Source organism: Gracilibacillus thailandensis, assembly GCF_010994055.1.
In the GTDB taxonomy this organism is placed as follows: Bacteria; Bacillota; Bacilli; order Bacillales; family Amphibacillaceae; genus Gracilibacillus; species Gracilibacillus lacisalsi.
The window spans coordinates 1-54,151 of sequence record NZ_WJID01000032.1; the positions used below are offsets into that span (position 1 = coordinate 1).

The 54,151-nt window shown below is 37.2% G+C and carries 50 protein-coding genes and 1 riboswitch; of the genes, 21 read left to right on the forward strand and 29 right to left on the reverse strand.

Translation table 11 applies throughout. The features are described from left to right. The 9 genes from GH715_RS10850 to GH715_RS10890 all read right to left on the reverse strand — a co-directional run. On the reverse strand, positions 1 to 276 hold a 276-nt coding region (locus tag GH715_RS10850), incomplete at its 3' end, for a helix-turn-helix domain-containing protein (RefSeq protein WP_163578607.1). A gap of 237 nt (positions 277 to 513) precedes the next feature. Continuing rightward, on the reverse strand, positions 514 to 1,188 hold the full coding sequence (locus GH715_RS10855; RefSeq protein ID WP_153835468.1) for an amino acid ABC transporter permease: 675 nt from the start codon (positions 1,186 to 1,188) through the stop codon (positions 514 to 516). Positions 1,189 to 1,199: 11 nt separating this feature from the next. Then, the gene (locus GH715_RS10860) at positions 1,200 to 2,060 is read right to left on the reverse strand and encodes a transporter substrate-binding domain-containing protein (RefSeq protein ID WP_153835469.1); all 861 of its coding nucleotides are present in this window, start codon (positions 2,058 to 2,060) and stop codon (positions 1,200 to 1,202) included. A 225-nt stretch (positions 2,061 to 2,285) separates the two neighbouring features. Beyond that, positions 2,286 to 3,128, reverse strand: a complete 843-nt coding sequence (locus tag GH715_RS10865) for a YihY/virulence factor BrkB family protein (protein WP_153835524.1) — start codon at positions 3,126 to 3,128, stop codon at positions 2,286 to 2,288. Next, positions 3,121 to 3,408 (reverse strand): YtxH domain-containing protein, encoded by a 288-nt coding sequence (locus GH715_RS10870; protein WP_153835470.1) that lies wholly within the window; start codon positions 3,406 to 3,408, stop codon positions 3,121 to 3,123. Before GH715_RS10870 ends, GH715_RS10865 begins: the two co-directional genes overlap by 8 nt. Positions 3,409 to 3,461: 53 nt before the next feature. Beyond that, positions 3,462 to 3,941 carry a low molecular weight protein-tyrosine-phosphatase gene (locus GH715_RS10875; protein ID WP_153835471.1) on the reverse strand — a complete coding sequence of 160 codons (480 nt, stop codon included), beginning with the start codon at positions 3,939 to 3,941 and terminating at the stop codon, positions 3,462 to 3,464. A gap of 47 nt (positions 3,942 to 3,988) precedes the next feature. Continuing rightward, positions 3,989 to 5,503 carry a putative bifunctional diguanylate cyclase/phosphodiesterase gene (locus GH715_RS10880; protein ID WP_228760299.1) on the reverse strand — a complete coding sequence of 505 codons (1,515 nt, stop codon included), beginning with the start codon at positions 5,501 to 5,503 and terminating at the stop codon, positions 3,989 to 3,991. Between the two features lie 237 nt (positions 5,504 to 5,740). Beyond that, a complete protein-coding gene (locus GH715_RS10885; protein WP_153835473.1) occupies positions 5,741 to 6,109 on the reverse strand; it encodes a DnaJ family domain-containing protein in 369 nt (122 codons plus the stop codon). Between the two features lie 6 nt (positions 6,110 to 6,115). Continuing rightward, positions 6,116 to 6,763: an MOSC domain-containing protein gene (locus GH715_RS10890; RefSeq protein ID WP_163578604.1), complete on the reverse strand. Its 648-nt coding sequence runs from the start codon at positions 6,761 to 6,763 to the stop codon at positions 6,116 to 6,118. 138 nt (positions 6,764 to 6,901) lie between these two features. On the opposite strand from GH715_RS10890, the gene GH715_RS10895 reads away from it, so the two are divergent. The 3 genes from GH715_RS10895 to GH715_RS10905 all read left to right on the forward strand — a co-directional run bounded on the left by GH715_RS10895 (position 6,902) and on the right by GH715_RS10905 (position 8,714). Further along, positions 6,902 to 7,036, forward strand: a complete 135-nt coding sequence (locus GH715_RS10895; RefSeq protein ID WP_018932538.1) for a YflJ family protein — start codon at positions 6,902 to 6,904, stop codon at positions 7,034 to 7,036. Positions 7,037 to 7,430: 394 nt separating this feature from the next. Further along, entirely contained in the window at positions 7,431 to 8,441 is a 1,011-nt protein-coding gene (gene mreBH / locus GH715_RS10900; protein ID WP_153835475.1) for a rod-share determining protein MreBH, read from the forward strand. A gap of 36 nt (positions 8,442 to 8,477) precedes the next feature. Continuing rightward, complete coding sequence (locus GH715_RS10905) at positions 8,478 to 8,714, forward strand: DUF2164 domain-containing protein (RefSeq protein WP_153835476.1); 237 nt, start codon at positions 8,478 to 8,480, stop codon at positions 8,712 to 8,714. A gap of 39 nt (positions 8,715 to 8,753) precedes the next feature. Here the strand turns inward: GH715_RS10905 and GH715_RS10910 are convergent, their stop codons facing one another. Both GH715_RS10910 and GH715_RS10915 read right to left on the reverse strand, forming a co-directional pair. After that, complete coding sequence (locus tag GH715_RS10910; protein WP_153835477.1) at positions 8,754 to 9,479, reverse strand: anti-sigma factor; 726 nt, start codon at positions 9,477 to 9,479, stop codon at positions 8,754 to 8,756. Continuing rightward, positions 9,479 to 10,039 (reverse strand): RNA polymerase sigma factor, encoded by a 561-nt coding sequence (locus GH715_RS10915; protein WP_153835478.1) that lies wholly within the window; start codon positions 10,037 to 10,039, stop codon positions 9,479 to 9,481. Before GH715_RS10915 ends, GH715_RS10910 begins: the two co-directional genes overlap by 1 nt. Positions 10,040 to 10,162: 123 nt before the next feature. Between GH715_RS10915 and GH715_RS10920 the strand changes: the two genes are divergently transcribed. Genes GH715_RS10920 through GH715_RS10930 form a run of 3 tightly spaced genes read left to right on the forward strand, consistent with a single transcriptional unit; the run spans position 10,163 to position 13,304 of the window. After that, a complete protein-coding gene (locus tag GH715_RS10920) occupies positions 10,163 to 11,323 on the forward strand; it encodes a COG1470 family protein (protein WP_153835479.1) in 1,161 nt (386 codons plus the stop codon). 3 nt (positions 11,324 to 11,326) lie between these two features. Then, positions 11,327 to 12,289, forward strand: a complete 963-nt coding sequence (locus GH715_RS10925; RefSeq protein WP_153835480.1) for an ABC transporter ATP-binding protein — start codon at positions 11,327 to 11,329, stop codon at positions 12,287 to 12,289. Positions 12,290 to 12,317: 28 nt separating this feature from the next. Beyond that, complete coding sequence (locus GH715_RS10930; protein WP_153835525.1) at positions 12,318 to 13,304, forward strand: ABC transporter permease; 987 nt, start codon at positions 12,318 to 12,320, stop codon at positions 13,302 to 13,304. Positions 13,305 to 13,455: 151 nt separating this feature from the next. Here GH715_RS10930 and GH715_RS10935 read toward each other — a convergent pair whose 3' ends face one another. From GH715_RS10935 to GH715_RS10945, 3 genes are all read right to left on the reverse strand, one after another. Beyond that, complete coding sequence (locus GH715_RS10935) at positions 13,456 to 14,049, reverse strand: hypothetical protein (RefSeq protein WP_194928271.1); 594 nt, start codon at positions 14,047 to 14,049, stop codon at positions 13,456 to 13,458. 68 nt (positions 14,050 to 14,117) lie between these two features. Next, positions 14,118 to 14,570 carry an immunoglobulin-like domain-containing protein gene (locus tag GH715_RS10940; RefSeq protein ID WP_153835482.1) on the reverse strand — a complete coding sequence of 151 codons (453 nt, stop codon included), beginning with the start codon at positions 14,568 to 14,570 and terminating at the stop codon, positions 14,118 to 14,120. Between the two features lie 164 nt (positions 14,571 to 14,734). Beyond that, a complete protein-coding gene (locus GH715_RS10945) occupies positions 14,735 to 16,351 on the reverse strand; it encodes an RICIN domain-containing protein (protein ID WP_153835483.1) in 1,617 nt (538 codons plus the stop codon). A gap of 378 nt (positions 16,352 to 16,729) precedes the next feature. Between GH715_RS10945 and GH715_RS10950 the strand changes: the two genes are divergently transcribed. Continuing rightward, on the forward strand, positions 16,730 to 17,620 hold the full coding sequence (locus tag GH715_RS10950) for a DMT family transporter (protein WP_153835484.1): 891 nt from the start codon (positions 16,730 to 16,732) through the stop codon (positions 17,618 to 17,620). A 16-nt stretch (positions 17,621 to 17,636) separates the two neighbouring features. Here the strand turns inward: GH715_RS10950 and GH715_RS10955 are convergent, their stop codons facing one another. Beyond that, the gene (locus GH715_RS10955) at positions 17,637 to 18,407 is read right to left on the reverse strand and encodes a TIGR01457 family HAD-type hydrolase (protein ID WP_153835485.1); all 771 of its coding nucleotides are present in this window, start codon (positions 18,405 to 18,407) and stop codon (positions 17,637 to 17,639) included. A gap of 252 nt (positions 18,408 to 18,659) precedes the next feature. Between GH715_RS10955 and zwf the strand changes: the two genes are divergently transcribed. The 4 genes from zwf (at position 18,660) to GH715_RS10975 (ending at position 23,145) form a co-directional block, all read left to right on the forward strand. After that, positions 18,660 to 20,141 (forward strand): glucose-6-phosphate dehydrogenase, encoded by a 1,482-nt coding sequence (gene zwf, locus GH715_RS10960; protein ID WP_153835486.1) that lies wholly within the window; start codon positions 18,660 to 18,662, stop codon positions 20,139 to 20,141. A gap of 68 nt (positions 20,142 to 20,209) precedes the next feature. Continuing rightward, positions 20,210 to 20,839, forward strand: a complete 630-nt coding sequence (locus GH715_RS10965) for a cyclase family protein (protein ID WP_153835487.1) — start codon at positions 20,210 to 20,212, stop codon at positions 20,837 to 20,839. Between the two features lie 193 nt (positions 20,840 to 21,032). Then, positions 21,033 to 21,587, forward strand: coding sequence for a tyrosine-type recombinase/integrase (locus GH715_RS10970; RefSeq protein ID WP_153835488.1), 555 nt, complete (start codon positions 21,033 to 21,035; stop codon positions 21,585 to 21,587). Positions 21,588 to 21,681: 94 nt separating this feature from the next. Beyond that, positions 21,682 to 23,145 carry a potassium/proton antiporter gene (locus GH715_RS10975; protein WP_153835489.1) on the forward strand — a complete coding sequence of 488 codons (1,464 nt, stop codon included), beginning with the start codon at positions 21,682 to 21,684 and terminating at the stop codon, positions 23,143 to 23,145. Between the two features lie 39 nt (positions 23,146 to 23,184). Here the strand turns inward: GH715_RS10975 and gndA are convergent, their stop codons facing one another. Further along, positions 23,185 to 24,606: an NADP-dependent phosphogluconate dehydrogenase gene (gndA, locus tag GH715_RS10980; RefSeq protein ID WP_018932519.1), complete on the reverse strand. Its 1,422-nt coding sequence runs from the start codon at positions 24,604 to 24,606 to the stop codon at positions 23,185 to 23,187. 172 nt (positions 24,607 to 24,778) lie between these two features. After that, positions 24,779 to 25,510 (reverse strand): Cof-type HAD-IIB family hydrolase, encoded by a 732-nt coding sequence (locus GH715_RS10985; RefSeq protein ID WP_153835490.1) that lies wholly within the window; start codon positions 25,508 to 25,510, stop codon positions 24,779 to 24,781. 115 nt (positions 25,511 to 25,625) lie between these two features. Between GH715_RS10985 and GH715_RS10990 the strand changes: the two genes are divergently transcribed. After that, on the forward strand, positions 25,626 to 25,898 hold the full coding sequence (locus GH715_RS10990; RefSeq protein WP_153835491.1) for an ACT domain-containing protein: 273 nt from the start codon (positions 25,626 to 25,628) through the stop codon (positions 25,896 to 25,898). Between the two features lie 13 nt (positions 25,899 to 25,911). Next, positions 25,912 to 27,273, forward strand: coding sequence for a PFL family protein (locus GH715_RS10995; protein WP_153835492.1), 1,362 nt, complete (start codon positions 25,912 to 25,914; stop codon positions 27,271 to 27,273). A gap of 415 nt (positions 27,274 to 27,688) precedes the next feature. On the opposite strand, the gene GH715_RS11000 is transcribed toward GH715_RS10995, so the two are convergent. After that, a complete protein-coding gene (locus GH715_RS11000; protein ID WP_153835493.1) occupies positions 27,689 to 28,693 on the reverse strand; it encodes a DUF3231 family protein in 1,005 nt (334 codons plus the stop codon). 801 nt (positions 28,694 to 29,494) lie between these two features. Between GH715_RS11000 and GH715_RS11005 the strand changes: the two genes are divergently transcribed. The 5 genes from GH715_RS11005 (at position 29,495) to GH715_RS11025 (ending at position 33,938) form a co-directional block, all read left to right on the forward strand. Further along, positions 29,495 to 30,163 (forward strand): SIMPL domain-containing protein, encoded by a 669-nt coding sequence (locus tag GH715_RS11005; RefSeq protein WP_153835494.1) that lies wholly within the window; start codon positions 29,495 to 29,497, stop codon positions 30,161 to 30,163. A gap of 144 nt (positions 30,164 to 30,307) precedes the next feature. Beyond that, a riboswitch (SAM riboswitch) is annotated at positions 30,308 to 30,414 on the forward strand. 88 nt (positions 30,415 to 30,502) lie between these two features. Continuing rightward, positions 30,503 to 31,528, forward strand: coding sequence for a methionine ABC transporter ATP-binding protein (locus GH715_RS11010; protein WP_153835495.1), 1,026 nt, complete (start codon positions 30,503 to 30,505; stop codon positions 31,526 to 31,528). Continuing rightward, on the forward strand, positions 31,521 to 32,189 hold the full coding sequence (locus GH715_RS11015; RefSeq protein ID WP_153835496.1) for a methionine ABC transporter permease: 669 nt from the start codon (positions 31,521 to 31,523) through the stop codon (positions 32,187 to 32,189). The genes GH715_RS11010 and GH715_RS11015 overlap by 8 nt, the downstream gene beginning before the upstream one ends. A gap of 30 nt (positions 32,190 to 32,219) precedes the next feature. After that, entirely contained in the window at positions 32,220 to 33,113 is an 894-nt protein-coding gene (locus tag GH715_RS11020; protein ID WP_163578606.1) for a MetQ/NlpA family ABC transporter substrate-binding protein, read from the forward strand. A 447-nt stretch (positions 33,114 to 33,560) separates the two neighbouring features. Further along, positions 33,561 to 33,938 (forward strand): SLAP domain-containing protein, encoded by a 378-nt coding sequence (locus GH715_RS11025; protein ID WP_153835497.1) that lies wholly within the window; start codon positions 33,561 to 33,563, stop codon positions 33,936 to 33,938. A gap of 10 nt (positions 33,939 to 33,948) precedes the next feature. Here GH715_RS11025 and GH715_RS11030 read toward each other — a convergent pair whose 3' ends face one another. Together GH715_RS11030 and GH715_RS11035 are read right to left on the reverse strand one after the other, a co-directional pair. Beyond that, positions 33,949 to 35,520, reverse strand: coding sequence for an ABC transporter permease (locus tag GH715_RS11030; RefSeq protein ID WP_240469380.1), 1,572 nt, complete (start codon positions 35,518 to 35,520; stop codon positions 33,949 to 33,951). Positions 35,521 to 35,548: 28 nt separating this feature from the next. Further along, positions 35,549 to 36,448 carry an ABC transporter ATP-binding protein gene (locus tag GH715_RS11035; protein ID WP_153835499.1) on the reverse strand — a complete coding sequence of 300 codons (900 nt, stop codon included), beginning with the start codon at positions 36,446 to 36,448 and terminating at the stop codon, positions 35,549 to 35,551. A 177-nt stretch (positions 36,449 to 36,625) separates the two neighbouring features. Between GH715_RS11035 and GH715_RS11040 the strand changes: the two genes are divergently transcribed. Further along, positions 36,626 to 37,177, forward strand: a complete 552-nt coding sequence (locus GH715_RS11040) for a TetR/AcrR family transcriptional regulator (protein ID WP_338029422.1) — start codon at positions 36,626 to 36,628, stop codon at positions 37,175 to 37,177. A 168-nt stretch (positions 37,178 to 37,345) separates the two neighbouring features. On the opposite strand, the gene GH715_RS11045 is transcribed toward GH715_RS11040, so the two are convergent. From GH715_RS11045 to GH715_RS11060, 4 genes are all read right to left on the reverse strand, one after another. After that, a complete protein-coding gene (locus GH715_RS11045; RefSeq protein WP_153835501.1) occupies positions 37,346 to 38,200 on the reverse strand; it encodes an aminoglycoside 6-adenylyltransferase in 855 nt (284 codons plus the stop codon). A gap of 185 nt (positions 38,201 to 38,385) precedes the next feature. After that, complete coding sequence (locus GH715_RS11050) at positions 38,386 to 39,051, reverse strand: P-II family nitrogen regulator (protein ID WP_153835502.1); 666 nt, start codon at positions 39,049 to 39,051, stop codon at positions 38,386 to 38,388. Then, positions 39,051 to 40,532 carry a DUF1538 domain-containing protein gene (locus GH715_RS11055; RefSeq protein ID WP_153835503.1) on the reverse strand — a complete coding sequence of 494 codons (1,482 nt, stop codon included), beginning with the start codon at positions 40,530 to 40,532 and terminating at the stop codon, positions 39,051 to 39,053. The genes GH715_RS11050 and GH715_RS11055 overlap by 1 nt, the downstream gene beginning before the upstream one ends. Before the next feature lie 261 nt (positions 40,533 to 40,793). Continuing rightward, positions 40,794 to 41,621: an ATP-grasp domain-containing protein gene (locus GH715_RS11060; RefSeq protein ID WP_153835504.1), complete on the reverse strand. Its 828-nt coding sequence runs from the start codon at positions 41,619 to 41,621 to the stop codon at positions 40,794 to 40,796. A gap of 156 nt (positions 41,622 to 41,777) precedes the next feature. Between GH715_RS11060 and GH715_RS11065 the strand changes: the two genes are divergently transcribed. Beyond that, on the forward strand, positions 41,778 to 42,857 hold the full coding sequence (locus GH715_RS11065) for a GerAB/ArcD/ProY family transporter (RefSeq protein WP_153835505.1): 1,080 nt from the start codon (positions 41,778 to 41,780) through the stop codon (positions 42,855 to 42,857). 144 nt (positions 42,858 to 43,001) lie between these two features. On the opposite strand, the gene GH715_RS11070 is transcribed toward GH715_RS11065, so the two are convergent. From GH715_RS11070 to GH715_RS11090, 5 genes are all read right to left on the reverse strand, one after another. Continuing rightward, entirely contained in the window at positions 43,002 to 44,168 is a 1,167-nt protein-coding gene (locus GH715_RS11070) for a Ger(x)C family spore germination protein (RefSeq protein ID WP_153835506.1), read from the reverse strand. 23 nt (positions 44,169 to 44,191) lie between these two features. After that, on the reverse strand, positions 44,192 to 45,703 hold the full coding sequence (locus tag GH715_RS11075) for a spore germination protein (protein ID WP_153835507.1): 1,512 nt from the start codon (positions 45,701 to 45,703) through the stop codon (positions 44,192 to 44,194). Positions 45,704 to 45,802: 99 nt separating this feature from the next. Continuing rightward, positions 45,803 to 46,684, reverse strand: coding sequence for an ATP-grasp domain-containing protein (locus GH715_RS11080; RefSeq protein WP_153835508.1), 882 nt, complete (start codon positions 46,682 to 46,684; stop codon positions 45,803 to 45,805). A gap of 529 nt (positions 46,685 to 47,213) precedes the next feature. After that, entirely contained in the window at positions 47,214 to 49,460 is a 2,247-nt protein-coding gene (locus GH715_RS11085) for a YhgE/Pip domain-containing protein (RefSeq protein WP_153835509.1), read from the reverse strand. 86 nt (positions 49,461 to 49,546) lie between these two features. Beyond that, positions 49,547 to 50,506 carry a D-alanyl-D-alanine carboxypeptidase family protein gene (locus GH715_RS11090; protein WP_153835510.1) on the reverse strand — a complete coding sequence of 320 codons (960 nt, stop codon included), beginning with the start codon at positions 50,504 to 50,506 and terminating at the stop codon, positions 49,547 to 49,549. Between the two features lie 222 nt (positions 50,507 to 50,728). Between GH715_RS11090 and GH715_RS11095 the strand changes: the two genes are divergently transcribed. Further along, complete coding sequence (locus GH715_RS11095; RefSeq protein ID WP_153835511.1) at positions 50,729 to 53,755, forward strand: efflux RND transporter permease subunit; 3,027 nt, start codon at positions 50,729 to 50,731, stop codon at positions 53,753 to 53,755. Positions 53,756 to 54,151: the final 396 nt, after the last annotated feature.

Below are 54,151 nucleotides of genomic sequence, written 5' to 3' on the forward strand. Positions count from 1 at the left end.
AAAGAATCTGGAGAAGGCATCGGAGAGGTTTTTTAGGGATGATTGGAGCGCAATGCTGTCCACTTCTTTTAACCAGCCTAATGCTTGTTTCAACTGTGGTAGTTGTGCAGAACAAGCGTTATACGTCAGTCCTTTCCCTGTTTCTTGGTATGTATCGTTCCATTTTGCTAAAAAATGATTGAAGACAAAACGAGAACAGCCGATGGTTTTCGCAATTTGTCTTTCCTGTTCTGTTGTTGGATAGATACGGAATTTGTAGGCTTTTTGGACGAGCATTGCTTTCACCTCTTTCTGCATCACGATACATCTATGATACCATATTTTGCTTGGTGGACAGGTCATTTCAGGAAAAAAAGAAAGCATGCAAGCACTTGAATCGTCGAACAATCGAGATGGCAAGGGAGCCAGCTCTTGTCCGAAGGCAATTCATCTCCCACCTACTCCTTTTCAATCCTTGAGGTGGGAGTCTTCTCGCCTATTGCTGATAAAAAAATCCGTAGAGAATTAGCTTCTCTACGGATTTGACTTCATAAATTTGCTGAATTTGTTTTCTAACCGTTCTTGAAAAACCGATATTAGGATACAAACCGGCCAATAAATGAGTGCGACCAACACATACATGGTCAGTGAATCGAAGGAACGACCACCGGCAATTTGCGCCTTTTGGAAAAGCTCGGGCACGGTGATAACTGCCGCTAAAGATGTTGCCTTAACTAAATCTAAAAAGACATTTGTTAATGGTGGTAACGCAATTCGTGTGCTTTGAGGCAAGATAATTTTCATTAGTGATTGCCAATAGCCAAAACCTAATGCCTTAGCAGATTCCCATTGTCCTTTGGGCACACTATTAATAGAAGACCTAATAACTTCTGCAATGTAGGCGGCACTGTTCAGACCAAAACCTAAAATTGCTGCCATGATTGCGGGCATTTTTATGTTTATCATTGGTAAACCATAATATAAAATAAATAAAAAAACTAAAATTGGTGTCCCCCGCATGAACGATATATACACTCTGGCGGGAAAACGTAAAAGTACCAAATCTGAGCTTCGTCCCAAAGATACAAATAATCCTAACACAAGCCCTAATCCCATACTCGCAAACGATACAATCAATGTCATCGGTAAACCACTTAAAATCAGTGGTAAATTCTCTATCGCTAATTTCACATCAAAAAAATCACTCATGATATCACACCTTATAGATCAAGACCCTCTATTTCTTCAATCTCGCCCTCTGGTTTTTGTGAAGCATCTTCTTGATAAAACTCTATCGCCAATTCACTTAACGTTCCGTCTTCTCTCATTTCTACTAATGTTTCATTAATTTTTTGCTGCAATGTTTCTGCTTCTAAATCCATTACTACAGCTTGCTCTGTTGGATGGAACTTTAAATCCGGATGTAAGTGAATATCAAATTCAGGAAAGCCACCTACACCAAATTTAGATAAATAATAATCATTGACTATCACGTCTGTATTGCCATTATTCACATCGCGTAAATACGCTTCATTTGGTGCATTTCCATAAGTAACCACTTCTGCTCCAAAATGTTCAGCGATCTGACTGTAAATCGTTGTCGCTCCACCACCTGCACGTTTACCTTCTAAGTCTTCCAAGCTCTCTATTCCTGAATTATCTTCTTCTCGTACTACCATAGTCGAATAAGAATATTTATATGGTTCTGAAAAAGCAAACTGTTTTTTTCGATTATCTGTTGCTTCAATATCATTAACAGCTACATCAATTCTACCACTTTCTACCGCTGGTAACATGCTGTCAATTCCCATAATTTCAAAGCTAACCTCCAAGTCAAGACGTTCTGCTATTTCTCTCATAACCTCGACATCATAACCTGTCAAGTTATCATTTTCGTCATAGGTAGAAGCAGCAATTAAAGTACCTGATGTGCCTGCTACAATCTCACCTTTCTCTTGAATCGCTTCCCATTTTTCGGATTTACGTTCATCCGAAGTTGTCTGATGCTCATCACCTTCTCCACACGCTACAAACAAACTAGTTAAAACGAGTAAACTGAATAACAGTAATAAATTCCTCATCGTGAAACACAACCCCTTTTTTGTTGTTATATTATTTTTCACTATTAAAAGATAACAGTTTATTTTTATTATTTCAATATTTTTGCTATCTGTTTCATATATTTTTATCATTCTGTTATATTCCATTTTTTTCATGGACTATCATCTGTGAAACAAATAGGACTGTCTCACTGTCAATTAACGTGAAACAGTCCCATTTTTCAACAATGGATATTTAATTTTGATTTATCTGTTCCTTGCCCTCTTTTCAATTTGGGCGTTGATTTCGCCTCCAACGATGATAATCATTCCTGAGAGGTAGAACCAGATCATCAGAATAATAACTCCCCCAAGGCTACCATATGTAGCTGAATAGTTGCCCATCGATGTTACGTAATAAGAAAATGCAAGCGATGTCAGTTGCCAACAAATAGTAGCAAATATGGCACCGATGTAGACATGTTTAAAATAGACACGCTTACTAGGCGCCATTCGATATAACATCGTTAAAACTATAAAGAAGATAATGGAGGAAATGATCCATCTTAAGGTGTTCCACATATCCAGGAAACCTTCGGATAATCCGAAAAATGAAAAGAGATACACTCCGATCATTTTTCCGAAAATCGGTAATAAAAAGGCGACAACTATGACAAGTAACATCGCAATTGTTAAGATAATCGATATCCCTCTCATTACTATAAAAGAACGTTCTTCCTCAATATTATAAGCCTTATTAAACGAGCGCACTAATGCGTTAATCCCATTTGAAGCAGACCAAAGCGTACCAATTATCCCAATTGATAATAAGCCACCATTACGGTTGTTCATGATTTGTCCGAGATTATCATTTAACATGGTTACAATTTCCTCTGGTGCATACGTGGCAACAAAATTCATGACATTAATTTCATCAAATGGTAAGTAACCAACTAATGTTATCAAGAAAATCATAAAAGGAAATAACGATAACAGAAAAAAATAAGACAATTGCGCCGCTAAGCCCGGTACATCGTCTCTCGTTATTCGCTCTATCAATTGCTTGATAAAACGAACTAAACGATTATTTACAAATGGATTCTTAACCATTGTCATCTCGTTTGTCTATTTTTTCTGTCAATTCTTGTAATTGATGGAGCATATTTAATGAAGAGGTTAGTCCTGTAGCAAACTGTTCGGACCATTTGGCATAATTTGAGTTTAATTGATGGATGGCATCCGCTGGATTTTTAGCATAATAAGTTGCCTTGTTGCCACAAACCTGTAGTTTCCTTGTCACATATGATCGTGTTTCGCGATCACTTAATGTAATAAGTCCTCCAACAATTGCTCCTGCAAGTATACCTTTAAGTAATCTTTCTTTTCCCATGACCTCTCAACCCTTCTGATCTTAGTTTTTCATCGCTCACTACTATGGAAGCCTCACTTGATGTCTAAATTATGTTTATTAGAAATGTAGGCAAATAATTGCTCACAGCCTTCTTTCACTAACTCATACGTGTAATCAAAGTTCTTTGTAAAATATGGATCAGGTACATTTTGTTCTTTGGGCTGATCGACAAAGCCCATCAATTTTTTCACAGTCACACCAGATGCTTGATACGAAAATTGTGATAAATCATCCATGTTTTGCTGATCCATTGCAATGACATAATCAAAGTCTTCTATATCATTTGCTTGCATTTGTCTCGCTTTTTGTCCATGATACGAAATATTTAATTCATCTAGTTTTGCTCTTGTTCCTTGATGTGGAGGATTACCTATATGCCAATCACCTAACCCTGCTGAATCAATTACAAACTGATCCTCTACTCCCTTTTCCTTGACGATATGACGAAATACCGCTTCGGCCATCGGAGATCTACAAATATTTCCTAAACAAATAAACAATACTTTAATCATATAATACCACCTCAACTATATCTTAATCCTGTTTTCTTCAAGAAATCCTATGAAAATGCTAATAATTTCTCTTCAATTAAATCCGCCTCAAGCGGTTTACTATAAAAATACCCTTGATAATAATCACATTTCTGATTTCTAATAAATGAAAGGATTTGTTCGCCTTCCACACCTTCTGCTACTACTTTCAAACCAAACGTATGCCCCAATTGAATCATTGCTTTTATAATTTCCGCACTTCCGGATTCTTCAAACAATTCCTTTATAAAAGATTGATCTATTTTCAAGTAATTAATCGGAAACTTTTGCAAATATCCCATCGAAGAGTACCCTGTCCCAAAGTCATCGATCGATAAGGAGACACCCATAGAACGTAGCTCATTCATCATTTCAATACATTCTTCAGTATTTTGCATCACACTGTTTTCCGTAATCTCTATTTCTAAATAATTTGGATCCATGCCGGTTTCCTTAATAATTTGTTTGACTCTCGACAGAAAATCTGGGTGCTGTAATTCAACTGCAGAAATATTGACGGCAACCATTACTGGATTCGCCCCGCTCTCTTGCCATCTTACAAATTGCTTACACGCTTCACGTAACACCCATTCCCCAATTTGATCGATCATCCCAATTTCTTCAGCAATCGGGATGAAAAGGGATGGCGGTATTTTGCCTTTCTTCCCATGTTCCCAGCGAATCAATGCTTCTACTCCAACAATCTCATTAGTATGTACATCCACTTTAGGCTGATAGGATAGCGTAAATTCATTAAATTTGAATGCTTTACGAATATCTGATTCTAATAATATTAATTCATTATATTGTTTACTCTTTTCATTCGTATATTCACTTATACGATTGCCACCTTGGACTTTACCATAATGAACAGCTACACTTGCTCGATTGATATAATCCTCTGTTTTGCAAGCTTTTTCGTTCATACAACATATCCCAATCGTTGCTGTCATATAAAAATCATGCTTAGATATAATAATTGGTTGTCTGACAACCTGTAAAATCTGCTCTGCAAATGCTTTTACATCCGCTACTTCTTGGTCAATAACGATAACAAACTCATCTCCACCCAAGCGATAGACTGAACACGTTTCCTGGACATTTTCCTTTAAACGGTCTGCTATTAAAGTGATTACCTGATCACCAGCAAATTGTCCTAACGTATCATTCACATTCTTTAACCGATCCAAATCACAAATCATGATTGCTTTCGGTTTTTCATGTTGATTATTATGTATCATTCTATCTAAATCATCAAGTAACTTTTGTCGATTAGGGAGCTTGGTAAGAATGTCGTGGGTTGCCATAAATTCTATCTGTTGTTCAGATTTTTCGAATGACGTAATGTCAATAGTAGTCCCTACTACCTCTATCACTTCGCCATCTTTTATAACTGGGGATAACATGGTGTATAAATAATGATTATGAAAATGGTGTCTATACGTGATTTCTTTCCCTGTAAATGCCTGGGTAAGCTTACTATTCTGTAACGATAAAAATTCCGGGTTGAATTCCTGATCAGTAGACGGCATTATATCAGGCAATTCCAATTGCTCCTTCAACTTCCCTGATAGAAATGAACAATAGAATTGACCTTTCCGCCTCCTAATTACAAACATAAGGTTCATGTTATGATGTAATATTCTTAATAAATCGTTAGTACTTGAATATAGATTATTTTCGCGTGGCATAATAGTCACCTTTATTTTTTATTTTCTTCTAGTATACGTGAAAAGGTTACATGAAAAAAGTCCTACATCCTAACTTTTCTACATTTTTCCTTAAAATAACCGATTAATTTTACTGCTATATCTTTTGTATGCGGAAGATTGTTTCATATTTCTTTTGTCTAGGAGTATTTGAAATTGTAATTCTTTTTCAGATATTCGTTTCTCGAGACGTTGTTTGTCCTGATCATCTGTACAATATTTCAGCAAATCTCGTAATGACGCTATCTCTTTGTTTAATTGTACTTCTTCAGGCAAATATCCGCTATTCTTCATGATACGATAACTCATTCGTAGTTCTGCTGGGACATGTTCTAGCGGGTCTTTCTTTAGTGGTTTACCCTTTCCTTCTACCTGATCAAACTCGCCATCTTTCATTGCTTGTTTAATTCGTTCTTCTGCAAGTTGTGAAAATACGTCCATCTTGTATCATCCTAACTTTTCGATTCGTTTCGTTAAACTTCTTTTGACATTGGCTGCTAAAGCATCTAATTGAAGGTATCGTTCCATTCTTTCTTTGTTTTTTCGATCATGAAATAAACAATCAAATATGTCCACTGGTGTTACCTTTTGCGGATCTTCTTTCACTTTGATTAATCGGTCTGTAGGCTTTACTACCCCTTCTTTGAGCACACGGAAATAATAACCGCTATAACCTGTTTTCGTTACGACAGCTGGCATATCCGGAATACCGTGTACTTTGGCTATTTTATAACACGGCTGTCTTGGCTGTGACACTTGAATTTCTGCTTCCCCAAGCTGAAAAATGTCTCCAATATATAAATCCTGTTCTGTTAAACCATTAATTGTTATATTCTCACCAAAGGCCGGATATGAAAAACTTCGCTGATACTTTTCTTCCCAATACTGATAATGACTGCTCGGATACATTAATAACGCTTTTTCTTCTCCACCATGGTTTTTAAGGTCCGCTTGTCCATCATCCTCAAATCCTATTACTGTTAAATAGTTGGGGTGATGTGTAGGTGTTTTTTTAAAGCCTGTTTTAATCTCCTGTCCGTCCAAATGATGTACTGTAGGTTTTCCTACGTTTAAGGATGCAATTACATATGACACGTCCAAAACTCCCTTTTCAACATACTTATTATCATTATACTAAAAATTTCTAGAAAGAATTAATAATAAACTCTTTTCAATGAATTTTACAGATGATAAAATGGCACGTGCAATATTAATGGTAAGGGGTGTTGAGCGATGCATGTAGGAAGCAAAGGCTGGTACGTAGAAAAATTGAAGGAAAAAGGTGTGCGCTATATTGAAGGTAGAAAAATTGAAAAATATAAAGCACATATCCTTGCTAATTTATTAGATGAAAAAGAAAATAATTAATATATTAACAGGTCGAGCGATCGACCTGTTTTTTGTTGTGTTGCCCTCAAAGACGATGAGTCTTACAAAAGTGAACGCGGACATTTGTTCCGTTATTTGTGAGAAAAGTGCTCTTTTCAGGACGCAATCGGACATCCATTCCGCTATTCATGGATAATAGTACTAATTCAAGCCAAATTGAAGCAAATAAAGGATTCAATGTCCGCTCACATAAAAAAATGAGTGTTATTCCTTCGAATAACGCACCAAATGTCCGCTCAATAAACGTAAGCAGCAAGACAGCTTTTCCCTTGTAACGAAATTGTTAAAATCCTCCATGTCATCTACGGTCATAATTCCTTACGAAAAACAGAATAACTATAGAAAGAGATTATACTTAATTGGAGGTAACATCATGTTTTCAAATACAGAAATTGGAATAGATTTAGGAACAGCAAATATCCTTATATATACAAAAAATAAAGGCATCATCTTAAATGAACCATCCGTCGTTGCGGTCGACACCAGAACAAATCAAGTAGTAGCAGTCGGGAATGAAGCCAAAAACATGATCGGGAAAACACCGAGAAACATTGTCCCTATCCGTCCATTAAAAGACGGAGTCATCGCTGATTTTGATATGACAACGCAAATGCTTAAGGCTTTCTTGAAGAAAGTCAGTAAGAAGGCTGGTGTATCTACACGTAAACCGAGCGTTGTTGTGTGTACACCATCAGGAAGTACCGCTGTGGAACGAAGAGCAATTGATAATGCAGTCAAAAGCTTTGGTGCTAAAGAAGTACATCTTATTGAAGAACCGGTAGCAGCTGCAATTGGTGCAGATTTACCAGTAGCAGAGCCACAAGCTAGTATGATTGTTGATATTGGTGGTGGAACGAGTGAAGTAGGTATTATTTCATTTGGTGGTGTTGTTGCTAGTAGATCTGTTCGTGTAGGCGGTGACCATATGGATGAAGAAATTATCCAATATATTAAGCGTCAGCACAATGTTCTAATCGGGGAAAGTACGGCTGAAAAAGTAAAAATGGAAATTGGTTATGCACACAATGACCATCCTGAAGAAGAAATGGATGTCAGAGGCCGGGATCTCGTAACAGGTTTACCAAAAGTGATTACATTACGTTCCTCTGAAGTTCACGATGCGTTTAAAGAAGTATTAGAATCGATTTTACATGCGATTACGGAAACACTTGAAAGCTGCCCACCGGAATTAAGTGGTGATATTGTTGACCAAGGTATTACAATTACTGGTGGTGGTGCATTATTAAAAGGTATGCAGCAATGGCTATCTAACGAAATCAATGATGTACCTGTACATCTTGCAGATAATCCATTGGAATCTGTGGCAGTTGGTACAGGTCGTTCCTTACAAATGATTCAGAAATTGCAAAAAGCAGTTAAATAGTCTGGTATAATGAGGAAAAACGAAAGGAGTTTTTCCATGCAGACACCTTTTTCCTTACCTAAAGAGAAACGGGATGAAATGATCATTGCGATTCAGGATTATTTTGCCGCTGAACGACAGGAAGAGTTAGGCAATTTAGAGGCCGAATTTCTACTTGATTTTTTCATGGTAGAGTTGGCACCTTTCTTTTATAACCAAGGAGTGAAAGACGCACATCAGTTTTTAAGTGAGAAATTAGAAGATGTGTTTGAGATTGAGAAAGTCGAAAAGTAGTTAGCTTCTGTTCACGAGAATAATATCCCGTGAACAGACTTACTTTTCAATATCTACATAGAATGTTTCTGGCCCAGTTGGTCGATGACTACCTCCCGGTGGTTCGACACTTCCTTTCATAAAACGGAAATCAGATAAATCTTCTACTCGATATAACACCCGGGCTGATCCATTTTCAACCATAATGAGATCACCATTTATGTTTCCATTCTTATCGATTATCCAAATCTGATAATCATTATTATAAATATTAGTTAACCCTTCCATCTCCAATAATATTTCTTGTGTTTGTGGGTTAATCCAGACCATCCCTTCCATTTCAGCAAAATCTTCATAAGGCTTAATCGGTTGACTGTCGACGACCGGGTTATTCATAAACACTTGATCACTCATGATATCTTGATTTTGATATACTTCATAATCAGGTTCCGCTGTCTGCTGCTCTTTCAAAATGTCTGTCAAATTAAAGCACAGAATCACTACAACCATTACACCAGCTAATCCGAACAAAGGTGTTTTCCATTTGACCAGATGTTGCTTAGGAGATCGCTCTGAAAGTAGTGATTGATCAATTTTTTCTTTTAGCTCAGCTGAAGGCTGAAGATCTTCATCCATTGCTAATGTTTCTTGCCAAAAAGCTAATGTTTGTTGACACTTCACACAATCATCTACATGACGTTGAATGTCTTGAGCTTCTGATTCTGATAGCTGACCTTCTAGATAATCAACTAACTTTTCTTCTGATATATGTTTATCCTTCACCATTACTTGTCACCTCCACCAGAACCGATCCAACGCAATAATGATTTTTGTTTTTTTAAATTTTGTAAACCATAACGAATCGATGATTTCACTGAACCTAGTGGACGATTAGTTTTTAAGGCAATCTCTTTTTGAGTGAATTGGTCATAATACATATGGTAAATAGCCTGCTGCTGTGGTAATGGAAGCTTAAGAAGTGCTGCCCGCAGTAGATCTTTCTCCATTTTCTCTATTACAAATTGATCTGCTGCCGGACTGGCATTGATAATGATATCTTCCAGCTTATCGGCTAACATCTCTGGTTTTTTCCGTAACCTGTCGATCGATCTCGATCTAGTTTTCACCGCAACCCAGGCTTTAATACTGCCTCTGGATGCTTGATATTGATCACACTTTTGATAAATTTCAATAAATACTTCCTGAGTAATATCTTCTGCTTCTGGGCGATTCGCTAACACTTTATAGGCAATTTGAAAAATATATTGATGATATCGTTGATAGAATTCGTCGAACGCTTCTTTATTACCTGCACTCATTTGTTCCAACAACAAATAATCATCCACTTACACCGCCCCCTTCCCTTTTTAATTTCTATTTTACAAATTTTTTTGAAAATGACAAATCCAAAATCTTTTTTCCTCCGTATCACTTGATGAATAACCAATAAACATAAGGGGGAATTCAAAATGCTTCGCAAAAAATTAGCGATCTCGTTAACTATTTTATTAGGCTTATCACTTTTTGCTCCACTTAGCAGTGTGTTTGCTGCTGGTGGTCTAACGTTGTACACACCTTACACAGGATTATCTGTTACACCTGGTGAAACATTAACGTATGATGTCACGGTTATTAATGACAATTCTTCGATTCAGAATGTGTCTTTTGACGTGAATGGTCTGCCGGAGGGATGGGATTCTGCAATCACAGCCGGTGGAAATGATATTAGTCAACTATCGATCCGTGGAAATAATGAGCAGGAAATTTCTCTAGAAGTGACGGTTCCGCTTGAAGTTGAAAAAGATGATTACTCATTCGAACTCGTTGCTGATGGGGAAGGTGATGCGTATGCAGAATTACCATTTGTCACAAAGGTTACAGAGGAAGGAACGTTTAATTCCGAGTTTAGTTCTGATCAACCGAATATGGAAGGACATGCAGATGCTACTTTCTCTTATTCTGCCACATTACGTAACCGAACAGCTGATGAACAGACTTATGCATTATCAGCAGGAGTAGGTGAAGGCTGGGGTGTTCAATTTCAAGCTGATGGTAACAATGTAACTTCTGTCACATTGGAACCGAACGGATCGAAGGATATTACAGTGGAAGTAACGCCACCAACTGATGTGAAAGCAGACACCTATGAAATACCAATCAGTGCCGCCAATAGTTCGACATCATCTGAACTGACACTGGAGGCGGTTATTACTGGTTCTTATGAAATAGCTGTATCGACACCTGATGGAAACTTAAGTGCAGATGTTACAGCTGGAAATGATCGAACCATTGATCTCGTGGTAGAGAATACCGGAACTGCAGCGTTAAATGATATTTCCATTTCTGCCTCCACTCCGCCAAATTGGGAATCTGAATTTGACGAGAGCTCCATTGCTACGTTAGAAGCGGGTGAATCGAAAACAGTGAAAGCTACGTTCACAGCACCAGATGATGCTATTGCCGGTGATTATGTCACTACCTTTACAGCGGAAACGTCTGAAGCATCTTCTGACGCGGATTTCCGAGTATCTGTGGAAACATCGACGTTATGGGGAATTATAAGTGTATTAATCATCTTAGCAGTAGTAGGTGGGCTATACTTTATTATTAGAAAATACGGGAGGAGATAATCAATGGTTGAACCGATTATTCAACTCGATCACATCTCCAAAAAATATGATCAACAATACGCCGTAAATGAGCTGACATTATCGATTGAAAAAGGAGAAATCTTTGGTTTGTTGGGTCCTAACGGTGCAGGTAAATCTACTTCTATTCTAATGATGTTAGGATTAAGTGAGCCGACAAGTGGTAGAGTCCAAGTATGTGGCATGGACTCAACAACCAATCCACTCGCCGTTAAGAAAAGAGTTGGGTATTTACCAGATGATCTTGGTTTTTATGAACAAATGACAGGCTATGAGAATTTACTTTTCACTGCTAGTTTAAATGCTATTCCTCGTCCTATCGCAGAAGAGCGGGCAAGGGATTTATTAACAAAAGTCGGCCTGAAAGAATCAGGCGATAAAAAAGCCGGCAAATATTCACGTGGTATGCGTCAACGTTTAGGTTTGGCCGACGTTTTAATGAAGAACCCTGAAGTAATCATTCTAGATGAACCTACACTTGGAATTGACCCGGAAGGTGTTCGTGAATTACTTGCATTAATTAAACGGCTAAATCAAGAGGAAGGAATTACGGTACTTCTTTCCTCACACCAGCTCCATCAAGTACAACAAATTTGTGATCGTGTTGGTATTTTTGTACAAGGAAAGTTACTTGCAGAAGGTAATGTTGAAGGTTTAGCGAAACAATTATTTTTTGAAGATTCATTTGTCATCTATGCCAAGGCTAATCCGGTTGATAACAAATTAAACGAACAATTACAGGATTTAGCCGGAGTAAATCGAGTTGTGGAAACCGATGAACATTTAGAAATCTATGCCGAAACAGATATCTCTTCTGCAGTAGCAAGAACCGTTGTAGAAGCAGGCTCTGATTTATTTTACATCAGAAAGAAAAATTATGGTTTAGATGAAATCTATCACCGTTATTTTGAAGGGGGTGACGAAGGTGGTAAAGCTTCAAGCGCTTAAAAAGTGGATACCTGAGATAAACTTAGAAATGCGATCAAATAATAATGACAATCTCCAAGCATTTAAAGCACTTGTTCGCAAGGAATTCACAGACTATATGACAAGCTGGCGAATCATCATTATGTTAGCTTTAATTGTGCTAACTTGTGTTGGTTCCCTTTATACTGCGATTACTTCCATTCAGGATGCAATAGATGCCAATGAAGAAGCTAAAGAAATCGCCAAAAGTTCGTTTCTTTTCTTAAAATTATTTACGATTTCTGATGGTACTTTACCATCTTTTATTACCTTTGTTTCGTTTTTAGGCCCACTTCTAGGAATTGCGCTTGGCTTTGATGCTATTAATTCTGAACGTAACAAAGGGACATTGAGTCGGCTTATGGCACAACCAATCCCGCGCGACTATGTACTAAACGCAAAGTTTACGGCAGCCTTACTGTTAAATACGGTACTTTTTGTTGCATTAGGGTTTATGGTAATGGCACTCGGGATCTTGATTCTTGGTATCCCTCCGACCGGTGAAGAATTTTTGCGGATTCTTTGCTTTCTCGTTTTATGTATTGCCTATATCGCCTTTTGGCTAAATCTGGGGATTCTTTTTTCTGTACGCTTTAAACAACCCGCAACTTCTGCCTTAGCAGCGATTGCTGTCTGGATTTTCTTTAACATTTTTTATCAGATGATTGTGGAATTGTTGTCAAAATCGATTTTGAATCCCGAAAACATTACAAGTACAGTTGATGCTATTAGTAGACAGGGGGTTGTCCTTAATCTAATGAGACTATCTCCGAACTACCTATTCACGGAATCGACGACAACACTTTTGTCACCATCTGTACGAAGTTTAGGACCATTAACCGTTGAACAAACAACAGGAGCGATTGCTGGTCCATTGCCATTAAGTCAAAGCTTAATGTTAATTTGGCCACAATTAACAGGATTAATCGCAGCAACGTTAATCTGTTTTGCAATTTCCTATTTGTTATTTATGCGCCAAGAAATTCGATCAAAATAAAACAATGGACGGCCAAAGCCAGTGAGCGATCACACTCACTGGTTTTTTATCGGGCATTTTTTTGAAGATATCGGGCACTTTCCATGTTTTATCGGGCGCTTTTTTGAAGATATCGGGCACTTTTCGTGTTATATCGGGCACTTTTTTTATTTTATCGGGCACTTTCACTAGATTCTTCTACTTTTATCTTTAATAATAAAACTAAATCACCTTGTTCGATCATTCTGTTTACTGCCTCTTCATCTTGTAAATCCATCGGGTGGAACGCATTTCTATTGGTTTCTCTATATGCAGCAAGTAGTTTAGTTTCTCCTAGTTCTAACTCTACTTCGCCATCACCAAAGGCATAATCCCATGTAGTACCAGTCTTTTCTTCTCCCAATCTTATCGCTTGCTGTACGTTTGCTCCAGGTGAATAAAGATAAGCTATTGTATCTTCTGTTTCAGTATTTATCATTCCAAAACCAATATTACCTTCTTCCACTTTATTTGGACTGTCATAGTAGAATAATTCTATTAATGGTTTTTCGGCTGTTTCACCATCTTCATATTTTTCTACCCAAAGAGTTACACTTCTCTGATCCGCATCCGGTAAATAAAAATTAAAATCGAATATATTCCCTAAATTTAAATCAGTAAATGTCTTCTCATATTCCGAATCTGCATTCACCGAAATAGTAGGTACCTCAGATTGATCGTTAGCACAACTAGCACAAACTACAAACAAGATAATAAACATCATCATTTTTAAACATTTAATAGTAACCCCTCCCACCACAAAGACGTAATAATAAGAAGCATTATTTCTCTTAGTTATTCGATCTCAAATTCTGTTGCTAAAGTTATTTCCTCGCTTATTGGTTTTACTACTCGATATTTCCCGGGAGAAAGATCATATTTTAAATGATTAGTGGAAATGTTTTGGGTATATGATTCATTTGGTTTTACCATAATACCAATCGTTTGAAATTCTGTATCATCTTTAAACGGAATTTGATACCAGGAGCCGTTTATGTATCTTTCCAAATAATATATAAGACCGAAATTTAAATTAGAGGCACTATTGTTCGTTATCTCTAATGATATCTGATCCACCTTTTCAGAATAATTATTTTTATCTAGTTTTAATTCATAATTGCCTTGTTCAAGTATTTCACCATACTCAGACTTCGGTAACTCTTCTGTTAAATCCTTGTTACAACCAGCTAGTAAAATTAATACGAACGATAATATATAAACAAAACCTTGAAATTTTTTAACGTTCATCATAAACTCCTTTCGGATAAGCTCTTCCAGCTATTATAACATTATATTTACTACACCTTAATCATCGAGTGATTTGCACCTTACTAACTTCTTTTTTCACAATCACCAAAATATACAAAATAGCTAACCACTTTTGAGTTAAGTGATTAGCTATTTTCCGCTTACTAGTTTACTTGTTCAATATTCCATTGCTGATTAGCACCTTTATTATCACTCCACTGTACCACGTTCCCTCCATCTTCACTTGACTTTGCTTCTACTTCGAGTGTTTTCCCACTATTACGATTTATAAATCTTAAGTAGCCATCAGTATTTTGAATAATTGACCATTGTTGATTTATGCCATTTAAGTTCGACCACTGTACTATGTTTGCTCCGTTAGCAGTTGAGAAATCGTAGACGTCTATCGCCTTACCACTATTTTGATTTAGAATATTGTAATATCCATCACCTTTCCGGACAATTGACCAATTCTGGCACGAACAACCATTTGCAGTCCATTGTTGAATATTTGCTCCATCACTTGTACTTGCATTAGTGACTTCTAAAAGCTTTCCACTATTTCTATTTACTATTTGATAAGAAGAATTAGAATCAAAGGATACTGAATTAAATTTGTTATTTCCTGAAATCATATTGTTACTTCCAGCCTCATTGCTTACTAACGCGCCATCTGTATCTATATTATTGTTAGTGATTTCGTTATAATCAGATTCACCCGTAAGGCGAATTCCTGGATTGCTGTACCCTGAATAGGTTGACATCAAATTGTTTGAGATCGTATTATTACTTCCAGGAGCAAGGCGTATCATTGATTCAGGATTTAGTGACGTGTTATTTTGCACAATCGTATTATTAGTAAAGGTATTGTCATTAGCCTGAATTAAAATACCATGAATTCTTGAATCAATAACCGTGTTTCCATTTATTGTATTATTATTCGCACCTGTTAAAACAAAAATCCCCCTTGGATAACTTTGAATCACGTTATCTTCTACTATATTATATGCCCCACCATTAGGTATCCGAATCCCGCCATAGCTATCTTGCTGTTGTTGGGTATTGATTACCTGATTGTTTCTAACAGTTGTATAAGTAGCACGTGATAAATTAATTCCACTTCCACCCGTTGAATTCGTGATTACGTTGTTAGTGATTTCTACATTAGTAAATTCACCAACCGGATAGTTTTCATCTCCGGTTGCGATCGAGTGACCACTTGTTTGGTCAAACACACTATTCGTAATAACGGAATCTCGCATTCTTCTTAATATAGCACCATTTGTAGCATCTTTAATTTCAATACCGTCTAATCTTAAATTACTAACCTCTGCATCAATATTGATTCCACCTATTTGGCTTAATCCCTGCGAAGATCGATTCGCTCTATCAGCATCAAATGTTATATCTGAAACGGTTACATTTAAGTTAACGGAATTGGAATGTAAAATTGGATTGCCTACTACATAATTAGTACTGGTACCCATTTTTTTAATGATAGTTTGTCCTCTTCCATCACCAACCAAGTTAACTCCCTCATGGAAACGAAGTGCTTCATCTACATAATAGGTACCAGCGGGAATATAAACGGTTCCTTCTTCACCTTGGTCATAAAAATAGCGCATAGCGTCGTGAAGTGCTTCCGTTTGAGATGAATTCTCCCCTGCCGTTACACCAAAATCAGTTGCATTTACAGTTTCTGCATGGACACTAGAGTTAACAAATCCAATTGCAAAAATGCTTATTAACACAAAACAGCTTATCAGTTTATAAAATTTCAATTTTAAACGCTCCTTAATTAAGTTTTAAATATGCCGCAAAGTTATGGAAGTTAGCTTTAATCAGTTTCATTCAAAAAGTGGTTACAAACAATAAGTCAGTAGTAGTTTTTCAGAATTGTTTACAGCAGAATGGTTGAGGTAATGTTTAAGATTAGCAAAAAGGGATAAATTCTTATCATTTCACCTACTTTCTATCAAGTATTATTTAGAACTTAGCATATGTCATTTTCCCCATCAATAGGACATTTTTGCCAAAATAGTACATTATTGCATAACTTCAACTTATGGTATCTATTGGCGGTTTTAAAACGATATCAGCCACTTCCCCTTCCTTCTTCTATGAAAAAATGTTATGCTCCTTCTGTTGGAGGTGGAAACATGAAGGCTTATCTTCTTTTAATATTAGCAGCGATTTTTTATGCAGGTAATCTAATTGTCGGGAAGCCTGTTGCACAGGAAATACCTCCGATTACTTTGTCTTTATTCCGTTACCTTATTGCATTGGTAGTAATTTTTCCGTTTGGTTATCGGGAGTGGAAAAACAATAAAGATTTATGGAAAAAGGAATGGAAAGCGATTCTTGCTTTATCTGCTACAGGACTTGTATTATTTAATATTTTCGTATATTTAGCATTAAACTATACCACATCCATCAATGCTGGAATTGTCGAGGCAACCGCTCCTATTTTTACCTTAATTCTGACCTTTTTATTATTTAATGAACGTTTTTCACGAAAGCAATTAATTGGCGTCTTTATTTCTTTATTTGGGGTCTTCTTTGTGATTACCAAAGGTTCATTGGAAGTTATTATGAGTTTACAGTTTAATAGTGGGGATCTAATCATGATTCTAGCCATGATTACGTGGGCGTTTTATTCGATTTTTATCAAACAGCATACTTGGAAATTTCCTACTTATGGTGCATTACTTGTTATGACAGTGGTCGCTATTATCATGTTCATTCCATTAATGTCAATCGAAATCGGACAAATCCAAACAATTAACTGGTCTTGGGAGGTTATCTCTGGCCTGCTTTATTTGGGGATATTTCCTTCCCTTGTTGCACTGATTGCTTATAACAAAGGAATTGCAGCGATCGGACCATCGAGAGCATCAGTCTTTCTTAATCTCATCCCGGTCTTTACCATGATCGGTGCCGTAATCTTTTTAGGAGAGCAACTAACATGGATTCAAGTGATTGGAGCGTTATTCGTTATCTTTGGCGTCCTGATCACAAATCGAGTAAAAACAACAAATGAGCCGTCATGATAACGGCTCATAATTTTTATTCATCAAATGTCCATTCTGCTAAGCTATCAATCGTAAATGTTGGCTGTTTTTCGATTGATTTAAGATCTTCTTTTGTAGTTACACCAGTATGTACCAGCAACGAATCTATCCCTGCATTTATCCCTGCCAAAATATCTGTCGCATAATTATCCCCGACCATTAAGGTTTCTTCTTTTGCAGTACCTAATACTTCAAGTGCCTGGTCAACAATAATCGATTCTGGTTTTCCGATAAATTTAGGACGGGCACCTGTAGTTACCGATAATACAGAAATCAAGGAACCAGCTCCAGGTAAAAATCCTCGTTCTGTTGGCAGTGCTACATCTCCATTTGTCGCAACAAAACTTGCACCAGCACGGATATTTAGCGCACCTTTTGCTAACTTCTCATAATTAATAGTGCGGTCCAATCCCATTACAACAAACTCTGCCCCTTCCTCAACGATTTCCAAACCACATTCTTCTAGCGCCATATGTAGACCTTCTTCACCAATTGGGTAGACCTTCGCATCTGCTTTTTGTTCTTTTATGTAGCTTGCGGTTGCCATGCTCGTTGTAAAAACGTGCTCTGTCGTACTTGGCACACCCATATCGACTAATTTTTTCGAAACATCACTCGGATGCTTCGTCGAATTATTCGTTAAAAAAAGATATGGTAAACCTCTACGGTCTAACTCCTTCACAAAATCAATCGCTTCGATTATTTTTTCGGTTCCTTTATAGACTGTCCCATCTAGATCGATCAAAAATCCATTATATTTTTGCATAATATCCTCCTGAATTTTTTGAAAATTCCATGTATTTCATTTGTCATTTTCACAATACATGATAGTATATATTTATGACAATAAAGACTTAGCAGTTATTTGTATGTTATCATGTTAAATAATTTAACAGAAGTATTTAACATGGTAAAATATTTAAGTATGCTGTTACTTTAGTGAATTACATAGTTAAGCATATCGTGACACATATGCGCTTAACTCGTAAATAAACAAGTAGAAAGGTAGTTAAAGTTCATGACAACGAATAACCCAAAAGCAGTAATTGTGATTTTTGGTGCAACAGGGGATCTAGCTAATAGAAAACTTTATCCTTCCATTTACAGACTTTACCGAAATGGAAAGTTATCCGATAACTTTGCCGTAATTGGTGTGGCAAGACGTCCATGGACAAATGACGTATTCCGTGACAAAGTAAAAGAATCAATCGATAATTTCGATGATCCTCATATTGACAAAGATGAATTCGCAAGTCATTTCCACTACAATCCGTTTGATATCCAAGACCTTGAACACTATCAAGAATTGGAAGCATTAATTAAAGAATTAGATGGTAAGCATGAAACAGATGGTAATCGTCTATTCTATTTCTCTATGGCACCTAATTTCTTCGGAACGCTTGCAGCAAACCTTAAATCAGAAGGTTTGACTACGACACAAGGATGGACTCGCCTTGTTATCGAAAAACCGTTTGGTCATGATTACCAATCAGCAAAAGAGCTGAATGACCAAATTCGCGAAGCATTTTCGGAGGATCAGATTTACCGTATTGACCATTACCTTGGGAAAGAAATGGTTCAAAATATCGAAGTGATCCGTTTTGCCAATGCCTTATTTGAACCATTATGGAATAACCAATACATTTCTAATATCCAAATTACCTCAAGTGAAGTTCTTGGTGTAGAAGAGCGTGGACGTTATTATGATGGTGCAGGTGCATTAAAAGATATGGTACAAAACCACATGTTGCAAATGCTTGCTCTGATTGCAATGGATCCGCCAATTAAATTAACACCAGAAGAAATTCGCGGTGAAAAAGTAAAAGTATTACGTGCTTTACGTAAGTTAAATGAAAATGAAGTAGATGATTACTTTGTTCGCGGTCAATATGACAAAGGGATGGTAAATGGCGAGGAACTACCTGCATACCGTGAAGGTAACGGTGTAGATCCTGAGTCTAATACTGATACTTTTGTTGCAGCGAAATTAATGATCGATAACTTCCGCTGGGCAGGTGTTCCATTCTACATCCGCACCGGAAAACGGATGAAACGTAAATCAACGGAAATCGTAGTAGAATTTAAAGATTTACCAATGAACCTATACTATGATAAAGAACATGAAACCAAATCAAACCTTTTAGTGATTCATGTCCAGCCAGATGAAGGGATTACATTACATGTGAATGCGAAGAAAGGCGACTATAATGCGTCTTCTACACCAATCACATTAAGCTATGATAATAACTCAGAAGATAAAATGAATACGCCGGAAGCATATGAGACGTTATTACATGACTGTATGCGCGGTGATTCTACTAACTTTACTCACTGGGATGAGGTTGCATTATCATGGCAGTTTGTTGATGTAATAGCAAACGCATGGTCGAAGAAAAAAGCTGATTTCCCTAACTATACATCAGGATCAAATGGTCCAGAAGAAGCAGATCTTTTATTAAATAAAGATGGTTTCGAATGGTGGGACGTTAAGTCTGAATAAAGAATCCAGGCAATCAACCAATGTACCGTTGGTTGATTGCTTTTTCATATCAAAGAGGAGGATTTTAGATGAAATTTTATGATATCTCGATGGATGTTTACCCTAACATGCAAGTCTGGGAGAATATAAAAGAGAATAAACCCGTTTTCGATAGACAAACAAATGGTCATGTTACTGCAACTACCGCTACACTTGGATTGCACACTGGCACGCATATCGACGCACCATTACACATGATTAATAATGCCGATACCTTTGAAACAATCCAATTAGAGCGACTGGTACGAAAAGTGAAAGTGCTCGACTTGGAAAACGTAGAAGATGGTATTACTCGATCAGATTTGGAAGCGCATACGATAGAATCAGGCGATTTTCTGCTATGTAAAACGAAAAATTCTTATTATTCTAGTGAACATTTTGACTTTAACTTTATTTATTTAAAAGAAGACGGCGCAGATTACCTAGTGAAAAAAAGAATTGAAGGTATCGGTATTGATACATTAGGAATTGAGCGGAGCCAAGAAGGTAATCCTACTCATCGAAATTTGTTTCGTGATGACATCATTATAGTGGAAGGTTTGCGATTAAAAGATGTTCTGCCTGGGGAGTATTTTATGGTAGCAGCACCTTTAAAATTAGTCGGAACAGAAGCAGCACCAGCGAGAGTGTTGTTGTTTGATCAATGGCCAAGTGCTTAATTTTAGCTTGGAGGGTCTTACGGACAATTTTATCTCATCTTTTCTTCTTCTGTCCGTTAGATCCGGTCTTACGGACAGTTTTTCATAAATTCTCAATTAGTTGTCCGTAAGGTACTTATGGATGCAAATTATTTTATATGTTACATAACCCATGATATAATTTATATTAAGTAACCTAAATGGAGCGATGGTAATGGAATTTGTAATGCCTATAAAGGATGTAAATCATATTAGAAAAATAAAAGCCTATCTAAAAAAGCGCTCTTTTCGTGACTACCTGTTATTTGTATTTGAAATTAATACAGGTCTTCGTATCAACGAACTTTTAGCAATTAAAGTTGAACAAGTGTGGGATGGTGAAACACCAAGGGAATTTATCGAATCCACCAGTGATAAAACTTCCTCTATTTATTTAAACACAAAAATCCGTTCTGCTATAAAGCAATATATGCTCCAATCCACTCTATCTTCTGAAGACTACTTATTTATAACGAAAAATGGAACATCCCCTATTACACGTCAGCAGGCATACCGTATCATCAATAAGGCAGCACGAGAAATTGGCATTCATGATAAGATAGGCATCCATACATTACGAAAAACATTCGGTTATCACGCTTATAAAAAAGGAATAGCTATCTCACTCATAAGGGATATTTATGGTCATTCCTCTACATCAGAAACACTTCACTATATTGGAATAGACAAAAAAGAGTCAACAACGATTAAAGTAGATGTAAATTTATAAAATAAGACTATGATGTCTGTTACCCTACATACATTGCTGTTGTGTGTGGTCTTACAGACAATTACATTGTGATAAACAAAAAGGGGAAATGCCGATGATAGGTGACTTATTTACGACAGAATACTTTATTTTAACAATCGGATTATTGTTCATTATTGGCGTTATCACGACTAAATTCTCCAGTAGAATTGGCGTACCTGTGCTAATACTCTACATTGCTATAGGTATGCTATTTGGCAGTGATGGCCTTAACTTTATTTACTTTAGTGATTATAATCTTACCCAACTAATTGGGATGTTAGCACTTGTTATTATCCTATTTGAAGGTGGTCTCCAGACAGAATGGAAGAATATCCGCCCAGTAATTGGCCCCTCTATCTCATTAGCGACACTAGGTGTCCTAATTACTTCAGTAGTAGTTGCAATTGCTGCGAAATTTATTCTGGGTGTTACTTGGTTAGAAGGATTCTTGTTTGGTGCAATCGTTGGTTCTACTGATGCAGCAGCAGTTTTTGCTGTTCTGAAAGGTCAAAATATTAAGCAAAGAATTGGATCGACATTAGAAGCTGAATCAGGGTCTAATGATCCGATGGCGATGATCCTAACTATATCTTTCATCGAATTGATCACGAATGAACAAGCATCTTACTTTTCTCTAATCGGTACGTTTTTTTGGCAAATGCTTGTTGGTGTTTTAATCGGTCTCCTAATGGGATTTATAGCTGTTTATTCCATCAATAAAATAAATCTAGATTCAAGTGGATTATACCCAGTATTTGGTCTGGCATTTGCATTATTAACATTTAGTCTCTCTGACCTTATGCAGGCTAGTGGTCTATTAGCTGTTTATGTACTAGCCGTGTATATTGGAAATGCAGAAATAGCTTATCGCCATTCGATTTTCCGTTTTAATGAAGGGATTGCATGGATTGCGCAAATTCTGATGTTTACGATATTAGGACTTCTTGTTTTTCCAAATGATTTATTTTCATTCGATATTATTTGGCAAGGACTAGTTATTTCCCTAATCTTAATTTTCTTGGCTCGTCCTATTGCTGTTTTTATCAGTACGATAAAGCAAAATTATAGTTTCAAAGAAAAAATCTTTCTATCGTGGGCAGGTTTAAAGGGTGCGGTTCCTATCGTATTAGCCACCTTCCCGATGGTAGCAGAATTAGATAATGGACAGCTATTTTTTAATGTTGTATTCTTCGTTGTTCTACTATCCGCTTTAATCCAAGGTTCAACGATTTCAGTTGTTGCTGATAAACTCGGATTATCAGGGCGCACTCGGGTGGAACCGATGCACAGCCTAGAGCTCATTTCGATCGGAAAAGCAAATGCAGAAATGGTTGAGTATGAGGTGCGTGATCAAGTAAATTTGATAGGTGAACAATTAGTAAATATTGATTTTCCTAAAGATGCTTTAATAAGTGCAATTATAAGAAATAATGAATTGGTTACCCCAACTGGTGACACCATCATTAAAAAAGGTGATATTCTATTTATTTTAGTATCTAAAAAGAACAAGACACAATTGAAGAAATTATTAAGATAAGAAAAACCTCTTGCTTTTAAGCAAGAGGTTTTCTCAATATTAATCTTCTAACCACTCTGTATGGAACACGCCTTCTTTGTCGTTACGTTGATACGTATGAGCACCGAAGTAGTCGCGTTGTGCTTGTAGTAAGTTTGCTGGCAATGTTTCTGTACGGTAGCTGTCATAGTAAGCTAATGCACTTGCAAAGCCTGGTACTGGAATACCGCGCTCCATTGCGATAGAAAGTACTTTACGTAGTGATGTTTGATAGCTTTCCACGATCTCTTTGAAATACGGATCAAGTAGTAGGTTCGCAAGTCCTGGATCACGATCATATGCTTCTTTAATTTTTTGAAGGAATTGTGCACGAATGATACATCCACCACGGAAAATCATCGAGATGTCACCATAGCGCAAGTTCCAATCATTTTCTTCAGAAGCTGCACGCATTTGTGCGAAACCTTGTGCATAAGAAACAATTTTACTCATATAAAGTGCTTTACGGATAGCTTCGATAAGCTCGTCTTTGTCACCTTCATATGGCTTGTCCCCAGCAGATGGTCCTTGTAGTACTTTGCTTGCTGCTACACGCTCTTCTTTCATAGCAGAGATGAAACGTGCAAACACAGATTCCGTGATAACCGGTAAAGGTACACCTAAGTCTAGGGAGCTTTGGCTTGTCCATTTACCTGTACCTTTTTGACCTGCTGTATCAAGGATCACATCTACCATTGGTTTACCTGTTTCTTTATCTTTCTTCTTGAAGATATCTGTGGTAATTTCGATCAGATAACTGTCTAATTCCCCTTTATTCCATTCGCCAAATACTTCATGAAGCTCCTCTGCACTAAGTCCAAGTACGTGTTTCATAATGAAATATGCTTCACAGATTAACTGCATATCGCCATACTCGATACCGTTGTGTACCATTTTCACATAGTGACCAGCACCGTTTGGTCCGATGTATGTAACACAAGGGTCGCCGTTAACTTTTGCAGAAATTGCTTCAAAGATAGGCGCTACTTTATCATAAGCTTCTTTTTGTCCACCTGGCATAATAGAAGGTCCTTTAAGTGCTCCTTCTTCCCCACCAGATACACCAGTTCCGATGAAGTGGATACCAGATTCGTCTAATTCTGCGTTACGACGCATAGTATCTTTAAAGAATGTGTTACCACCGTCGATTAAGATATCTCCTTCATCTAGAAGTGGTTTTAAGGAAGCAATCGTTGCATCTGTTGCAGGACCAGCTTTGACCATCAACATAATTTTACGAGGTTTTTCTAATGACTCAACGAATTCCTCGATCGTTTCTGCTCCAACAAAATTTTTACCTTTTGCTTCATTATTTAAAAATTCTTCTGTTTTTTGATAAGTTCTATTAAATACTGCTACAGAGTATCCTCTGCTTTCCACGTTAAGCGCAAGGTTTTTACCCATAACAGCAAGACCTATCACACCAAATTGTTGTTTTGCCATTCTCTTATTCGCTCCTTTTTTTGTCACTATGTATCATTCCATTGTCTATTTTAGCACGAAATCGAATATTACTGTAGTGATCTGAAAAATTCACTCCATATAATAAGTTATTATATTGGCACACCCTCTGCAAGTGTTAACTATTAATTTTCTGAAAATTTATACATTAGAGCTACAGTACCCATTTCTCAATAGCTCTTGCTACACCGTCTTGATCGTTTGCTGTCGTTTCTGAGTCTGCCACTTTTTTTACTTCTTCCTGAGCATTTCCCATGGCAATTCCTAGTCCTGCTTGTTCGATCATTTTAATATCATTCAAACTGTCACCCATCGCCATTACTTGGGACATATTAATGCCTAACCGCTCACACACGATTTCGATTGCTGCTGCTTTATTGACACCAACCGCATTCACTTCGATATTGGTCGGACTGGAGTTACTCAACTCAATTTCTTGCCAGCTCTCAATGGTCTCCATGATCTTCCCTTTTGTTTCCGGATCTTTTGTATCAAATCCAAATTTTAACCACTCATGTGCTAAAATATCCTCTGGTACTTCACCACGCCATATTTGATCTGTTGAAGAAAGCCATGCCCATGTTTGATGTTCTTCTTTTAATGCTACAAGCTTCTCAATGACCCGTGCATCAAGCGTTTGACGAGCAATCAATTCTCCAGTCATGGTCCAGATTTCACTGCCATTTACCGTTATCAGATAATGGATATCCAATTCTTTTGCAATATCAGAGCTTGTTTGATAATGTCTTCCTGTAGAAATAATCACTTCTACACCTTTTTCTCGTGCTTTTATTATGGCTTCTTTATTTGTTTCCGAGACTCGATGGTCATTGCCTAACAAGGTTCCGTCCATGTCTAGAGCAATCAATTGTATATCCTTTTTCATATATAAGCTCCTCTCATCATGCATTCCCTTTTATTTTATGCGATGCAGTATAATTTAGCAAAAAAGGATGCTTTGGGTATAATAAAGTATAACAATAAAAAATGAGGTGACATAAATGCAAAAACGAGCTGTAGTCAGTGTAGTTGGCAAAGACCAGGTAGGTATCATCGCCAAAGTAACCACTGTAATATCAGATAATAATATCAATATTTTAGATATTAGTCAGACTATTTTAGAAGGATTTTTTACGATGATCATGTTAATTGAAATTAATGATCCCAGTAATCTTGAAACGTTACAGGAAAAATTCAAACCTGTTGAGCAAGAATTAGGTTTAAAAATAAATATTCAACTAGAAGATGTTTTTCAAGCAATGCATCGTGTCTAAAGGAGGGTAACAGATGCCAATAGCTTTTACTGAAATTCAAGAAACAATACGTATGGTAGAAATGGAGCACCTTGATATTCGTACGGTAACAATGGGAATCAGCTTGCGTGATTGTGCTGATCATGATTTTGATAAAGTAAAACAAAAAGTGTACGAAAAGATCACCAATTATGCGAAAGACTTACAATCAACTGCGAATCAAGTAGCAAAAGAATATGGTGTTCCGATTATTAATAAACGAATCGCGATTTCTCCTGCTGCTGAATTGTTAGGAAACGCAACAAAAGAACAAGCCATTGAACTTGCCGAAACGTTGGACAAAGCAGCACAAACTTTAGATGTAGACTTTATTGGTGGCTTTTCAGCCCTGGTACATAAAGGCATTTCTAAAGGAGATCAAATACTACTTGATGCTTTACCCGAGGCACTAAGTAAAACGGAGCGCGTTTGTTCTTCGATCTCTGTTGCAACAACTAGAACAGGAATTAATATGGATGCAGTCGGCCAAATGGGGCAGATCATTCACGACACAGCTAAATTCACGCAAGATAACAATAGTATCGGTTGCGCTAAACTAGTCGTCTTCTGTAATCCTGTTGAGGATAATCCATTTATGGCAGGAGCTTTTCATGGTGCTGGTGAAGGAGAAGCAGTCCTAAGCGTTGGGGTAAGTGGACCTGGTGTTGTCCTTCATGCCTTGAAACGTTACCCAGATGCTGATTTAGGTGAAGTCTCTGACGTGATTAAGAAAACAGCTTTTAAAATTACGAGAGCTGGCGAAATAATCGGTCGTGTCGTCGCGGAACGTTTAAATGTACCTTTTGGCATAATGGACCTTTCCTTAGCACCTACTAACGCAATGAATGATAGTGTTGCGGAAATATTAGAAGAAATTGGATTGGAACGTGTCGGAACACACGGTACAATCGCAGCCTTAGCATTGATGAATGATGCTGTTAAAAAAGGTGGTGCAATGGCTAGTTCCTATGTTGGCGGGTTGAGTGGTGCTTTTATTCCAGTTAGTGAAGATAACGGCATGATCCGCGGAATTGAAGAAGGAGCACTAAACCTTTCTAAATTAGAGGCAATGACATGCGTCTGCTCAGTTGGATTAGATATGATCGCCTTAGAAGGCAATGCCAGTCCAGAGACTTTATCCGCCATTATTGCAGATGAAGCGGCGATTGGTATGATTAATAAAAAAACAACTGCAGTACGGGTCATACCGGTGATTGGCAAAAAAGAAGGAGAAACCGTAGAGTTCGGTGGGCTGCTTGGTCGCGCACCCATTATCGGTGTGAGTGAATTTTCTTCTGATAAATTAATTCAACGTGGTGGCAGAATCCCTGCACCATTACAATCATTGATTAATTAAGAAAAGCGCAGAGCGCCCGATTAGAAACGTAGCGACTGGAACGAATTAACTGAGATAAAGGAATCACGGTGAGTTTACGAACCGATGATGACTTTCACCTAAAGGCATAAGTGCGACTAAGCCTCTGGTTTCACCAATCGGCAAGTCTTCTTTATCGTAGGGCAATTCGTGAAGTCACCTAGTTTCTGGGCGCTCGGAGCTAGACATCTGCGCAAAATTTATACTTTCTTATCTTAATTAAAGAAATGGGCCTTTGGTGAAATAGTTCCGATACTAAATCACAGTAGTTTTAGCATAAAAAACTGCACCCCAATTGTTAGATTGTGTCCAACAATTGGGGTGCAGTTCAACATTAAATGTAAGCGTTCTGTTTTTTTATCACCATATTAAACTTCGACTAGGAGTTATGCTATTATTATTCTTTTGAAGACAGGTCTTCTCGGTCAACCGCTTCTGGTGGTTGTTCCATCCAACCATTATCAATCATAATATTAGCACCGTCTTCTACATAAAGTGAAACATCCATTAAACATCGTCCATACAATGTTCCGATATCCCTTCTTCCGTTCAGTGAAGCACCATTGGCATATTCTCTGATTTTCATGGAGAACATGTCTATTTTATGATAAACCATCAGTTTATCTGAGAATGCCGGCGTAATCGATGTAGTTACTAAATGGTCTATAAGCGATGGCGCAGGAACATTATCTTTATGCAGTTTGCTTGAAAACATTTCAATATGTTTTTGATTGATATTCTTTCCTCTCTCTAAATACGTTCTAACTTTTTCATTTCTTGCTCCCTGACTAAAGCCTATAATGAGCGCTTTACTTGTAATATCGTTGTTAATGTTACCATAAAGGTGAGCAATCTCTAGTCCATGGAGAGGACGAACGTCTCCCAAAAAACCATTCAAAAAGTGTTGTTTTTTAATAAAATCAACTTTTTCAGGAACGGGTATGGTTGGTGAATTCATTAATTCTCCTTTTACTATTAATACGTCATCGACTGCAGCCATTAATTGGGCAGTTTCACTAAGAGCATTAAGGAAAAACTTTCTTACATCTTTCCTTGTAACCAAAGGAATAGCAGCGCTATAAATACTCATCCCCGCTTTCCCTAAATATTTCAAATAATGGAGATAAAACTCATCGTAAAATAACCTTGGTGCACCCAAGTTAACGTCATCATCGGTAAATCCAACTGGGATTGGAAAGTTCGCCTGATTAAATATTTGTTTGATATCTTGATTAAGTGAATGAGATAAATTCAAAGCTTGTTCTAAAACTTTTTTAATATCCACATCACCCACATGTTTAAGATAGTAGCTAAGTACACACTTGCCCATGGTATTCCCATTATAAACTGCCCAAAGTTTTCCCATTTCGGCTGCTGTTAGTTGTGATTTATCTGTTTCCATAACCTATCATTCCTTTTGTAAATACTATGTCTAAAATTCTTGGTTTAATATTATCTCTTCTTCCGAAACAATGAATCAAGAGCTACTGGCTAATAATTGATATCTAATTAAGCAAGTAATAATTTTTTTCACCCTGAGCATTTTTAGCCCCCTCCGAAATGGGAAAGAGGTATTTCTGAAGGCGATACCCCTGTCGCTATACCATGAAAAGAAGCTAATGGGTATAGTTTGGTCCATCTATGTTAACAGTGGGTGTGCCGTTTATTTTATTCTTGGAAACCGTATATTGATTGCAATACCCAATGTACTGGTTATTTGTATCTGTAAGTGCGCATACATTAATCATTAGTTGAACAATTATCTTTTTATCCATTACTTTAATATTAGACTATATAATTTTCATTTGTTTATCATCTGCCCTGAATGTAACGGTTTTAACATACTGTTTTTTCCCACGTGAAATTTTCATTAATGGAGGTTAATTTAATAGGAGTTCATACTGTGGAAAATCCGTATCAACATTGCATAGCACGTTTTTTAGGTGTTTTTTCAAAATCCACTTTTATCTTTAGCTGTTTTTATACTCTTTATACTTCTGATATGCAAGACGTTTATCAAAATAGATCTATTCCCTATATTCTCCACTGCTTTGCATTAGTTGTGCGGTTTTTTTACTACGAAAAGCAAGTCCCGATTATCTCGACTAGTTATTTCTCAGTTTCTTTTTTAGTATGAAAAAGCATGTATTCACCTTATTCCGAATAAAGTAGAAGTAATAATAAACAAGAAAAGGTGAAAACAATGTATTATGCTAACCCAAATATAAGGTCTCATTCACAAGTACGTCAGACTGATTATTCGATACTAGTAACAGGCGATGGTACGGTGTCAGTTGAACCAAATCAAGCAGTGGTTACCCTTGGCGTTATAACAGAAGATTCCAATCTCCAAAAAGCGCAACGCGAGAATGCTGAGTCTACCAACAACATTATTCAAGCACTGCTTCAAGAGAATATCCCCCGTCATCATATCCAGACATATGATTACCGGATGGATATTCAGTATGACTATGATGAAGGCATTCAAATTTTTAGAGGTTATCGTGTAACGAATTTGTTAGAGGTTATTATCGAACCAATTGACAAAGTTGGACTAATCATTGATACAGCCGTTGATTACGGTGCAAATACTGTCCGTAACATTCAATTAACGGTAGCAAATCAAGATCGATATTATCTAGAAGCGCTCCAAAAAGCGGTGGAAAATACGCAGATAAAAGCTAGCATTATTGCGCAGGAGTTAGGTGTAAGCATTAGTTCTATTCCGTATTCCTTAAAAGAAATTTCCAGACGTGAAGAAAGTGAAAGCCGACCAGTAGTTTTAGGAGTTTCCACAGACAGTCTTATCACCCCTATCGAACCAGGTAGACTAGCGATTAAAGCTAAAGTGGAAGCTGAATTTCGTTATTAGGTACACTCGATGCTCTCCCTATCTATTTCTTGCACTCACAAACTCTCCTCCTCTCCAAATTTCTGAATAGTTTTACTTTTTCAAAAAGAATTGACGAATGTCATCCGTGATGATATTATATTGGTTATGAATTGTATATGAAAGCTCTTATCAAGAGTGGTGGAGGGAATGGCCCTATGAAACCCGGCAACCGTCAGTTTACACTGATAGGTGCTAAATCCATCAAAGCGTTATGCTTTGAAAGATAAGAGGACAACGAATAATCATCCTTTCTGTCCTCTTAGTGCAGAAAGGTTTTTTTATGTGTTTACGATATTGTAAACGAAGGAGAGTGAAAGAATGATTCGCATAAAAAACTTATCGAAACTTTATCAAACAAAAAAACAACAAGTGCAAGCTGTCGATAATGTTTCACTTAATATAGAACAAGGCGAAATATTTGGCGTTATTGGTTATAGTGGTGCTGGTAAAAGTACTTTCGTTCGATTAATTAATCGATTAGAGGAGCCAACCAATGGCTCGGTTGTTATCCATGAGAAAGATATTACCAAAATGTCAACGAACCAATTACGTAAAAAACGCCAAAAAATAGGTATGATTTTCCAACATTTTAACTTGCTATGGTCTCGAACCGTTTTCGATAACATTGCATTTCCACTTGAAATCGCTAGTGTTTCGAAAACAGAGCAAAAAAAGAAAGTACAAGAGTTAATTAATCTTGTTGGACTTGCAGGAAAAGAGAATGCTTATCCATCACAATTAAGTGGTGGACAGAAGCAACGTGTAGGGATTGCTCGAGCACTTGCCAATGATCCTGAAGTATTACTTTGTGATGAGGCGACTTCAGCGCTAGATCCTGAAACTACCGATGATATCCTAGATTTGTTAGTATCTATTAATAAAAAGTTAAACCTAACTGTTATATTAATTACACATGAAATGCACGTTATTCAAAAGATTTGTCACCGTGTTGCTGTAATGGAAAATGGTAATGTTGTGGAAACAGGTGACGTACTAGATGTTTTCGTAAAACCACAATCAAAAACGACCAAACGATTTGTACAGCAACTCAATCCTTTAGAATACGAAAAGGAAAACTTAGTAGAATTTATTAATGACAAGGAAGATAGTGAGGTTGTCAAATTACACTTTATAGGAAATAATGCAAAACGCGCAGTTATTAGTGAAGTAGCTAAGAAATTTGATGTTGAGATAAACATTTTACAAGGATCGATTGCGCCAACACAGGAAGGGGCATATGGTACCCTATATGTTGAAATAAATGGTGATAAAAAAATCTTAGAGGAGACTATTACTTTTCTAGAAGGCACCGGAGTGGAAGTAGAGGTGTTAAGACATGTTTGAGCAATTATTTCCAAATGTAGTAATGGATGATATGTGGCAAGCTACTTGGGAAACACTATACATGACCATTTTTGCCGGTATTGGTACCTTTGTTCTTGGGATTATACTTGGATTATTGCTTTTCCTAACTGACCAAGGTAACCTTTGGCAAAATAGATGGATAAACTTTATTTCGGCAACTATTGTTAACGTATTTCGAGCAATACCATTTATTATATTAATTTTATTACTTTTCCCTTTTACTGACTTTTTAATTGGTACAATTCGTGGTTGGAAAGCGGCGTTACCTGCTTTAATTATTGGATCAGCTCCTTTCTACGCACGTCTTGTCGAAATCGGTTTGAAAGAAGTGGATAAAGGGGTTATCGAGGCTGCGAAATCTATGGGAGCAAAAGCTTCTACGATTATTTTTAAAGTATTATTACCTGAATCGATGCCAGCGATTATTTCTGGGCTTACCGTTACATTAATTGCCCTAATCAGCTATACAGCGATGGCAGGTGTAATTGGTGCTGGTGGATTAGGTGACCTTGCTTATATGAAAGGTTTCCAACGCTGGGATTTTGATGTAGTATTTCTCTGTACTGTATTTATTGTAGTTATCGTGTTTGTTGTTCAATTTATTGGGGATTTCCTATCCAAAGTGATAGATAAAAGATAAAATTTTAAATTTAAGAAGGGATGATCTATTGTGAAAAAACTAATTATTTTTTTACTTACAGCATTACTGTCTTTAGCACTTGTAGCATGTGGTACAGCAGACAATGAGGAAGGTGCAGAAGACACTAGCAATAGTGAAGAAAACACAGAAGAAACTAACGATGAAGGTGCAACTGAAGAAAATGAAGAGTTAACAAAGATTGTTGTTGGGGCGTCAGCAGTTCCTCACTCTGAAGTACTTGAACAAGCTGCACCATTATTAGAGGAACAAGGTATCGAGCTTCAAATTGAAACATATCAAGAATATGTACTACCAAACCAAGACTTAGATAGTGGATTATTGGATGCTAACTATTACCAACATACGCCATTCTTGGAAACTGAAAAAGAACAAAAAGGTTATGACTTTGTCGACCTTGGTGGAGTTCACATTGAACCAATAGGATTTTACTCTAAAAACGTTGAAAGTGTAGAAGATATTGAAGAAGGAACAACCATTATTATGAGTCGTAATGTTCCAGACCATGGTCGTAATTTGTTACTATTACAAGAAGAAGGACTTATTACTCTTGACGAAGATGTTGATCCAACTGAAGCCACAGTTGAAGATATTGTAGAAAACCCATTAAACTTGGAATTTGATACAAGTATTGAACCTGCGCTTTTAACGCAAAATTATGAAAGAGAAGAAGATACAGTTGTGGCAATCAACACGAACTATGCAATTGAACATGGATTAGTACCAACAGAAGATGCCATCATTCTTGAAAGTCCTGACTCACCATATGCTAACTTAATTGTTGCTCGTTCTGAAGATGAAGATAATGAAGCACTCCAAACATTAGTAGATGTACTACGTTCTGAAGAAATCCAAACATTTATGGAAGAAGAATACGACGGAGCAATCATTCCTGTATCTGAATAAGTAAACTAAAACACCTAGTTATGAAACTAGGTGTTTTTTAAACTTAATAAGAAAAGCGCAGAGTGCCCGTTTAGAAACGTAGCGGCTTCAGAATCAACTGAGATAAAGGAATCACGGTGAGTTTACGAACCGATGATGACTTATCGCAGGGTGATTTGTGAAGTCGCCTAGTTTCTGGGCGCTTGCGTAGACAGGCACCCAATTTTTATACGTTCTTTGCTAATAAGAAAAACTGGGCAAACAGAAAGTTGTTGTTGTAACCGATGAGTTATTGATAAAATAATGATATAAGTAAAGCTCTACTAGTTGTAAACTATCTTAGTAAAAAGCAAATACAGTTTCGTTGATAGTTGTTGATTGACGATCAATCATTTGATTCTTAGAATCTCCCGATTTCTTTCTATATAGGCACACCTTTCAATTAATTATTTTGAGGAGCTGACAATTATGCAGCAATTACACTTTGAAGATGCGTGGAACAGAACCATTAGTAATGAAGATCGTTTAGATATAAAGAAGATTTTTGAGCAAACAAAAAAGGATGCTGAAGATGGCGTCACGTTTGTTCCGGTCAGAACAGCAGTAAATCACCGCAATGACTTACTCATTACAACATTAATTCATAACTTCCAATCGGAAGAAACGGACTTAACCAATATCAACATCCAACTCTTTCAAGACAACAAGCGAATAGCCAGCCAGTATATTGAGGAATCCAGATTATGCTTTCCAGCTAAAACAAGCATGCCGTGGACATTTATCTTTCCTGAAATGGGAGATGAAAATAAACAAAATGTCCCCTATTCATTGAAAGTGGGACATTAATCCTGTCCCACTACCCTACCTCATCTCGATTCCGATAGCCGAATTGACTAGTTATTAAAGCGACGAGGCCAATTACTAGCAAAACCACTAATGGTGTCCACGTAAATGCTTCTACCGGAATTTGTGGGATGTGGTTAAAACTCGAAATGTTTGCTAACCATTCTGGTATGTCTATCATCCCACCTAAGTATACAGTGAAGAACGAAAATACCAGATATGCCCATACTAATGATGTCCATTTTGGCAGAAACGCAAATAACAGATTGGCAAGCGCTAAGATAATAAGCATCGCAGGTACATAAGACATCCCCGCTTTCAAGATATTTTTCAAAGGAATCGGATCGTCCATTACCGCCGCTCCTCCTGCCCATAATCCATATAGTGCAATAAATAAGGAAACTGCACCTATTACTACTGATACACCAAGATAATAGCTTAGTAATTTATATCTTGAAATGCCTGTAGTTAATAGGTGGTCATTACGCTCTCTCTTCTCTTCCCCACGTACTCTCAAAAAAGAAATGACCATTGGGATTGTCGCAAATATCGATAGAATCACCATTAGCATCGTCATAAATTGTTCTGTCATTGTATATTCCGAATTATCTCCTAGGAGTTGCTGGAACATTTCATTATCTGCAAAGAATGATTCCAAATCACCTAAGACCGATCCATATGAGGCACCTAAAAAAAGCATCGCCACCAGCCAGGAAATGATCTGCGTACGTTGTAACCGTAATATGAGACCAAGTGGTGATAATAAGAGTTTGGAAGCTTCTTTTTTACCAGGTTTAGACGGCAGTAAACCTGCCCCTAGGTCTCTTCGGTTATGCAAGTAAAAAGCTAGTACTGTAAACACCAATGCAATCACAACCGAAACGATAATTGGCCACCAAATGTTTTCCACGTAAACTTCTGTCCGTAAAATTAAGCCTAATGGTGATAGCAAACTTAACGCTTCACTACTGACATCTCCAATCGCACGAACAAAATAAGCCAAAAGCAATACAGCTATTGATAACCCTATTGCACCGCGGGATGTTTCCGTTAACTGGGTTATCACTGCCGTAATGCCGGTAAACATGAGGCCCGTTACCGCTAAAACTGCTCCATACATGATCGAACCTTCTACATCAATACTTTCTACATTAATCAGAACCAAACCAATAGAAGTTATCAATCCAATAATCAAATTAACCAGTGCAACTACAATTAACGCACTGCTCAAACTTGATAAGCGACCAACCGGCATCGAGCGAATTAATTCAAATTTCCCTTCTTCCTCTTGCTTCCGAGTTAACTTGGTTATCATTAATATACTCATAATTCCGAGCACAATAGCAGTAAACAATAGCATTTGATTCGCCATCATTGCACCTGTCGTATAGTTGTCAATCCCATATACCGGTCCAACCATCGCAACCATTGCAGGGTTTTCAAGCGTTTGAGCCATTGTATCGCGTTCTTGTTCAGATCCGAAAAGGTTCACAAAAGCGCCTGCTACCACCACTGTAATCCCAACAGTTGACAATGTCCAAATAATACTGGCAAGCCAATTTTGGCGCGCATTAAATCTGAGCAAAAATTTCAATTGATGAAAAAGCATTCCGTCACCCCTTTTCCGCTACACTGTCTGTTTCGTAATGACGCATAAATAAATCCTCTAATGTTGGTGGTGTACTTTCAATTCGTTTGACACCTAACTCACCAACCTTCAGCATAACGCTCGATAGGCTTTCAGGATCTACTTGGAATGAATATACGCCGTCTTCCTCTGTAAATTGATGAGTGCCTGATTGATTGCTTAAGCTTGCCGCAGATTTTTCCGTTTCGATAATAATGTTCGTTCTTGTTAAATGACGTAATTCATCTAACGAACCAGTTTCAATCATTTCTCCTTGTCTGATAATACCGACACGGTCACAAAGTTTTTCCACCTCGGATAAAATATGACTGGATAACAGGACACTTTTCCCTTCATACTTCACTTCTTCTACACATTGCTGAAAAATATTTTCCATTAAAGGATCCAGTCCAGAAGTCGGTTCATCTAAGATAAACAAATCTGCCTCAGATGCAAAAGCAGCAATTAATGCTACTTTTTGTCTGTTCCCTTTCGAATACGTCCCAGCTTTTTTTCGCGGATCTAACTGAAATCGCTCTATTAATGCATCACGCTTTGTCTTATTAATTCCACCACGTAATTTTAAAAAGGTATCAATAATTTCTCCTCCGGTTAAATTTTCCCAAAGATGGACATCTCCCGGTACATAAACCACTTTACGATGAATCTCTACCGCATCTTTCCAGGCATCCTTTCCAAATATTTTCGCCGTTCCTGACGTTGCTTGAATAATCCCTAATAAGACACGTATAGTCGTCGATTTTCCAGCACCATTCGGGCCGATAAAACCATAAACTTCGCCTTTCCTAACTTCTAAATCAATCCCATTAAGAGCAGTGAACTTACCAAATTTCTTAGTTACTCCTTTTACATCAATCATATTCATATCAAAACCTCCTAAGTTTTGAAATATATTAACTTATATATTTCATATTATAGAAGTATATGACTATTATCAAGGATTTTTTGAAATAAATCTGTTGTTATATTTCATAATTTAACTTAAAATACTATATAAGAGGTGACAACAATGGATGGATTCAAAAAAAGAACTCAACGAAAGATGAATAAAATCCTGGAAGCATCACTTCAACTATTTTCTAATGACGGAATTAAAAATGTTCCGATCGCCAAAATAGCAAGTGAAGCGAATGTCTCCCAGGTTACCATATATAATTATTTCGAAAGCAAAGAAAAACTGATTCATGAAACAATGATTTATTTCGTCGAAAAGGAATATCAAAAATTCCTAGATATAATAGACAGTGATGTTCAGTTTCCGGAGAAAATTGAACAGATTATTTTCAACAAAACGGATGATGCAGCAAAAATAAATGAGGAATTTTATCACTATCTGATGAATGATTTTACAAATGAAGGGTCATATATTGATATGGCATATCAGGAAAAAGCACTCCCTTTATTCAACCAGCTGATAGAGGAAGGGAAAAGCACAGGATATATTCATCAAGATATTTCAACAGAAGCGATTATGATCTATATTCATATGTTTAAAGATTATATGAAACAAGACAATGTCAGCGACTATATTTTACCGTTAGCTGAAGATATTACTAAGCTGTTCTTCTATGGTATGATGGGGAAAAGAAATTAACGGTTTAGCAAGGAGGAGCTTCGATGACATCATCGTACCAGTCACCGTTCTCACATCAAGAGGTGTTGACGAACTCCTCATATAGGCATATTTCAGTCGAAATAACGTAATAAATGTCCGCAAAAATGAAGATCATTTTTAACATTCCTTTGTTTTTCTATTGTGATTTCAATTGCTGTATTGCTGATGAAGATTATGAATATATGGTATAACTTTTTCAAACTGATCAGGATAATCGAATCCAAGGCGATTTGCTAATTGCTTTGCCTGTTGACGAAATATTTCTTGCATTGAAAATAATGCTTCCCAACATTTGTCCAACGAATTTATGTGATAGGTTTCTTGTAACGCTTTCAATACATCATTATCTAGATAATGATGTAGAAACTTATTAACAGCACCAAGATTCACTTTGAAATCATGTTCCGCACCAACATTCCATGCTATTATTCGTAACAATTCCTCTCGTAATACTCTATCAAGATGAAAGGTCGCATAAAAAAATTCTCCTCGGCACAGCCCTTTGGCTACATATGGAGATACCCACCAAAATTCATTACAGGAATCAGTAAAATGCTGCTCTGACGGATTTTTTAGAAAATGACTGCTCTCATCCGGGACCGGGCGGTTTGCTATTAGGTTATCTTTATCTAATAATATTTCGGTTAAGCTATCATTTTGCAGATAAAGATCTAACTCTTCTAAAGGAATAAGCATTAAATCGATTCTGTTTCCATCAGTAAATTGCATCAAAAAGGTAAACCAGTTACCTAAAGTAGCAGGAAATAATGCTGATTCTTCCGGTGTTTGCATAATCATGCGCTCCCCAAAATAATCAATCCACTCCCTGTTTTCCAGAAAAGAAGCCATGTCTGTTACTAGGTAAACGATGTCATAATCCTGGAATCGATCTTTTTTAATATTAGGATTGGTACGGGAACCATTCATTCCTACTACACGAACTCTATCATCTGCTTTAGCAAAATCCATCACTAAATCGATCATTTCCTTTTCATTACGCATTTATAATTCTCCTTTTTTTCAACTGCTTGACCACCACTCTAGCTGCCTACATGAGTTAAAGTGGTCGGTCTTTGCTATCATCATGCTCTACAACGCTAACAAGAAATAACATACTTACTTTTTTACTAAGTAAATAGCGAGCTTCTCTGGCAAGTTAGTTGAGGAGCGTCCCCGAAAAAAAAGATTTACTCATAAATTCCGTATGTTCTATTTACATCTTGTACGAAGATGATGCCGTTACCGGGTTCGTTTATTTTCAGATCTTCACTAATTTTTTCACAAATGGCATCGGTATAATTTTCATCTGACAGTATCATCACGACTTCTTTTTCAGGTTCAATATCCATGGAGAACAACTTACTCGTCTCGTGGACGCCCGATCCACGTGCATTGATAATTGTTCCACCTTTAGAGCCACCTTTTTGCGCAGCTTCAATAACCTCTTCCGCTTTTCCTTTATCAACTACAACCATAATATTCTGGTACATGATCTCTTCTTCACCTCTTTCCTCACCCTCGTCTATTTGACAGCTTCTTGTTCCCATCAAACTCGTTAAAGATGTAGTAAAAATGATCCCGTGGTTAGGCTTATCGAAACGAAACACTTTATTTAAATGTTCTAAAGTTTTTTTACTTGTTTTGCGATTGGAGATCATCATGACAATCTCTTTACGCATGTCTGTGATCGACAATAAATTTAACAATTTATTACTGATCGTTCCTTTTCCAAGAAAAAGGGTTCCACCTTTCACACCGCACTTTTTAGCTTCTTTTAAAATTTTACTTCCTATGCCGAATTTGACAATGACATGTATGATTTCAAATTGAGGTGTTTTCTTATTAGGCAACATTATTCCATGCCTCCTTTTCGTGACTTCATCTTAAAGATCAGCCCTAATAATTGTAGTGTAATAAGTGGTGTTAATGCTACCATTGCTATCATCCCGAATCCGTCAACAATAACATCTGCCCCTTCAATCGCATCCGCTGCTCCATGGGTAAATGCCAGAATAAAAGTTGCAGTCATCGGTCCTGATGCAACACCACCAGAGTCAAATGCGATACCAACAAATAATTTCGGTGCCACATACATTAACGCAACTGCTATTAGGTAACCTGGTAAAAGATAATGCCACAATTGTAATTCTGGAACTAAAATTCGCAGCATTGATAAGGCAACAGCAATTCCGACTCCGATTGCTAATGTAAAGAGGACCACTTTACGTTTAACATAACCACTTGTTACATCTTCAATCTGATTTGTTAATACATACACAGCAGGCTCTGCCAATATCGTAACAATCCCTAAGATTAAACCAATAATAACAATATACGCTTTATTGTCCAAGGAGGCAATACTATGTCCTAATTCGGTACCTAATTCCATAAATCCTGCATTTACTCCGACTAGAAAAAGGACCAACCCAATAAAAGTAAAGACAAGACCTGTGATAATTTTACGGAAATTAGTTTTTGACAGTTTAAATGATAGTTTTTGAAATACTAAAAATATCACGATGATTGGTGACAACGCGAGGATTACTTCTTGCGCAATATGACCAAATTCGTGAAGAAATGGTGCAAATACAGAATCTGAAACAGGATGATCTTGTTCCATTGTTCCTGTCAATTCCGCTTGGTTGGTAATGATACTCATCAACATAACTGCAATAATCGCACCGACAGACGCAATCGCTACAAGCCCGAAACTGTCTTTCTCTGATGCTTTGCTATCCTTTTTCAATACAGAGATACCAATCGATAATGCGAGAATAAAAGGTACCGTCATCGCACCTGTAGTCGCACCAGATGCATCAAAAGAAATCGCTAAAAGTTGTGGTGAAGTAAAGATTGCTATTATAAAGACAACCCCATACAGCACTGTGAGTATTTTAAATAAAGGTATGTTGTGAACAATTCTTACGAGACCAAGCGAAAGCAAAACTGCAATACCAAGTGATACTACCACAACTAAGATAAATTTCCCGATTGCTCCTGCGGTTACCATCTCAACCTGTCCTGCTAAAATGTGTAGGTCTGGTTCCGCAATGGAAATAATAAACCCTAGACATAATCCGGCAATGATCACAATCCATAAGCGATTTGATTTCGCAATCGTTTTTCCAAGGTGTTTACCAATCGGGGTGATTCCAAGATCAACACCTAATAAGAAGATCGATAAACCGATAATAATAAAGACTGCTCCAATTAAAAAGCGGATAATTAAGGTAACATCAAGTGAAGTCAGGGTAAAATTTAAAATGACGACAATAATTGTTATGGGAAGTACTGCTAGTACAACTTCCAGGAGTTTTGATAATAAAATATTCAAACCAGATACATTCCTCTCTTCTTCAGATGGTTATTGTTCTCTATGATATGTAATAAAAATAGAACGGAAATATGGGGAATAAATGTAGTTAAAAATAGTATAGCATAAGAAAATAAGTTCCCACAAAGCAGACACCTCTTGATTCCGTCTGCTTTAGTATCGGGCACTTTTTGGTGGATATCGGGCGTTTTCAGAGAGATATCGGGCACTTTTGGACATTTTCCGGGCGCTTTTCAATTGATATCGGGCACTTTCGTTTACTTATCGAGCACTTTTCAAAATGTGTTCCAAATATAGTTTCGCAATATTTATATCTGTTAGACTCGTGAGTGTTCTGCTTCCGACTATATCTTCTATTTCATTGAACAAAAGTCCCCCTTGTTTATCAAAGACAAAATCAATTCCTATAAAATCAGCTGGTAAAATAGAAATGATTTTATCCACCAATTCCTGCTCTGACGAAGATAATGGATACAGTGTTGCTTTTCCACCAAGTGTATAATTTGCACGAAAATCGCTATCTGATTCTCGAAGTACACTTCCAATCACTTTACCACCCATGGCAAAGACGCGCAGATCTTTTCCAGGTATTGCTAACGATTGGACAATGTATCTCTCACTCGTTAACGGCGGTAAATCTGCTAACGAATCAAGCATATGTACTTGATTTCCGCTTCTTCCATTAACGGCTTTTACTATAATGGGAAAACAAAATGAGTACTCCATTAATTCAGCTTTTTTTATAAAGTATGTATCAACCATTGGAATTCCATAGCTAGCAAATAGTTGATGTGTTTGTGCTTTATCATTAGCAATAGTAGCCACTCTTGAATCGTTATAAACCCGGATACCTAGTAACTCGAATTGCTGAGAGAGGAGTGGATCGATTGCTCTCATCATTACAAAATCCGGGTAATCTTGCCCTTTCCAATCTATAAAAAGGCGACGATCCTGAATACCATATGTCAGCTCATGATAGATAACAAGCTCTAACTCTATTCCGAGCGCTTCTGCTTCTGTTTGTAGCCAATCAATAAAAGTCTTATTCTTCTCGGCATCCTCTTTTCGGTAAATCAGCCAACCATTCATACGATTACTTCTCCTTTGTTCCACTTTATTCTCAGTATAGCATGTACCTTTATTGACAGATACGTTATATTTTTCAGTTATTATGGCAAAAATGTTAAAGCTATACCGGTATGCATAAAAAGAAATCCATAATCTTTTCCTTGGGAGTAATGAGACATGAGACAAATATCAAATATTCAGCTTTTTGCACTCATCGTAACATTTGAGATTGGAAGTACGACATTGTTTGCCCTAGGTGTAGGAGCTAAAAGGGATGCATGGATCGTTGTGTTAGTGTCTTTTGTTCTCAGCTTTATTTTATTATGGGTATATACTGAAATACCGAAACATTACCCTAAACAAAATTTTTCCGAAATTTTAAACGACTGTCTTGGTGTGATACTAGCTAAACCGTTATTATTCATGTATAGTATGTACTTCCTAGGTCAATCAACACATAATTTCTATGAATTTGGTGCCTTGATTCAAATGACGGCACTACCTAGAACACCACTTCTCGTTACTCTGTATTTATTTATCGTCGTGATGGTTTATATTTTACATAAAGGAATTGAGGTCCTTGGTCGATCAATTGAAATATTTCTCCCCTATCTTTTCTTTATCTTACTCGCTGCTTATTTTATGAATATGATTTCCGGTGAGTTTGAGATAACAAATTTATTACCCATTCTAGGCGAGGGATACCAACCAGTCCTTAAAGAAATCCCAAAAGTTGTTGCGTTCCCCTTTGGTGAGATGGTTGTCTTTCTCGTCATTTGGCATTATGTCAACAAGCAGAAAGGTATTCGTAAAACAACGTATATTGCTGTTACGGTTTCGACATTTTTATTATTAATAGCTAATATTGTCTTTATTGCTGTCTTAGGTGCTGAACTGACAGCAAGTTCGGAAATACCATTGCTCGAGACAATGCTCTCGGTTCATATTGCGATGATTTTTACCAACCTTGATATAATCGGTGTGTTTATTATGTTTATCGGCGGATTTTACAAAACTGCTATCCATTTTTATGGCTTTGCTTTAGCTTTTACATGGTTAATAAATAAATCCAACGCTAAATGGGTTATTACTATTTTTGGTTTAGCACTTCCGTTTCTTTCCATACTACGCTTTGAAAATTTAGATGTTCAACGATGGAAAGGGATGGAGGGAGGTATCTACAATATCTGGATATATGCACTCCTCCCCTTACTCATATTGCTCATTATTAAAGTAAAGCAGAAACATAGAAAGTAAAAAGGAGGATATCCATGCCTATAACTATGGAATTACTGAAAGCTGACCCTTTCTTAGGCTTTTTAATATTCGGAGGGTTAGCTTATGCTGTCATCTTATTACTCGTACTTATATATCACATATTTAAAAGGATCTTTCACTAAATTATTCGTTAGGATGTAATGATCCATCTAGTAACCCGGTATTTAAAACTTCGATCTCCACCTTTATTTCATAGGGAACATTGGCAAATTCTTCACTCCAATTATCTTTTACGTTGTTCCAGACTTTGGGATACTTATTCCGTAGCGCTGCCCCAAACCCAAAAATATCTGCTTGAAATTCTTCCTGTGCTTTCGTAATAACTTGTTCTACCTTATCTTTCACTTCTTTTTCTGCCGTTTTTTCAAGTTCTACTGTTACTTGCGCAAGTTCTTTTCTTGTTTCGGTTTTTTGTAATTCCTGACGTTCTGCAACTTCCAATTGTTGCTTTATTTCAACTGTAAAGGAGATATCCCTTTGATTCGTTACTTCGGGCTTAATAGTTGAATTAATATTAACTAAATTCAGTGTAATAAATTTATCCTCTTTATAAGGAAAAGTTAGTGCACCTTGTTGGCTATTTCTGTGAATGGTAGTGATCCAATTATACGCACTTGTTTCATCATTATTCATAAACCCAACAAGTTTATCTTTTTTAAAAGCTGCTCCACCAGACAAATGCACATCAGGTTCTGCACTCTGTTCATTCTGTTGAAAAGTTATAACACCTAATACGGGATTTTGCCCTTGCCTCAATGATTGCTTATAAAACTTCAATAAATTAAACGAAACAGCTTCATACTCTGCATTGTCAAATAAACCATTAAGAAAATCGGCAGGAACCTTTGCGATACTATTTTTTTGCTTCTCCAGAACGGAAGAAGCACTTGTCCCCCTTGTCACGCCTAGCCACACATAACTTCTCACTACCTGTTCTCGTTGAAATGTTTCGAATATGGGTAGTAATCCTTCTCGGGCAACTTCTTCACTGACAATCACTACTTTGTTATGTGCATAGAAGCCTTTTCGATCTATTTTATGATTTGTTTTCCTTAATAATTCAGACATCGACCTTCCTGTTACCGAGACCGTTAAAAAAGGTTCGTCTTGAGAAGAGACAAATGTACTCTCAGCTGATGGCCTTAAAAATTCTGAGGTAAGCTGATATTCTCCTGATTGTTGATCCATATCAATTGCCATCGCAGCCACAATCCCAACCTCTGTTAATTCCTCTACATCCCAACACCCACTCAACAAAATCACCATAAAAAAAGGTACTATTTTCTTCATAAGTTGTCACTCCTAGGATGTATTTAATATTTCTTGCGAAGAACGGATCTTGGCTTACTTTGTAAACTCTTCAATGGCGTTCTCACAAATGTATCTCTCCATTCCTTCAGCACTGCGGGTGCGAACGGTGTAAGATAAGGAACACCAAACGATCTTAAGGAACAAAGATGGGCAACGATGAACATTGTCCCGAGCAGTAAACCATAGAATCCGAAGGTTCCTGCTAACAACATCAGGAAAAAGCGAACTAAAATGACAGCATTATTGATTGCAGTCACAACAAAACCGGTAATAGCTGTCAATGCTACTACAATAACCATTGGTGCTCCTACTAACCCAGCCTGTACTGCAGCTTCACCAATTACTAATGCTCCCACAATACTTACAGCTGAACCGATAGGTCGAGGCATTCGGACCCCAGCTTCACGAAGCAGCTCAAAAATAACAGTCATGATTAAGGCTTCTAATAAAATCGGAAAAGGTACTCTTTCCTCAGCAGCAGCCATCGTTGTTAATAATAAAGCTGGCACCATTTCATGATGAAATGTAGCCGCCGCTACAAATACTGCTGGAGTAGCAACAGTTAGAAATAAAGCGATCATTCGAATAAAACGAATTAATGATGTAAATTGAAACTTGGTATAATAGTCTTCTGGCACTTGCATTGATTCAATAAATAAGTAAGGTATGGTTAATACAAATGGGGTCCCATCACACAATATCGCCACTCGACCTTCCAGTAACTTTGCAGCAACTTTGTCAGGTTTTTCACTGTTACCTACCGTCTGAAAGATAGACTTAGGATGATCTTCAATATATTGCTCTAGATAACCAGATTCTAATACAACATCCGTCTCGATCGATTCAAGCCGTTTTCTTAGTTCATCTACTGTCTCTTGCTTAGCAATACCATCTATGTAGCCAATCCGAACTGGAGTTTTCGTATTTCCCCCAATGATGAACTCTTCAAAAATTAAATGAGGATTATTTATCTTCCGGCGGATTAAAGAAGTGTTAGTAGTAATGACTTCGTTAAAACCTTCTCTTGACCCTCGGACCGTTGATTCCGTGTTAGGTTCTTCTACCCCTCGCGACTCATAAGATTCTGTACTGATTAGTAATGCACTGTCAAACCCATCGATAAATATTGCAGTTTGTCCTCGAAGTATTTTTTCGATAACATGATCAAGATTAGAAGTCTTATCTACAGAAGATGCTTTGATAATATTAGAATCCATATAGGAAACTAATGAATGATCGTTTATTTCCTCCTCCAATAAATCAATTCCTAATAACGGCTCTAAGACATTATCATGAATAAACTCTTCTCTAACGATACCTTCTGTATAACAAATAAATGACTCAGTATTCTTCTTATCCTTTAACTGCAAATCTCTGAATTGGATATCAACACTATTTTTAAAGATACTCTTTAATGTTGAACGATTATCCTCGAGCACCGTTTTCACTGTTTGATTCTTTTGCTTAGGTTGTTGAGATTGATTATTCTTTCGGACTTTCCAATGTCTCCTCATTTTTTCTACCTCATCTCTTGTTGACATACATAGTTGTATTATTTGTAGAAAGATAGAATAGATACAAAAAACCGAGCAAAAATTTGCCCGGTTTAACACTCAGTCAATGCTCTCTTTAATAAAAGCCATCATATCTTGTGTAATATCAACACCTGTGCAATCATAAATGTTTTTAAAATGGGCGTTGGAATTGATTTCACACAAAATCGGTTCATCATTTTCTCCAAAAAGGAGATCAACACCTGCAAAATCTGCACCAACTAATTGACTACAACGAACCGCCAACTCCTGCTCTCTTTCTGATGGCTGGTAACGAAACATTTTACCACCTGCAGTCACATTTGCACGGAAATCTTGCTCTGATTTTCTTAACATAGCTGCCACTACTTGGTCTCCAACAACATTTAAGCGCACATCTCGACCATAGCTTGATGCAATGTATTCTTGATAAAGGTGTGGCTTATGCTGTAATTCTTTCACTTTTTGACGTAATTGCTGCTCATTTTCCATTAAATATACTTGTTCACCAAAGGATCCAAATGCTTCTTTAATAACCATAGGAAAGCCCAATGTTTCGATTACTTGATCAAGATGACTGTCGTCTTCTAACGAAACAAAAATCTTCGGGGCAATGATCGTCTTTGGCATTCGAATACCATGATTCGCTAACTGTTGATAGGTTAATGCTTTATCATCACATATTTCAATCGCTTTTGCAGAATTAAATAAACGCAATCCCTGTACTTCCAATTGCCTTGCCAAAAATAAATCCTTATCCCAGAAGAATACAAAGTCTGGATCAGTTTTTTTCGTTAATATTCTTGTTTCACCTTCTTCGATAGCAACGAGTAATTGATTATTAGCGAGCACATCTATTTCAAAGTCAAACGTCTCCGCTGTTTCTCGTAACCATTCGATTTGTTCGGCAAATTTCTTTGTGTATAGATTACCATTGTAAATAATCCAGCCTCTTTTCCCCATTGCAAATCCTCCTAAGAAAAGCGCAGAGCGCCCGTTTAGAAACGTAGCGACTGGAACGCATCAACTGAGATAAAGGAATCACGGTGAGTTTACGAACCGATGATGACTTATCGTAGGGCGATTCGTGAAGTCGCCTAGTTTCTGGGCGTTCGGAGCTAGACATCTGCGCAAATTTTATACTTTCTTGTCTCCTAGGAAAAACCGGCAAACCCCGCCGGTCCTTTATTACTTTAGTAGTAATGATGAAATATTTGAACAGCTTTACCACCGCTCCGGCTGCCCACTTCCCTTTCCGTGGGGTTTGTCCTTCAGCTAACTTTTTCGAGCCAAAACCGCTCGAAAAAGTGGATCTTCAGGCCAAACGATTCCCACAGGAGTGAAAGTGGGCGGCCTTCGCTTTATGCATGTGCTACAACCTTTGTCAGATCTGGCAACTTGGCTTATTACCCTAGTGAAGCGCAACAGATTTAGCATGGGGATATGCTAATAACGTGAGACTCCCTCAGCGCGCCCAGTGAGGTTTATATGATTAATGGAACAAGCCGGTTTCTCTCGATTTCTTCATTAATTGATGTGTATACTTATTCAGGCGTGCTTTGAACAGAGCTCCAACGATCAATGCTACAAGCCCGAATGCCGACAGAACGATGACATCGTGTTGGACTTTACTCCATACAATTCCTCCAACTGCCTCTCTCATCAAATTAATCGCATAGGTAAAAGGAAGATAAGGGTTAATTGCTTGGAAAAACTCTGGCAATAAGTCGACTGGATAGGTTCCACCAGCACCAGCAATTTGTAAAACAAGAAATACGATGGCTAATGCTTTACCAATGTCACCAAAAACCGATACTAAGGTATATACAATCAAAATAAATACAATGCTTGATAACAAGCCAAATAATATAAACCAAATTGGTTCCCTTATTTCTACACCAAGAAGATACATGTCACCTAATGTCACGATAATGGTTTGAAAGAACCCGATTGTGATAAAGGTGAATAATCTGCCAAAATAAATCTGTCTTCCTGTATAGGTCTCTACATGGTGAGGATCTGTTGCCAATAGTGAAATTAACAGCAATCCACCGACCCATATCGCTAAAACCGTGTAGAATGGCGTCATTCCCGTTCCATAATTATCAATGGAGAATAACTTATTTTGATTTAACATGACTGGTTCCTCAAAAAAGGTTCGTTCCGCATCAGGATCATTTTGTAATAAATCAATAATTTCTTCTAAATCCGTTTCCCCTTCGACACTTCGGATTTTATCTGCGAGTTCATTAATTTTGCTATGAATGTAAGGATATTCTGCTAATACATTTTGCAGCATCTCTTCTCCATCTGTTAAATTGGCTGCTGTTCTATTTAATATTTCTTGCGCTTCTGGTATCGTATCTTGAACTTCTGTTAAGATATTTCTAGCTGACTCTAACGTACTTTTAGCATGCTGAATTTCTTCTTTGATTCTCGGTTCAATCGTTTCTTGATACTCAGTAATAAAGGCATCCAATCGGTCATTTGTAAATTGTGCCGTTTCTTTTAAGTTCGCCATCATTTCTTCTAATGCTTCATTATGTTCTGCAATCATCTCATCAGCTTGGTTCAATTGTTCTTGTAATTCTTGTAATGTTGCTTTCATCGCAGTCACTTGATTTAGTGCATCTTCTATCTGCTCTTGATTATTTTGCTGATTGTCTTCTTCATTTGTATTTCCTTCAGCTCCCTGATTGTCTTCTCCATTTTGATCTGGATTATCCGCTGTTTCTTGATCCTGATTTGGCTCTTGATCTTGCACTTGACGTAAAATTTCCTCGATAGATTCAATCGAAGTAATGGTACTATCTATTTGATCATTCCAACTGTTTATTTGTTGATTGATATCTGGGAACTCCTGTGAAGAGAGATCGACAGATTCTAAAAATTCATTAGTATCCTGCACTGCTTGCTGAATCGTTTCTAAGTCTTCGTTTACACGTGGAGCTATTTCATCTAAGCGCCCTTCTGCTTCATCTATAAATGCTAAAGTCTCATTTACGGTTGAAAGTCCTTGATCGGTCGCCTCTTTCACTCTAGGAATAAGACTATTAGCATCATCAATCATACCCTCTGCATTTTCTGCATCTGCCAACGTTTCATCTAAGGTATTTTTAATTTCCGGCAGCTTTTCTTCAATTGTATAAATATAGTCTTCAAATTTGATAATGTCTGGCAGTGAATTTTCCAATTCAATACCGATCTGGTTAAACATATCAAAGATAACGCCATTAACCGTTGAAATAAAGCTTGAGCTTATCTCTTCAACAATGACGGTAGCTCCTTTATCGGTTATTTTCGGAGCAATTGCGTTTATTTTTTCATTAACGTAATACTCTACCTCTGCTTTTTCTGGCTGGCCACTGATCACTGTAGCCAACTTCTCCGAAAAATCTTCTGGAACCACAATGACAGCAAAGTAGTCTCCATATTCTAATTTGTCCATGGCCCCTTCTTCATCGACGAACTGCCAATCCATAGAGTCATTACTTTTTAGTGTTTCTACTAATTCATTGCCGACATCGATGTCCTCCTCACGAACGGAAGCACCGGTATCATTATTCACTACCCCGACTTTAATTTGATCGGTTTGACCATACGGATCCCATGCTGCTTCAATATTCATCCAAGCATATAACGAGGGAAGGATCATGAGGCCGCCTATTAAAATTGCAGCAACCCAATTAGTAATAATATTCTTCATATCGGTTTTATATAGATGTAAACTATTTTTCATATTTTCGCCTTCTTCTACTTAAAATCAACAAAACCAATTATACCCAACTACATCTTTCGAAACAAATGTTAATTATTTTTTAGACATTATTCAATCTGTTCAAAGGCTTTTTCGTATAATCTCGCTGTTTCGATAAACCGTTCGACTTCTGAGGATGTTCCCATTACAACTGAGATAAGTCTTACACCGTTCCTCTCAACAGTTCCGGTGAAACAATAGCCAGCAAGATCGGTATATCCAGTCTTCAAGCCGTCTACCCCATCAAAAGCTAAGTCTCCTTTCAGCATCCAATTCGTATTATCATATTCCTGGTTATTTAAAAGGTATGTAGGCTGATTACTAGTCTCCAACAATTCCGGATATGTCGTAATCAAATGCTCCGCAAGTTTCGCTAAATCCTGTGCCGACATCATATTTGTATCATCTACACTCCCGACAGAATAATAATCACCCAAATGCAAATTATCTAATCCAGTGCTGTTTACAAACTGTGTATCCTCCAGCTGTAACTCTTGGGCTCGCTGATTCATTTGCTGTACAAAAACTTCTTCACTTCCAGCTAATTCTTCCGCTAATGCGATGGTTGCACCATTTGCAGAGTGAATTGCCATCGCCTGAAACAATTCTGCCACCGTATAATCACGTTCTTTCGATAAATCTACTGAAGCATATCCTGGTTGGCGGGAGATAGTGTATGCATAATCACTTATTTCTATATCACGCTCCCATTTCAGTTCTCCATTCTCAATTGCTTCTAAAACAAGTAATTCCGTCATCATCTTTGACATGCTTGCTGTAGGTAATGGTATATCACTATTTTTTTTATAAATAACATGTCCTGTATCGGCATTTATTAAAAGAACAGAACTTGCCTCTAAATCGATATCGGTAATATTCCAAAACCTGTCTAATGGTCGATCGGGATATAGCAACTCTTTTTTTACTTTTTCTGTCTGAGGAGACTTGTTAAATGGTAATGCTGCTTGGTCTCCCGCTTGATAACAGCCACTTAACAACAATAACACCACGAGTAATAATCGTTTCATTTTTCATACCACCAAAACTTTTTCTTTCAGTATAGCATAAATTACATAAGCCTCTAGACTTAGAAAAGTTACGTCTCAAGAGCAATACACAATTGGATAATTAAGGTATAAAATGAAATCGCTAGGTAGATATAGTTTGTCCACAACTTAGATAATCATTCAAAAACAACTTTTATCAGGGGACTTAGCACTGTAAATAATATGATCCAGGAGGAGATACCATTGAAGTGGTTAAGATTTATTATTGAAAGGAAAATCCTTGTCAGTTTGCTTGTTGTGCTTATTTTAGTCTTAGGAATTCAGTCAATTTTAAAGTTAGACAGGGAACTGCTACCATCAGTCAATATGGATGGGGCATTTGTGGATATCATGGCAGGAGATATGTCTGCGCTTGATGTTGAGCAAACCATTACCAACCCCCTAGAGAATGAGATCAAAGGAATTGATGGAGTAGAAAATGTTGCTTCTACCTCTTATATAGGTAGAACTAATGTCAGTATTATGATTGAAACAGACCGAGGGGATGAGGTTTTTCAAGAGATAGAAAATACCATCCACACTGTAGCTTCTAGCAATGATAATATTCAAGATTATCAAGCAGGGCAATTTAGTACAGAGGGAGATTATGAATTTTACCTAGATTTATCTGGCGAAGATATGGTGGAGATGACAGATTTTGCTGAGAATATATTGGAACCTCGATTAGAAAACCTTCGGGAAGTTAGAGATGTTGCTTTAGAGGGAGGCTACAAGCAGGAAATCATTGTATCATTTGATCGAGATGAAATAATGGAGCAAGGACTTGACCTTCAGCAAATTATTACTACTATCCAAGAGGTAAACCGAGAAGCGGCTATTGGGCAATTCGAAGGAGAAGAAGATACTCCGTCCTTAAGATGGCACTCCGCTTTAGATTCAACTTCCAGCATTGAGGATATACCAATTCAAGGCCAAAATGAAACGATTGTATTAAAAGATATCGCAGAGGTTTCCCTTCAACCGCAAGAAAGTAATTCTATCGTTTGGAAGAATGGATCGAAGGATTTCATCATGATACAAATTGGTCGAGTTGCAGACGTAACTCAAATTGAAATGGCTCACGCTGTCCGTGATGAAATAAAAGAGATAAGAGAGGAAGGACTTATAAATGGATTTGAACTACACGAGGTTGTAGCCCAAGCTGATTATGTAGAAGATTCTCTTAACGGCGTAACGGCAAACATTCTTATTGGCGGGATTTTATCAATATTTATTCTATTTCTCTTCCTGCGTAATATAAGAGCTACTTTTATTATTGGTTTTGCAATTCCGACTTCTATTTTGCTTACCTTTATTGCTATGTGGCTGTTTGATTATAGTTTTAATATGTTGACGTTAATTGGCTTAGGATTAGGGATTGGGATGATGGTTGACTCCTCTATCGTTATTCTCGAATCAATCTATCGGAAGAAAGAACAGGGCTTGGAGAAATTGGAAGCAATATTAGAAGGAACAAAAGAAGTAGCAACTGCAGTCATCGCCTCTATGCTAACAACGATTGTCGTATTTGTACCAATTGGATTAATTAGTGGAGATATTGGAAGGTTTATGATTATTTTATCGATGATAGTAGCCATTACCTTAGTCAGCTCTGCCCTTATCTCCTTTACCGTTATTCCAACTTTTGCTCATCGTTTTTTAAAAATCCGTAAAAGCCGTGCAAAAACAAAAGATGGTTGGATTATCAATAGCTACACCAGATTCGCTCAATGGATTGTCAAGAAAAAACGTAATAGCTTCGCCATCATTAGCTTGTTTATCTTTATGTTTGCTGGTTCACTCTTTTTAGTCTCGAAAATACCAATGACAATTATGCCAGATGTGTATAACCGTTATGCAGAAATGATGATTGAATTAGAACCAGGTGTATCCATCTCTGAAAAGAATGAGGTTGTCCAAGAGATTAATCGAGAACTAGAAGCGATACAAGATGTAGAAGCGAACTATGCGATGGACGATGGTGGCTTACTGTTCAGTATTATTAATTTGACCAAAGGAGATGCCATTACTAAAGAGCAAAGCGAAGTTAACGAAGAAATCCTGAAATCGTTACGAGAATTGCAAGACACACAGCCGATTAAAAGTGTGCAAAGTGCATTCTCGGAAGGTGGTGGGCAACCAATCCAAGTGATGATAAAAGGGGATAAATTGGAGGAACTTGAATCCATCGCAACTGACTTCTCCAGTGAATTAGAAGAAATACCAGGGGTTGTCGGTGTTAGTCACTCTGGCGAACGTGGTTCCCTTGACGAAGTAATTGAATTGAAAGACGATGCTATCAGTGATAGTGGTCTTAGTTCCCTCTATGTTAAAAATTATATAGAGCAAGCATTTTTAGGTATGCCGATTGACGAAATCGTTGTGGAAGATAAAGAGATACCAGTTCAAGTAGAATGGGACGATGAAATAGATAAGAAAGATGCCTTATTGGCTATGGAAATACCAACAATCGAAGGCGATAAAGCATTGTCTGAATTTATTCGTTTGAATACAACAGAAATTCCAAATCAGATCACACACGATGATGGAACACGGTATGTATCGGTATCTGCTGAATTAGAAGGAAGAGATTTAGGTTCTGTTAATCGCGACATCCAACAGTTAATTGCTGATTTTGAAACACCGGACAGCTATCAAATCGAAACTGCAGGTGACTTGGAACAACAGCAAGAATTAATGATGGAGATTCTCATCATTATCGGGATTGCCATTTTCCTTGTTTATCTAGTAATGGCTGTGCAATTTGATCATTTATTCCATCCAATTATTGTGATGTCCATTATTCCGATGACGATTGTTGGTGTGATTTTAGGTTTATTCTTCACTCAACGGGAATTAAGTGCATTATCAGCTATGGGGATCATCATGCTCATTGGTATTGTTCTCAATAATGCGATCCTGTTTATCGATCGAACAAAACAACTAAGAAAAGAAGGATATATCGTTACAGATGCACTTGTGGAAGCAGGTAGAAATCGAATCCGACCTATTTTCATGACTAGTTTTACAACCGCTGCCGGCATGCTACCATTAGCAATTACAACTGGAACGTCAAGTAACTATCAAGCACCAATGGCGACGGTTATCATTTCGGGATTACTGTTCGCAACGTTTATTACACTATTATTGATTCCTGCGATTTATCGATTATTTAGCTCTAATAAGAAATTAAATAAAGAAGCTAAAGAAGAAGCTTCTATCTCTGCTTAGGTTAATTTGAAAAGGGACATAGATCTTCTTGCTAGTGCCGTTTCCCCTAGCATTCGCATTTTGTTATAGCTTCTGTTTTTTGGCAAGTGAGGTGAAAATTATGCAGATTCCAAGGGGAACTGCCACGCGTTCGAATATCTAGTAGTTAAAGTTTTCTTGTGTCTTCGAGAGTTCTTCTCGAAGACATTTTTTCTCATTTTGATGCTGTTTTGTCCTCGAGAGTCCTTCTCGAAGACACTTTTTCTCATTTCGATGCTGTTTTGTCCTTGAGAGCTCTTCTCGAAGACATTTTTTCTCATTTTGATGCTGTTTTGTCCTCGAGAGTCCTTCTCGAAGACATTTTCTACACTCGATACCTTCTTTCCACATTTAAAAAGACAAACAAACCTTGAATGG

Coding starts and splice junctions, on each gene's coding strand:
- GH715_RS10855 (WP_153835468.1), bottom strand. CDS start 1,188: ATGAGTGATTTTTTTGATGTGAAATTAGCGATAGAGAATTTACCACTG.
- GH715_RS10860 (WP_153835469.1), bottom strand. CDS start 2,060: ATGAGGAATTTATTACTGTTATTCAGTTTACTCGTTTTAACTAGTTTG.
- GH715_RS10865 (WP_153835524.1), bottom strand. CDS start 3,128: ATGGTTAAGAATCCATTTGTAAATAATCGTTTAGTTCGTTTTATCAAG.
- GH715_RS10870 (WP_153835470.1), bottom strand. CDS start 3,408: ATGGGAAAAGAAAGATTACTTAAAGGTATACTTGCAGGAGCAATTGTT.
- GH715_RS10875 (WP_153835471.1), bottom strand. CDS start 3,941: ATGATTAAAGTATTGTTTATTTGTTTAGGAAATATTTGTAGATCTCCG.
- GH715_RS10885 (WP_153835473.1), bottom strand. CDS start 6,109: ATGGACGTATTTTCACAACTTGCAGAAGAACGAATTAAACAAGCAATG.
- GH715_RS10895 (WP_018932538.1), top strand. CDS start 6,902: ATGCATGTAGGAAGCAAAGGCTGGTACGTAGAAAAATTGAAGGAAAAA.
- mreBH (WP_153835475.1), top strand. CDS start 7,431: ATGTTTTCAAATACAGAAATTGGAATAGATTTAGGAACAGCAAATATC.
- GH715_RS10905 (WP_153835476.1), top strand. CDS start 8,478: ATGCAGACACCTTTTTCCTTACCTAAAGAGAAACGGGATGAAATGATC.
- GH715_RS10910 (WP_153835477.1), bottom strand. CDS start 9,479: ATGGTGAAGGATAAACATATATCAGAAGAAAAGTTAGTTGATTATCTA.
- GH715_RS10920 (WP_153835479.1), top strand. CDS start 10,163: ATGCTTCGCAAAAAATTAGCGATCTCGTTAACTATTTTATTAGGCTTA.
- GH715_RS10925 (WP_153835480.1), top strand. CDS start 11,327: ATGGTTGAACCGATTATTCAACTCGATCACATCTCCAAAAAATATGAT.
- GH715_RS10930 (WP_153835525.1), top strand. CDS start 12,318: ATGCGATCAAATAATAATGACAATCTCCAAGCATTTAAAGCACTTGTT.
- GH715_RS10935 (WP_194928271.1), bottom strand. CDS start 14,049: ATGATGATGTTTATTATCTTGTTTGTAGTTTGTGCTAGTTGTGCTAAC.
- GH715_RS10940 (WP_153835482.1), bottom strand. CDS start 14,570: ATGAACGTTAAAAAATTTCAAGGTTTTGTTTATATATTATCGTTCGTA.
- GH715_RS10950 (WP_153835484.1), top strand. CDS start 16,730: ATGAAGGCTTATCTTCTTTTAATATTAGCAGCGATTTTTTATGCAGGT.
- GH715_RS10955 (WP_153835485.1), bottom strand. CDS start 18,407: ATGCAAAAATATAATGGATTTTTGATCGATCTAGATGGGACAGTCTAT.
- zwf (WP_153835486.1), top strand. CDS start 18,660: ATGACAACGAATAACCCAAAAGCAGTAATTGTGATTTTTGGTGCAACA.
- GH715_RS10965 (WP_153835487.1), top strand. CDS start 20,210: ATGAAATTTTATGATATCTCGATGGATGTTTACCCTAACATGCAAGTC.
- GH715_RS10970 (WP_153835488.1), top strand. CDS start 21,033: ATGGAATTTGTAATGCCTATAAAGGATGTAAATCATATTAGAAAAATA.
- GH715_RS10975 (WP_153835489.1), top strand. CDS start 21,682: ATGATAGGTGACTTATTTACGACAGAATACTTTATTTTAACAATCGGA.
- gndA (WP_018932519.1), bottom strand. CDS start 24,606: ATGGCAAAACAACAATTTGGTGTGATAGGTCTTGCTGTTATGGGTAAA.
- GH715_RS10985 (WP_153835490.1), bottom strand. CDS start 25,510: ATGAAAAAGGATATACAATTGATTGCTCTAGACATGGACGGAACCTTG.
- GH715_RS10990 (WP_153835491.1), top strand. CDS start 25,626: ATGCAAAAACGAGCTGTAGTCAGTGTAGTTGGCAAAGACCAGGTAGGT.
- GH715_RS10995 (WP_153835492.1), top strand. CDS start 25,912: ATGCCAATAGCTTTTACTGAAATTCAAGAAACAATACGTATGGTAGAA.
- GH715_RS11000 (WP_153835493.1), bottom strand. CDS start 28,693: ATGGAAACAGATAAATCACAACTAACAGCAGCCGAAATGGGAAAACTT.
- GH715_RS11005 (WP_153835494.1), top strand. CDS start 29,495: ATGTATTATGCTAACCCAAATATAAGGTCTCATTCACAAGTACGTCAG.
- GH715_RS11010 (WP_153835495.1), top strand. CDS start 30,503: ATGATTCGCATAAAAAACTTATCGAAACTTTATCAAACAAAAAAACAA.
- GH715_RS11015 (WP_153835496.1), top strand. CDS start 31,521: ATGTTTGAGCAATTATTTCCAAATGTAGTAATGGATGATATGTGGCAA.
- GH715_RS11025 (WP_153835497.1), top strand. CDS start 33,561: ATGCAGCAATTACACTTTGAAGATGCGTGGAACAGAACCATTAGTAAT.
- GH715_RS11035 (WP_153835499.1), bottom strand. CDS start 36,448: ATGAATATGATTGATGTAAAAGGAGTAACTAAGAAATTTGGTAAGTTC.
- GH715_RS11040 (WP_338029422.1), top strand. CDS start 36,626: ATGAATAAAATCCTGGAAGCATCACTTCAACTATTTTCTAATGACGGA.
- GH715_RS11045 (WP_153835501.1), bottom strand. CDS start 38,200: ATGCGTAATGAAAAGGAAATGATCGATTTAGTGATGGATTTTGCTAAA.
- GH715_RS11050 (WP_153835502.1), bottom strand. CDS start 39,051: ATGTTGCCTAATAAGAAAACACCTCAATTTGAAATCATACATGTCATT.
- GH715_RS11060 (WP_153835504.1), bottom strand. CDS start 41,621: ATGAATGGTTGGCTGATTTACCGAAAAGAGGATGCCGAGAAGAATAAG.
- GH715_RS11065 (WP_153835505.1), top strand. CDS start 41,778: ATGAGACAAATATCAAATATTCAGCTTTTTGCACTCATCGTAACATTT.
- GH715_RS11070 (WP_153835506.1), bottom strand. CDS start 44,168: ATGAAGAAAATAGTACCTTTTTTTATGGTGATTTTGTTGAGTGGGTGT.
- GH715_RS11075 (WP_153835507.1), bottom strand. CDS start 45,703: ATGAGGAGACATTGGAAAGTCCGAAAGAATAATCAATCTCAACAACCT.
- GH715_RS11080 (WP_153835508.1), bottom strand. CDS start 46,684: ATGGGGAAAAGAGGCTGGATTATTTACAATGGTAATCTATACACAAAG.
- GH715_RS11085 (WP_153835509.1), bottom strand. CDS start 49,460: ATGAAAAATAGTTTACATCTATATAAAACCGATATGAAGAATATTATT.
- GH715_RS11090 (WP_153835510.1), bottom strand. CDS start 50,506: ATGAAACGATTATTACTCGTGGTGTTATTGTTGTTAAGTGGCTGTTAT.